53 protein-coding genes (2 of these 53 cut by a window edge) are annotated in these 57,105 nt (G+C 74.7%); 30 read left to right on the top strand and 23 right to left on the bottom strand.

Features of this window, described 5'->3' with window-relative positions; genetic code table 11:
• Positions 1-2,316: the 3' portion of a ComEC/Rec2 family competence protein gene (locus ABZ493_RS03000; protein WP_430580693.1), read on the top strand. It extends 333 nt beyond the left edge of the window; only the last 2,316 of its 2,649 coding nucleotides appear in the window; the start codon falls outside the window, past its left edge; the stop codon is at positions 2,314-2,316.
• Between the two features lie 98 nt (positions 2,317-2,414).
• Positions 2,415-3,443 carry a DNA polymerase III subunit delta gene (gene holA, locus ABZ493_RS02995; RefSeq protein ID WP_430580692.1) on the top strand — a complete coding sequence of 343 codons (1,029 nt, stop codon included), beginning with the start codon at positions 2,415-2,417 and terminating at the stop codon, positions 3,441-3,443.
• 207 nt (positions 3,444-3,650) lie between these two features.
• Here holA and rpsT read toward each other — a convergent pair whose 3' ends face one another.
• The 5 genes from rpsT to ABZ493_RS02970 form a co-directional block, all read right to left on the bottom strand.
• Positions 3,651-3,911 carry a 30S ribosomal protein S20 gene (gene rpsT / locus ABZ493_RS02990; RefSeq protein ID WP_430580691.1) on the bottom strand — a complete coding sequence of 87 codons (261 nt, stop codon included), beginning with the start codon at positions 3,909-3,911 and terminating at the stop codon, positions 3,651-3,653.
• A 236-nt stretch (positions 3,912-4,147) separates the two neighbouring features.
• A complete protein-coding gene (locus tag ABZ493_RS02985) occupies positions 4,148-4,675 on the bottom strand; it encodes a type II toxin-antitoxin system PemK/MazF family toxin (RefSeq protein ID WP_430580690.1) in 528 nt (175 codons plus the stop codon).
• Positions 4,676-4,696: 21 nt separating this feature from the next.
• Positions 4,697-5,530 (bottom strand): alpha/beta hydrolase, encoded by an 834-nt coding sequence (locus ABZ493_RS02980; RefSeq protein WP_430580689.1) that lies wholly within the window; start codon positions 5,528-5,530, stop codon positions 4,697-4,699.
• 66 nt (positions 5,531-5,596) lie between these two features.
• Positions 5,597-6,442, bottom strand: coding sequence for a maleylpyruvate isomerase N-terminal domain-containing protein (locus tag ABZ493_RS02975; protein ID WP_430580688.1), 846 nt, complete (start codon positions 6,440-6,442; stop codon positions 5,597-5,599).
• 45 nt (positions 6,443-6,487) lie between these two features.
• Entirely contained in the window at positions 6,488-7,051 is a 564-nt protein-coding gene (locus ABZ493_RS02970; protein ID WP_430580687.1) for a DJ-1/PfpI family protein, read from the bottom strand.
• A gap of 173 nt (positions 7,052-7,224) precedes the next feature.
• Between ABZ493_RS02970 and lepA the strand changes: the two genes are divergently transcribed.
• On the top strand, positions 7,225-9,099 hold the full coding sequence (gene lepA / locus ABZ493_RS02965; protein WP_430580726.1) for a translation elongation factor 4: 1,875 nt from the start codon (positions 7,225-7,227) through the stop codon (positions 9,097-9,099).
• Entirely contained in the window at positions 9,099-10,418 is a 1,320-nt protein-coding gene (gene hemW, locus ABZ493_RS02960; RefSeq protein ID WP_430580686.1) for a radical SAM family heme chaperone HemW, read from the top strand. The genes lepA and hemW overlap by 1 nt, the downstream gene beginning before the upstream one ends.
• An 84-nt stretch (positions 10,419-10,502) precedes the next feature.
• Here the strand turns inward: hemW and ABZ493_RS02955 are convergent, their stop codons facing one another.
• Positions 10,503-10,988 carry a DUF4870 domain-containing protein gene (locus tag ABZ493_RS02955; protein WP_430580685.1) on the bottom strand — a complete coding sequence of 162 codons (486 nt, stop codon included), beginning with the start codon at positions 10,986-10,988 and terminating at the stop codon, positions 10,503-10,505.
• A 120-nt stretch (positions 10,989-11,108) separates the two neighbouring features.
• Here ABZ493_RS02955 and ABZ493_RS02950 point away from each other — a divergent pair, with 120 nt between their 5' ends.
• A complete protein-coding gene (locus ABZ493_RS02950) occupies positions 11,109-11,684 on the top strand; it encodes a DUF4282 domain-containing protein (protein ID WP_430580684.1) in 576 nt (191 codons plus the stop codon).
• A gap of 18 nt (positions 11,685-11,702) precedes the next feature.
• On the opposite strand, the gene ABZ493_RS02945 is transcribed toward ABZ493_RS02950, so the two are convergent.
• The 4 genes from ABZ493_RS02945 to ABZ493_RS02930 form a co-directional block, all read right to left on the bottom strand.
• Positions 11,703-12,581 carry a DUF3097 domain-containing protein gene (locus ABZ493_RS02945; protein WP_430580683.1) on the bottom strand — a complete coding sequence of 293 codons (879 nt, stop codon included), beginning with the start codon at positions 12,579-12,581 and terminating at the stop codon, positions 11,703-11,705.
• A gap of 151 nt (positions 12,582-12,732) precedes the next feature.
• On the bottom strand, positions 12,733-12,924 hold the full coding sequence (locus ABZ493_RS02940; RefSeq protein ID WP_430580682.1) for a hypothetical protein: 192 nt from the start codon (positions 12,922-12,924) through the stop codon (positions 12,733-12,735).
• Positions 12,925-13,024: 100 nt separating this feature from the next.
• The gene (locus ABZ493_RS02935) at positions 13,025-15,862 is read right to left on the bottom strand and encodes an AAA family ATPase (RefSeq protein WP_430580681.1); all 2,838 of its coding nucleotides are present in this window, start codon (positions 15,860-15,862) and stop codon (positions 13,025-13,027) included.
• Between the two features lie 80 nt (positions 15,863-15,942).
• Complete coding sequence (locus tag ABZ493_RS02930) at positions 15,943-16,140, bottom strand: hypothetical protein (RefSeq protein ID WP_430580680.1); 198 nt, start codon at positions 16,138-16,140, stop codon at positions 15,943-15,945.
• Positions 16,141-16,457: 317 nt separating this feature from the next.
• Between ABZ493_RS02930 and hrcA the strand changes: the two genes are divergently transcribed.
• The 13 genes from hrcA (at position 16,458) to ABZ493_RS02865 (ending at position 31,286) form a co-directional block, all read left to right on the top strand.
• Complete coding sequence (gene hrcA / locus ABZ493_RS02925; protein ID WP_430580679.1) at positions 16,458-17,555, top strand: heat-inducible transcriptional repressor HrcA; 1,098 nt, start codon at positions 16,458-16,460, stop codon at positions 17,553-17,555.
• A 73-nt stretch (positions 17,556-17,628) separates the two neighbouring features.
• A complete protein-coding gene (dnaJ, locus tag ABZ493_RS02920; protein WP_430580678.1) occupies positions 17,629-18,753 on the top strand; it encodes a molecular chaperone DnaJ in 1,125 nt (374 codons plus the stop codon).
• Positions 18,754-18,843: 90 nt separating this feature from the next.
• Positions 18,844-19,623 carry a 16S rRNA (uracil(1498)-N(3))-methyltransferase gene (locus ABZ493_RS02915; protein ID WP_430580677.1) on the top strand — a complete coding sequence of 260 codons (780 nt, stop codon included), beginning with the start codon at positions 18,844-18,846 and terminating at the stop codon, positions 19,621-19,623.
• Between the two features lie 28 nt (positions 19,624-19,651).
• Positions 19,652-20,005 carry a histidine triad nucleotide-binding protein gene (locus tag ABZ493_RS02910; RefSeq protein WP_430580676.1) on the top strand — a complete coding sequence of 118 codons (354 nt, stop codon included), beginning with the start codon at positions 19,652-19,654 and terminating at the stop codon, positions 20,003-20,005.
• 107 nt (positions 20,006-20,112) lie between these two features.
• A complete protein-coding gene (locus tag ABZ493_RS02905) occupies positions 20,113-21,186 on the top strand; it encodes a PhoH family protein (protein WP_430580675.1) in 1,074 nt (357 codons plus the stop codon).
• A gap of 37 nt (positions 21,187-21,223) precedes the next feature.
• A complete protein-coding gene (gene ybeY, locus ABZ493_RS02900) occupies positions 21,224-21,676 on the top strand; it encodes an rRNA maturation RNase YbeY (protein ID WP_430580674.1) in 453 nt (150 codons plus the stop codon).
• A 28-nt stretch (positions 21,677-21,704) separates the two neighbouring features.
• Positions 21,705-23,081 (top strand): hemolysin family protein, encoded by a 1,377-nt coding sequence (locus ABZ493_RS02895; RefSeq protein WP_430580673.1) that lies wholly within the window; start codon positions 21,705-21,707, stop codon positions 23,079-23,081.
• Positions 23,078-24,067 (top strand): GTPase Era, encoded by a 990-nt coding sequence (gene era / locus ABZ493_RS02890; protein WP_430580672.1) that lies wholly within the window; start codon positions 23,078-23,080, stop codon positions 24,065-24,067. The genes ABZ493_RS02895 and era overlap by 4 nt, the downstream gene beginning before the upstream one ends.
• Before the next feature lie 101 nt (positions 24,068-24,168).
• Entirely contained in the window at positions 24,169-25,734 is a 1,566-nt protein-coding gene (locus ABZ493_RS02885; RefSeq protein ID WP_430580671.1) for a prolyl oligopeptidase family serine peptidase, read from the top strand.
• A 173-nt stretch (positions 25,735-25,907) separates the two neighbouring features.
• Complete coding sequence (locus tag ABZ493_RS02880) at positions 25,908-27,641, top strand: hypothetical protein (protein ID WP_430580670.1); 1,734 nt, start codon at positions 25,908-25,910, stop codon at positions 27,639-27,641.
• A gap of 240 nt (positions 27,642-27,881) precedes the next feature.
• The gene (gene leuA / locus ABZ493_RS02875) at positions 27,882-29,654 is read left to right on the top strand and encodes a 2-isopropylmalate synthase (protein WP_430580669.1); all 1,773 of its coding nucleotides are present in this window, start codon (positions 27,882-27,884) and stop codon (positions 29,652-29,654) included.
• Positions 29,655-29,743: 89 nt separating this feature from the next.
• A complete protein-coding gene (recO, locus tag ABZ493_RS02870) occupies positions 29,744-30,475 on the top strand; it encodes a DNA repair protein RecO (protein WP_430580668.1) in 732 nt (243 codons plus the stop codon).
• A gap of 16 nt (positions 30,476-30,491) precedes the next feature.
• Positions 30,492-31,286, top strand: coding sequence for an isoprenyl transferase (locus ABZ493_RS02865; protein ID WP_430580667.1), 795 nt, complete (start codon positions 30,492-30,494; stop codon positions 31,284-31,286).
• A 77-nt stretch (positions 31,287-31,363) separates the two neighbouring features.
• On the opposite strand, the gene ABZ493_RS02860 is transcribed toward ABZ493_RS02865, so the two are convergent.
• The 9 genes from ABZ493_RS02860 to ABZ493_RS02820 form a co-directional block, all read right to left on the bottom strand.
• Positions 31,364-32,422, bottom strand: coding sequence for an iron-siderophore ABC transporter substrate-binding protein (locus ABZ493_RS02860; protein WP_430580666.1), 1,059 nt, complete (start codon positions 32,420-32,422; stop codon positions 31,364-31,366).
• A gap of 63 nt (positions 32,423-32,485) precedes the next feature.
• The gene (locus tag ABZ493_RS02855; RefSeq protein ID WP_430580665.1) at positions 32,486-33,376 is read right to left on the bottom strand and encodes an ABC transporter ATP-binding protein; all 891 of its coding nucleotides are present in this window, start codon (positions 33,374-33,376) and stop codon (positions 32,486-32,488) included.
• The gene (locus ABZ493_RS02850) at positions 33,373-34,446 is read right to left on the bottom strand and encodes an iron chelate uptake ABC transporter family permease subunit (protein WP_430580664.1); all 1,074 of its coding nucleotides are present in this window, start codon (positions 34,444-34,446) and stop codon (positions 33,373-33,375) included. Before ABZ493_RS02850 ends, ABZ493_RS02855 begins: the two co-directional genes overlap by 4 nt.
• Before the next feature lies 1 nt (position 34,447).
• A complete protein-coding gene (locus ABZ493_RS02845; RefSeq protein ID WP_430580663.1) occupies positions 34,448-35,494 on the bottom strand; it encodes an iron chelate uptake ABC transporter family permease subunit in 1,047 nt (348 codons plus the stop codon).
• The gene (locus tag ABZ493_RS02840; RefSeq protein WP_430580662.1) at positions 35,491-36,057 is read right to left on the bottom strand and encodes a VTT domain-containing protein; all 567 of its coding nucleotides are present in this window, start codon (positions 36,055-36,057) and stop codon (positions 35,491-35,493) included. The genes ABZ493_RS02845 and ABZ493_RS02840 overlap by 4 nt, the downstream gene beginning before the upstream one ends.
• A gap of 33 nt (positions 36,058-36,090) precedes the next feature.
• Positions 36,091-36,483, bottom strand: coding sequence for a Fur family transcriptional regulator (locus ABZ493_RS02835; RefSeq protein WP_430580725.1), 393 nt, complete (start codon positions 36,481-36,483; stop codon positions 36,091-36,093).
• Between the two features lie 41 nt (positions 36,484-36,524).
• Complete coding sequence (locus ABZ493_RS02830) at positions 36,525-37,466, bottom strand: metal ABC transporter permease (RefSeq protein ID WP_430580661.1); 942 nt, start codon at positions 37,464-37,466, stop codon at positions 36,525-36,527.
• On the bottom strand, positions 37,463-38,329 hold the full coding sequence (locus ABZ493_RS02825; RefSeq protein WP_430580660.1) for an ATP-binding cassette domain-containing protein: 867 nt from the start codon (positions 38,327-38,329) through the stop codon (positions 37,463-37,465). Before ABZ493_RS02825 ends, ABZ493_RS02830 begins: the two co-directional genes overlap by 4 nt.
• Entirely contained in the window at positions 38,326-39,309 is a 984-nt protein-coding gene (locus ABZ493_RS02820) for a zinc ABC transporter substrate-binding protein (protein WP_430580659.1), read from the bottom strand. Before ABZ493_RS02820 ends, ABZ493_RS02825 begins: the two co-directional genes overlap by 4 nt.
• 146 nt (positions 39,310-39,455) lie before the next feature.
• On the opposite strand from ABZ493_RS02820, the gene ABZ493_RS02815 reads away from it, so the two are divergent.
• Together ABZ493_RS02815 and ABZ493_RS02810 are read left to right on the top strand one after the other, a co-directional pair.
• Positions 39,456-40,409: an alpha/beta hydrolase gene (locus tag ABZ493_RS02815; protein WP_430580658.1), complete on the top strand. Its 954-nt coding sequence runs from the start codon at positions 39,456-39,458 to the stop codon at positions 40,407-40,409.
• Between the two features lie 158 nt (positions 40,410-40,567).
• Entirely contained in the window at positions 40,568-41,959 is a 1,392-nt protein-coding gene (locus ABZ493_RS02810; protein ID WP_430580657.1) for a glycine--tRNA ligase, read from the top strand.
• 82 nt (positions 41,960-42,041) lie between these two features.
• Here the strand turns inward: ABZ493_RS02810 and ABZ493_RS02805 are convergent, their stop codons facing one another.
• Both ABZ493_RS02805 and ABZ493_RS02800 read right to left on the bottom strand, forming a co-directional pair.
• Positions 42,042-42,191 carry a hypothetical protein gene (locus tag ABZ493_RS02805; RefSeq protein WP_429764160.1) on the bottom strand — a complete coding sequence of 50 codons (150 nt, stop codon included), beginning with the start codon at positions 42,189-42,191 and terminating at the stop codon, positions 42,042-42,044.
• A gap of 105 nt (positions 42,192-42,296) precedes the next feature.
• Positions 42,297-43,247 (bottom strand): LysR family transcriptional regulator, encoded by a 951-nt coding sequence (locus ABZ493_RS02800; protein WP_430580656.1) that lies wholly within the window; start codon positions 43,245-43,247, stop codon positions 42,297-42,299.
• A 141-nt stretch (positions 43,248-43,388) separates the two neighbouring features.
• Between ABZ493_RS02800 and ABZ493_RS02795 the strand changes: the two genes are divergently transcribed.
• The 8 genes from ABZ493_RS02795 (at position 43,389) to dusB (ending at position 52,577) form a co-directional block, all read left to right on the top strand.
• Positions 43,389-44,579: an FAD-binding oxidoreductase gene (locus ABZ493_RS02795; protein WP_430580655.1), complete on the top strand. Its 1,191-nt coding sequence runs from the start codon at positions 43,389-43,391 to the stop codon at positions 44,577-44,579.
• Between the two features lie 17 nt (positions 44,580-44,596).
• Entirely contained in the window at positions 44,597-45,937 is a 1,341-nt protein-coding gene (locus tag ABZ493_RS02790) for a VOC family protein (RefSeq protein WP_430580654.1), read from the top strand.
• Positions 45,934-47,490 carry an aldehyde dehydrogenase family protein gene (locus tag ABZ493_RS02785; RefSeq protein WP_430580653.1) on the top strand — a complete coding sequence of 519 codons (1,557 nt, stop codon included), beginning with the start codon at positions 45,934-45,936 and terminating at the stop codon, positions 47,488-47,490. The genes ABZ493_RS02790 and ABZ493_RS02785 overlap by 4 nt, the downstream gene beginning before the upstream one ends.
• Positions 47,491-47,608: 118 nt before the next feature.
• Positions 47,609-48,586 (top strand): ABC transporter ATP-binding protein, encoded by a 978-nt coding sequence (locus ABZ493_RS02780; RefSeq protein ID WP_430580652.1) that lies wholly within the window; start codon positions 47,609-47,611, stop codon positions 48,584-48,586.
• Positions 48,583-49,392 carry an ABC transporter permease gene (locus ABZ493_RS02775; protein ID WP_430580651.1) on the top strand — a complete coding sequence of 270 codons (810 nt, stop codon included), beginning with the start codon at positions 48,583-48,585 and terminating at the stop codon, positions 49,390-49,392. The genes ABZ493_RS02780 and ABZ493_RS02775 overlap by 4 nt, the downstream gene beginning before the upstream one ends.
• Positions 49,393-49,436: 44 nt before the next feature.
• On the top strand, positions 49,437-50,657 hold the full coding sequence (locus ABZ493_RS02770; RefSeq protein ID WP_430580650.1) for a histidine kinase: 1,221 nt from the start codon (positions 49,437-49,439) through the stop codon (positions 50,655-50,657).
• Positions 50,654-51,259 carry a response regulator transcription factor gene (locus ABZ493_RS02765; RefSeq protein WP_430580649.1) on the top strand — a complete coding sequence of 202 codons (606 nt, stop codon included), beginning with the start codon at positions 50,654-50,656 and terminating at the stop codon, positions 51,257-51,259. The genes ABZ493_RS02770 and ABZ493_RS02765 overlap by 4 nt, the downstream gene beginning before the upstream one ends.
• Positions 51,260-51,329: 70 nt before the next feature.
• Complete coding sequence (dusB, locus tag ABZ493_RS02760) at positions 51,330-52,577, top strand: tRNA dihydrouridine synthase DusB (protein ID WP_430580648.1); 1,248 nt, start codon at positions 51,330-51,332, stop codon at positions 52,575-52,577.
• A 73-nt stretch (positions 52,578-52,650) separates the two neighbouring features.
• Here dusB and ABZ493_RS02755 read toward each other — a convergent pair whose 3' ends face one another.
• Together ABZ493_RS02755 and ABZ493_RS02750 are read right to left on the bottom strand one after the other, a co-directional pair.
• Entirely contained in the window at positions 52,651-54,456 is a 1,806-nt protein-coding gene (locus tag ABZ493_RS02755) for a glycoside hydrolase family 13 protein (RefSeq protein ID WP_430580647.1), read from the bottom strand.
• Between the two features lie 118 nt (positions 54,457-54,574).
• Complete coding sequence (locus tag ABZ493_RS02750; protein ID WP_430580646.1) at positions 54,575-55,597, bottom strand: LacI family DNA-binding transcriptional regulator; 1,023 nt, start codon at positions 55,595-55,597, stop codon at positions 54,575-54,577.
• Between the two features lie 223 nt (positions 55,598-55,820).
• Here ABZ493_RS02750 and ABZ493_RS02745 point away from each other — a divergent pair, with 223 nt between their 5' ends.
• Together ABZ493_RS02745 and ABZ493_RS02740 are read left to right on the top strand one after the other, a co-directional pair.
• Positions 55,821-57,056 (top strand): maltose ABC transporter substrate-binding protein, encoded by a 1,236-nt coding sequence (locus tag ABZ493_RS02745; RefSeq protein WP_430580645.1) that lies wholly within the window; start codon positions 55,821-55,823, stop codon positions 57,054-57,056.
• Positions 57,056-57,105: the 5' portion of an ABC transporter permease subunit gene (locus tag ABZ493_RS02740; protein ID WP_430580644.1), read on the top strand. 1,528 nt of this gene lie beyond the right edge of the window; 50 of the gene's 1,578 nt are visible here — the first part of the coding sequence; its start codon is at positions 57,056-57,058; the stop codon falls past the right edge of the window. The genes ABZ493_RS02745 and ABZ493_RS02740 overlap by 1 nt, the downstream gene beginning before the upstream one ends.

The following is a 57,105-nucleotide window of genomic DNA, read 5'->3' as shown; positions in this document are numbered from 1 at the left end:
ACCGCCACAGGGGCGGACCGGCGCCGGCAGGGCGGCGCGCGGTCTGCCGGTCTGCACGTCGTCGTCGCGCTGGCCTGTCTCGCGGCCGTGTCGCTCGGGGTGCACGCCCAGGTGGCACGGCAGGCGCCCCTGCGGTCGATGGTCGCTCAGGGCGCGCACGCCGAGCTGGTCGGTCGCGTCGTGTCGGAGCCGCGGCCCGCCGTCTTCGGCGACGGCGAGCGCTGGCAGGTGGCCGTGCGGCACATGACGGCGCGCGGGATCGCGTCGTCCGTCGCGGGGATCGTCGAGGTCACGGCGGCGGGCCCGGCGCCCCGGTTCGGGGCGAACGTCGCCGTGTCCGGGGTGCTGCGCCCCGTGGGGTCGGGCGACGGCCCGCTGGCCCGGCTGACGGCGGTGGGGCCGGTGGCCGAGCGTGCGCCGCCGGCCGCCCTGCTGCGGGCGACGCACACGATGCGGTCGTCGCTGCTGGACGTCACCGACCCCCTGTCCGCCCAGGCGCGGGGACTCGTACCCGGCGTCGCCGTCGGCGACACGAGCCGCGTGCCCGAGGCCGTCGACGAGGCGATGCGGGCCACGAGCCTCACCCACGTCACCGCGGTCTCCGGGGGCCACTTCGCGATCGTCGTCGCCGCGCTCACGGCCCTGTGCGCGCTGGCGCGGGCCCCGCGCGCGCTGCGGGTCGGGGTCGTCGCGGTCGTCGCGGCGGGCTTCGTCCTGCTTGTCCGGCCGGAACCCAGCGTGCTCCGGGCGGCGTGGACGTGCGCCGCAGCGCTCCTCGCCCTGGCACTGGGGCGTCCGTCGTCGGGCCCGCCGGCGCTCGCCGCTGCGGCGACGGTGCTGGTGGTCGTCGACCCGTGGCTCGCGCGGTCGTACGGCTTCGTCCTGTCGTGCGTGGCGACGGCGGGGCTCGTGCTCCTGGCGGGACCGCTCGCCCGCCGGCTGGCGCCGTGGACGGGCCGTCCGCTCGGGTTCGCGCTCGCGGTGCCGTGGGCCGCGCAGGCCGCGTGCGGGCCGGTGCTGCTCCTGCTCGACCCGCACGTGCCGCTGATGTCCGTGCCCGCGAACCTGCTCGCGACCCCCGCGCTGGTCCCGGCCACCGTGCTCGGGCTCGTCGCCACCCTGCTGGCTCCGTGGGCGCCAGGAGCCGCCCTGCCCGTCGCCTGGCTGGCCGGCCTCGCCACGGGGTGGATGGCCGCCGTCGCACAGGCACTTGCCGCGATGCCGGGCGCGCGCCTGCCGTGGCCTGCCGGGCCGCTCGGGGTCGTGGCCCTGGCGTTGCTCACGGTCGCGGTGCTCGCGCTCGTGCTGCGCCGGCCGCCCGGCGCGGGCTGGCGACGCGAGTGGCGGGAGGCCGCGCCGCGCGCCGTGCGCCGGGTCCGGCGGCAGGTGCGGCGGGCGGCGGCGCGGCACGGGCGCGGGCGCACGGCAGCCGTCGCCGGCCTGGCGGGCACCGCGCTGCTCGCCGTCCTCGTGGTCGCAGTACCTCGGCTCGCCGGCGCGGGCCACCAGGTGCCGGGCGACTGGCAGGTGGCCGCCTGCGACGTCGGGCAGGGCGACTCCCTCGCCGTGCGCACCGGACCGGCGTCGGCCGTCGTGGTGGACGTCGGGCCCGACGGCGAGGCCGCCGGACGATGCCTCGACGAGCTCGGAGTCGCCACCGTCGAGCTGCTCGTGCTCAGCCACTTCCACGCCGACCACGTGGGCGGGCTCGCCGCCGTGCTGCGCGGCCGCACGGTCACGGCGGCGCTCGTCTCGCCGCTCGACGAGCCGGCCGGCCAGGCCGAGCGTGCGAGGTCGCAGCTCGCGGCCGCGGGCGTGCCGGTACGGACCGCGGCCGCCGGCGACGGCGGGGCGGCGGGCACGGCGACCTGGCAGGTGCTGGCCGCGCGGGGCGGGCCGCCCGGTACGGGGTCGGCCGCGACGGGCGGGGGCGACGAGGGGGACGGGGCGAACGACGCGAGCGTCGCGCTCGAGCTGCGCACGGCGGGCGGGCTCGAGGTGGTCGCGCTCGGTGACCTGGAGGAGGGAGGGCAGGACGCCCTCGCCGCCGACCTCGCCGCGTCCGGGCGCGCGGCCGACGTCGACGTCGTCAAGATGGCCCACCACGGCTCGCGGTCGCAGTCCGCCGCGCTCGCCCGGCACCTGTCTCCTCGGGTCACGCTGGTGAGCGTCGGCGCCGACAACACCTACGGGCACCCGACCGACGACGCGCTCGACCTCTACGCGTCCGCGGGGTCCGCCCTGGTGCGGACCGACGAGTGCGGCACCGCGGCGCTCGTGCGCCGAGGCGACGAGATCGGCCTCGCGTGCGGCTAGCTGGTCGCATCCAAGCACCCCCCGGGCACGGCGGCGCAACGGGTAGGGAGGGGGTGGGAGCGGACCGGGGCGTCGGGGGTTCGTGGCAGGCTGGGGGCGTGCCCGCCGCCCCCGCCTCCCGACAGTCCCGTCCCGCCCGCAAGGGCAGGCCCTCGGCGAACAGCCGGTCGTGGGACGACCCCGTGCTCGCGCCGGTCCTCCTGGTGCGCGGGCCGGAGGGGCTGCTCGCCGAGCGGGCCGTGGACGGCGTCGTCGGCCTGGCCCGCGAGCGCGACGCCACCACCGAGAAGACGGAGCTCGACGGCGGCACGTACGGCGCCGGCCACCTCGCGGTCGCCGCCAGCCCGTCGCTGTTCGGCGAGCCGAGCGTCGTCGTCGTGCGGGGCGCCGAGGCGGCCACCGAGGACCTGGTCGCGGACGTCGTCGCCTACGTCGCGGCGCCCGACCCGGAGACGGTTGTCGTCGTGGTGCACGGGGGCGGGCAGCGCGGCAAGAAGATGCTCGACGCCATCGTCGCCAGCGGCGCGCCCGTGCTCGAGTGCGAGCCGATCACCAAGGACGCCGACAAGGTGCAGTTCGTGACGGCCGAGTTCCGCGCCGCCCGCCGCCGGGCGGACGCGGCCGCGGTACGCGCGCTCGTCGATGCCCTGGGCACGGACCTGCGCGAGCTCGCCTCTGCGTGCTCCCAGCTCGTCGCGGACACGACCGGCACGATCAGCGAGGCGGTCGTCGACCGCTACTACGGCGGCCGGGTCGAGGCCACGGGGTTCAAGGTCGCGGACGCCGCCGTCGCGGGGGACACCGGGGGAGCGGTCGCGCTCCTGCGCCACGCCCTCGCCACGGGCGCCGACCCCGTGCCGATCGTCGCCGCGCTCGCGCTGCGGCTGCGCACCCTGGCGCGGGTCGCCGCCATCCGCGGCGGCGCGGCCACCGCCCGCCAGCTGGGCCTGCAGGACTGGCAGGTGCGCAACGCCCAGCGCGACCTCTCCCGCTGGACGCCCGAGGGGCTGGCGACCGCCATCGCCGCCGTCGCGCAGGCCGACGCCGACGTCAAGGGCGGCGGCCGTGACCCCGTCTACGCCGTCGAGACGGCCGTGCTGACGATCGCCCGCTCGCGCCGCGGCTGACCCCGCCCCGCTGTGGGCGGGCGATTGGCCCATTTCTGACACGAAACAGGGCCAATCGCCCGCTCACAACGTCTGCCGGACCGCCGCAGGGCCGCGGGACGCGCGAAGGGCGCCGCACCCGGTGGGTGCGGCGCCCTTCGAAGCCTTGCAGGTCCGGCCCCGACGTGAGAGGCGTCAGGCGGACCGAGCGCGACGACTACAGGCGACTCAGAGAGCCTCGACCTGCTTCGCGATGGCCGACTTGCGGTTCGCGGCCTGGTTGGCGTGGATGACGCCCTTCGAGACGGCCTTGTCGAGCTTGCGGGTCGCGGCCTGCAGCGCGGTGGTCGCGGCCTCCTTGTCGCCCGCGGCGACGGCCTCGCGCACCTTGCGCACGTAGGTCTTCAGCTCAGACTTGACGGCCTTGTTGCGCAGGCGCGCCTTCTCGTTCGTCTTGATGCGCTTGATCTGGGACTTGATGTTTGCCACGTGTGGACTTCCTGGTGTGTTCGCCTGCTGGCGAGCGGATAGGTCGTAGAGGGCGGCCACAGCTCCGGGACTGGGGTGGGGAACCCGTGGAGAGGAACTGCGGCTGTGCCCGCCGACCTGGGCGGACACGCAAACATCAACGATAGCAGAGGGCCCGGCAGGGCAGAACCGCGTGCGCGGTGCCGCCTTGTGAGATGCGCCCCGGACATTCGTGTCGGGTCAGGCCGGGCGCCGGATCAGCGGCGCGCATCCGCCATCGCCCGGGCGACCCGGTCGAACGTCCGACGGTCCATGACCGCGCCCTCGCGGCGCACCGTCCCCGGGTCGACGCGGATCACGCGGTTGAGCCGCACCTCGCTGGGGCGCCGGCGCGAGTCCCATGCCCCGGTGCCGACGTCCATCCAGAGCCGTCCGTGCCGCGCCTCCTGTGCGGCGTCGCGGTCGTGGTCCTGGCTGGTGAGCTGGAGCGCCAGCAGCCACGGGCCGTCGCGGCCCACGAGCAGCACCGGGCGGTCCTTGCCCTGGGCGTGGTCCTCCTCGTACGGCACCCACGTCCACACGACCTCGCCCGGGTCGGGCTCGCCGTCCAGGTTCGGGGAGTACTCGGGGCGCACCGCGCCGGTGTAGTCGCCGGGGTAGCCGGCGCCCCGGGCGGGGGTGGGGCGCGTGGTGCCGCGCGACGTGCCGCGCGGCGTGGTCCTCGTGGACGACCGGGTCGCCGAGCGCAGCACGTCCACCAGCAGGTTCAGCCATCGGTTCGCCACGGCCGACAGCCTACGTGCGCCTCACTCGAGCACGAACCGCGCCAGCCGGTCCGCCATCGACTCCGGGTCCCAGGAGTGGTCGGCGCCGGCCACGGTCTCGGCGGAGCCGTCGGGCACCGCCGCGGCCAGGTCGCGGGCGGCCTCCGGCATGCCGGGGAAGGTCCGTGTCCCCGTCATGGCGAGGAGCGGCACGTCGAGCCCGGACAGTCCGCCGTCCTGCAGGGCGCGCGTCGCCCAGGCCAGGGCCTGCGCGTCGGCACGCTGCGAGACGACGGACGCCGCGATCGCGGGCCAGTCCGGGGAGGCCTTGGCCCCGGCCAGCCACTCGGGCGGCATGTCCTTCATGAAGTGCTCGGTGGCGCCCTCGAGGTCGCCGGCATCGATGCGCCGCTCGATCTCGGCCGCCCAGGCGGCCGTCTCGGCGGCGCCCGACTCGAGCGGTGCCTCCCACAGCGCGAGGCCGAGCACGGGGAGCCCCCGGTCCGCCGCGCGCAGCGAGACGGCGCAGCCCGACGAGTGCCCGCAGAGCACGGCCGGCCCGCCCGCGACGTCGAGCACCGCGGCCACCGCGTCGAGCTCGCGGTCCAGGTCCAGCCGCCCGGAGGCGGGGGAGTCGCCGCGCCCGAGCCGGTCGAAGACGACGGTCGTCACGCCGGCGCGCGCCAGGAGCTCGGCCGTCCGCGTCGTCACCGGGTCGACGGCGCGGAACGGGCCCGCGCCGGCGACGAACACGACCGCGGGCCCCGTGCCGCGCAGGTCGTAGGTCACGCGGTCGCCGCGCACGGTGATGACCGTCCCGGTGATGGCCCGGGTGGCTTGTTCGGTGGCTTGTTCGGTGGTGGTGTCGTCGCTCATGCCCGGTGGGACCGGGCGCCCCGCCGCGACTCATCGGTGCCGGCGCGCCCCCGACGAGCGCCTGCCTCAGGGCACGAGCGGCCCGGCCAGCACCCGGAGCGCGGCGCCGCGGTCGCCCTCGACGACCGCGCCCGCCTCCTCGGGCGTCAGCCGCCCCCACAGCAGCAGGTCGAGCCCCCGCGCGGTCGCGGTGAGCGTCGCGTCCGCGGCTGCGTCGAGGCCGACGTCGGGGGCGCCGCCGAGGGTCCACGACCAGCCGAGGTCGGAGGCGACGACGCGGAGCCGGTCGGTGAGCGGCGCCATCCGGCCGAGGCGCACCTGCCGGGGCTGGAACATCGTCACCACCTCGTCGACGCCGTCGGCCCACACCTCGGCCGGGGCGTCGACCGCGGCCAGGGCGGCGGGTCCGGAGCCGAGGCGGGCGGCGTGCAGGTCGTGCAGGTGCACGAGCGTCTCGTGCACCTGCCGCCGCCACCAGAACGACGCCGGGCCGTCGCCGAGCAGCGTCAGCGCCATGCCGTCCGGGCCCGCGCCGTCGAGCGCCGCGCGCAGGCGGGCGGCGTGCCGGGCATAGAGCTCGGCGAGGGCGGCGGCACCGCCGTCGGGCCCCGTGGCGTCGGGCGCGGGCAGGTCCTCGTCGCGCGACGGGTCGCCCAACGCCATCCCCGACGCCCAGTGGTGCACGCCCGCGAGGTGCAGCACCAGCTCGGACGCCCGCCACTCCCCGCACGCGGGGACGCGCGCGGCGGGCGTCATGCCGGGCACGGCGGCCGCGAACTCGCCCTGGAGGCGCGCGAGCAGGGCGAGGCGGTCGGGCTCCGGGCCGCCGTCGACACGCCGCCCGGTGCTCGGGTCGACGACGGGGCGGGGCCGCGCCGCGGCCGGCGAGGAGGGGGCGGGCGAGGTCGGCATGGCGCCGAGGCTAGCGCCCGGCACGGCCTGGCGGGCAGGGGTGTCTCAGGAGGTCAGCGCGGCGTCGACCTCGCCGAGGAAGTCGTCCAGGTCGTCCGGGGTCCGGGACGTGACGAGGGGGAAGCCCGCGCCGTCGTCGCGCACCACGGACCGGTCCACCCAGCGGCCGCCGGCGTTGCGCACGTCGGTCGCGAGGGACGGGTACGAGGTGAGGGTCGCGCCGCCGACGCACCCGGCCTCGACCACCGCCCACGGGCCGTGGCAGATGGCGGCGACGGGCCTGCCGGAGTGCGCGAACGTGGTGACGAGCCCGATCGCGGCCTCCTGCAGGCGCAGCGTGTCCGCGTTGATCGTGCCGCCGGGCACCAGCAGCAGGTCGACGCCCTCGGGGTCGACCGCGTCGTAGGTCGTGTCGGCGGGCACGGAACGCCCCGGGTCCTTGTCCCCGACGAGGGTGCGCACGTCGCCCGGCTCGTTCGAGGCGACCACCACCTCCGCGCCCGCGGCGCGCAGGTGCTCGATCGGGACGACCAGCTCGTCCTGCTCGACGCCGTAGCTGGTCACGATCGCCAGGACGCGCTTGCCGGTCAGGTCGGCAGTGTCGGACATGTCGGGGCTCCTCCCGTCGCGGGGTCGGTGGGCCATCGACCGTACGCACCGGTGCGCGGTGCCCGCACGCGGGCCGCCCGCCCGGCCCCCCGCGGGACAACCTCATGGGACAATGGCCGGGCCTCGTCACCACCGACGACACCCATCCAGCGACCCTGACGGAGCGAATCGCGTTGCCCATCCCCGGACCCGCGCTGCGTGCGCGCATCGAGCCGAACGCCACGGCGCCCGAGCTCATCCGCAACTTCTGCATCATCGCGCACATCGACCACGGCAAGTCGACGCTCGCCGACCGCATGCTGCAGCTCACCGGCGTCGTCGAGCCGCGGGCGATGCGGGCGCAGTACCTCGACCGGATGGACATCGAGCGCGAGCGCGGCATCACCATCAAGTCGCAGGCCGTGCGGATGCCGTGGCAGGTGGGCGAGCAGGCCCACGCGCTGAACATGATCGACACGCCGGGGCACGTCGACTTCACGTACGAGGTCTCCCGCTCGCTCGCCGCCTGCGAGGGCGCCGTCCTGCTGGTCGACGCCGCGCAGGGCATCGAGGCGCAGACGCTCGCCAACCTGTACCTGGCGATGGAGAACGACCTCGAGATCATCCCGGTCCTCAACAAGATCGACCTGCCGGCGGCGCAGCCGGAGAAGTACGCCGAGGAGATCGCGGGCCTGGTCGGCGGCGACCCCGAGGACGTCCTCAAGGTGTCGGGCAAGACCGGCGAGGGCGTCGAGGCGCTGCTCGACCGCATCGTCGAGCGCATCCCGGCGCCCGTCGGGGACGCGGACGCCCCCGCCCGCGCGATGATCTTCGACTCGGTCTACGACACCTACCGCGGCGTCGTCACGTACGTGCGCGTGGTGGACGGCAACCTCAACCCGCGCGAGCGCATCGCGATGATGTCGACGCGCGCCACGCACGAGCTGCTCGAGATCGGCGTCATCTCGCCCGAGGCCATCCCCACGAAGGGGCTCGGCGTCGGCGAGGTCGGCTACCTCATCACGGGCGTGAAGGACGTGCGCCAGTCGAAGGTCGGCGACACGGTCACCAACATGGCCAAGCCCGCCGAGGAGGCGCTCGGCGGGTACAGCGACCCGAAGCCGATGGTGTTCTCCGGCCTGTACCCGGTGGACGGCACCGACTACCCGGCGCTGCGCGACGCCCTCGACAAGCTCAAGCTCAACGACGCCGCGCTCAACTACGAGCCGGAGACGTCGGTGGCGCTCGGCTTCGGCTTCCGCGTCGGCTTCCTCGGCCTGCTGCACCTGGAGATCGTGCGCGAGCGGCTCGAGCGCGAGTTCGACCTCGACCTCATCTCCACCGCGCCGAACGTCGTCTACGACGTCACGCTCGACGACGGCACCGAGGTGAAGGTGACCAACCCGTCGGAGTTCCCGGGCGGCAAGATCAAGGAGGTCCGCGAGCCCGTCGTGCGCGCGACCATCCTCGCGCCGAGCGAGTTCGTGGGCACGGTCATGGGCCTGTGCAACGACCGCCGCGGCCAGATGCTCGGCATGGACTACCTGTCGGAGGACCGCGTCGAGCTGCGCTTCACGCTGCCGCTCGCGGAGATCGTCTTCGACTTCTTCGACCACCTCAAGTCCCGCACCCGCGGCTACGCCTCGCTGGACTACGAGCCCTCGGGCGACCAGGCCGCCGACCTCGTGAAGGTCGACATCCTGCTGCAGGGCGAGCAGGTGGACGCGTTCAGCGCCATCGTGCACAAGGACAAGGCCTACGACTACGGCGTCATGATGACGGCGAAGCTCAAGGAGATCATCCCGCGCCAGCAGTTCGAGGTGCCGATCCAGGCCGCCGTCGGCGCTCGGGTGATCGCCCGCGAGACGGTGCGCGCGATGCGCAAGGACGTGCTCGCCAAGTGCTACGGCGGCGACATCAGCCGGAAGCGCAAGCTGCTCGAGAAGCAGAAGGAGGGCAAGAAGCGCATGAAGAACATCGGGTCCGTCGAGGTCCCGAAGGACGCCTTCATCGCCGCGCTCTCCTCGGACGGCGGCGGCGGCAAGGACGCCAAGGACAAGAAGAAGTAGTGCCCGCGCTGCCTGAGGGCACGCCCGTGCCCGACGACGGCGCGCTGCCGGGGTGGGTGCGGCCCTCGCCGTCCGGTCCGGACGACGCCGGCCGGCCGTTCGGCGTGTACGTGCACGTGCCCTTCTGCTCGGTGCGCTGCGGCTACTGCGACTTCAACACGTACACGGCGTCCGAGCTGGGCGGCGGCGCCAACCAGGCGGCGTACGCCACCACCGCGCTGCGCGAGGTCGACCTGGCGCGGCGCGTGCTCGACGACGCGGGCCTGGGGTCACGACCGGTGTCCACGGTGTTCTTCGGGGGCGGCACGCCCACGATGCTGCCCGCCGCGGACCTGGCGCGGATCCTGCGCGGGATCGATGACACCTGGGGGCTCGCGGGCGGGGCCGAGATCACCACCGAGGCGAACCCGGACTCGGTGACGCCCGAGTCGCTGCGGCTGCTCGCGGACGCCGGGTTCACGCGGGTCTCGTTCGGGATGCAGTCCGCGGTGCCGCACGTGCTCGCGACGCTGGAGCGCACCCACGACCCGCGCCGCGTGCCCGACGTCGTGACCTGGGCGCGGGACGTCGGCCTCGACGTCTCGCTCGACCTCATCTACGGCACGCCGGGGGAGTCGCTGGCCGACTGGCGCGCCTCCCTCGAGACGGTGCTCGGGACCGGCGTCGACCACGTGTCGGCGTACGCGCTCGTCGTCGAGCCGGGCACCAAGATGCACGCCCAGGTGCGCCGCGGCGAGCTCGCCCTGCCCGACGAGGACGACCAGGCCGCCAAGTACGAGCTGGCCGACGACCTGCTCACGGAGGCCGGACTCGGCTGGTACGAGGTGAGCAACTGGGCGCGCGGGCCGGAGCACGCCTGCCGGCACAACCTCGCCTACTGGCGCGGCGACGACTGGTGGGGGATCGGCCCGGGCGCGCACTCGTACGTCGCGGGCCCGGCGCGTGGTGACGACGCCGTTGCCGGCATCGAGGGCATCGAGGGCGTCGAAGGCGTCGACGGCATCGAGCACGCCGGCGTGCGCTGGTGGAACGTCAAGCACCCGCGGCGCTACGCGGCCCTCCTGGAGTCCGGTTCCTCGCCGGGCGCCGGGCGCGAGCTGCTCACCCCTGCCGAGGCCCAGCTGGAGCGGGTGCTGCTCGGGGTACGGGTGCGCGAGGGGCTGGAGGTCGCGGCCCTCGACCCTTCCCGCCGCGCGGCCGTCGCGGGGCTGGTGGCGCGCGGCCTGGTCGACGGCGTCGCAGCCGTCCGCGGGCGGGTCGTCCTCACCCGCCGGGGCCGCCTCCTCGCGGACTCCGTCGTCCGCGAACTGACCCCCTGAACTGCATCGAGCGTGCTGACTTGCTCCTCACGTGGCCGGTTTGAGGAGCAAGTCAGCACGCTCGATTCCCTCGCGGCGGGTGGGTCAGGAGATGATCCGGATGTTGATCGGGTACCGGTACGCCTCGTGCCGGTTCACCGCGACCGCGGCGAGGATCGCGAACACGACGGACGCGATCCAGACCAGCGGCAGCAGGACCAGGCCGATGAAGGCGAGGATGAGGATCGCCGAGGCCACGTAGCCGATGAGCAACGTGATCTGGAAGTTCAGGGACTCCTTGGCCTGGTCGGCGACGTAGGCGCTGCGGTCGCGCAGGAACAGCCACACCAGGAGCGGCGTGAGGAAGCCCAGGAGACCTGCGCTCAGCAGCGCCAGCACAGGCGGCCCGAGATGCGCCACCATCGCCCAGGTGCGTTCGTCCGACGGCGAGAGGGGCTGCGGCCCGTAGCCGTACGGGGGCTGCCCGCCGTACGGCGGCTGGCCCGGCGGAGGGCCGCCGTAGGGCGGCTGGCCGGGGGGCGGGCCCGCCGGCGGCTGCTGCGGCGGGGGTCCGTACGGCGGGGTGCTCATGGGGCCATCTTCGCGCATCTCCCGTGGTCACGTGCGGTGGCGGAGGCGTTCGGGTGCGGCCAGAGTGGGCGAAGGCGCCGACCCCGCCGGGTGCGTCGCCCGGACCACTCAGGAGGAACGATGAGCGAGAACACGCCGCAACAGCCCGGCGACCCGCAGGAGCCGCCGCGACAGCCGGGATACCAGTCGCCGACCGGGCAGCCCGCCCCGCAGCCGCCGTACGGGCAGCAGCCGCCCGCCGGCCCGCCCCCGCACGGCGGGCAGCCGCCCTACGGCGACCAGCCCTACGCGCAGCCGCAGCAGCCGTACGAGGGGCAGATGCCCGACCCGGGCCTGTACCCGGGCTCCGAGTACCCGCCGGACCGGTCGGGCGGGCCGCTCACGCCCCACGGCGAGGGCAGCGGCTTCCTCGGCGCGCTGTTCGACTACTCCTTCAGCCGGTACATCACGCCCAGCGTGGTGAAGGTCGTCTACATCATCGTCACGGTGCTCGTCGCGCTGGTGTGGCTCTCCGGCCTCGTCGCCACGTTCTCCCAGTCGATCTGGGGCGGGATCCTCTACCTCGTGTTCGGCTGGATCATCGCCCTCGTGTACCTGGCGCTCGCCCGCATCACGCTGGAGTTCTTCGTCGCCGTGATCTCGGTGTCGGAGAAGGTCAACGCGTATGCGGAGCGGGACGGCATCCGCACCCGCTGAGCGCCGCGGGAGCCGGGGTCATGCCGTGACGAAGTCGATCAGCTCCTCGACCCGGCCCAGCAGGGCCGGGTCGAGGTCGCGGTAGTCCCGCACGGTCGCGAGGATCCGCTGCCACGCGCGGCCGACGTCCTCGGTGGACGACGCCGGCCAGCCCAGCTCCCGCAGGATCCCGCGCTTCCACTCCGTGCCGCGCTCGATCGTGGGCCACGAGGCCAGCCCCAGCCGCTCCGCCTTCACGGCCTGCCACACGTCGACGTACGGGTGGCCGAGCACCAGCATGGTCCCGCGCGGCACCCGCCGCAGGGCGTCGTCGGCGAGCCGGCGCTCCTTCGAGCCGGGTACCAGGTGGTCGACCAGCACGCCTACTCGCCGCTCCGGCGTCGGGGCGAACTCGTCGAGGGCGTCCGCGAGGTTGTCCACGCCGTCGAGCAGCTCGACCACGACCCCCTCGACGCGCAGGTCGTCGCCCCACACCTTCTCGACCAGCTCGGCGTCGTGCTTGCCCTCGACCCAGATGCGCGACCCACGGGCCACCCGCGCGCGCTGGTCGTGCACCGCCACCGAGCCGGACGCCGTCCGGGTGGGGCGCGCGGGGGCGCGGGTGGTCACCGGGGCCGTCAGCTCCACCGGCTGCCCGTCCACCCAGAAGCCCGGGCCCAGGGGGAAAGACCGGGTGCGGCCGCGCCGGTCCTCCAGCACCACGAGGTGGACGCCGCCCGACTTCTCCACGCGGACCACGGCCCCCACCCAGCCGGTCGTGACCTCCTCGACCACGAGGCCGTGATCAGCCGCACGTGGCCGGGACACCGGTCGGCGGCGGTGGTGGGCGGAGCCGTCCGGCGCCCCCGGGGCGCGGTTGCCGGAGGACAGGACGTCGGAGCCGTAGCGGTCGTGCACGGCGGTGAGCCTACGGTCGCGGCCACGGGGGAGCGGCTCCCGACACGCGCCGCGCGCCGTCCGGTCGGACCGGACGGCGCGCGGGAGGTGTCTGGTGTGCGGGGCGGGGCGGGGCGGGGAGGGGCTCGGCGAGGCCGGGCCCGTGCCCCGCTCACGCGTGGCGCGGTCGGTGCACCGGGGCCACCGCGGGGCGGCGCCGCGGTGCGGTCTCCGGATCCGCGCCCGCGCCCCGGAGCGCGCGGCGCGAGGCGCGGAGCTCGTGCGCCAGACGGCGCAGCGCCACCTCGCGCTCGAGCTCCTCCTGACGGCGCTCGAAGAGCAGGTCGTACACGTGCGGATCCATGATGTCCTCCAGCGGGGTGTCGTGACACGGCTAGAGAGGACGGCGTCCCGCGGTGCGTACACGACTGCTCAGGGCATGTGTACAGGTGCGTCGGGCGACGTCAGGCGGGGTTCTCACGCGCCAGGACCGCCGCCTCCGTCCGGCTGGACACGCCGAGCTTGCGCAGGATGGCGGAGACGTGCACCGACGCGGTCTTGCGGCTGATGTACAGCCGCTCCGCGATCTGCCCGTTCGTCAGGCCGTCGGCGACGAGGTCGAGCACCTGGCGCTCGCGGTCGGTCAGGGCGCGGTCGGGCTGCCGGGCGCGGGTGGCGCCGCGGGCGAGGCCCGCGCCGTCGAGCAGCGCGCGCGCCTGGTCCGCCACGAGGCCGCAGCCGATCGCGTCCGCCGCCTCGACGGCGGCGTCCAGCCGCTCCCGCGCCGCCGCACGGTCGCCGGCCTCGAGCAGGGACACGCCGTCGCGGTACAGGGCGTAGGGCCGCAGGTGCGCGGGGCCGTCCGCCGCGACGACCGCCTCCCACGACCCGTCACCGAGCTCGGCGGCGAACAGCGCCGCCCACGTCGGGTAGGTCGGCCACAGGGTGCACGTCGCCAGCGCCGCGCGGTACGGCGCGACGTCGACCTGCCGGCCGGACCTCCGGGCGCGGTCGAGCACGCGCGCGGCCACGGCGAGCGTCGTGAGCCGGTAGAACGGGCCGAGGGCATCGGGGTCGACGGCGATCCGGACGAGGTCGAGCGCGTCGTCCAGGTCGTCGCGCAGGAGGGCGAGCTCGGCGAGCGTCGCCGAGACCCGCGCCCGGATCTGCTCCTCGACGCGGCCGAAGCGCTCCCAGGTCGTGCGGTGCACCTGTGCCCGGGCCTGGGCCGCGTCGACGTCGCCGCGCCACATCGTGAGCCACGTCCATCGCTCGCCCAGGTACACGGCGTAGTCGCTGGGGTCGACGAGCGGGACGGAACGTGCGTACCACGCCTCGGCGTCGGACCACCGGCCGGACCCGATCCACGCCTCTGCCACGTTGCCCTCGAGCATCGCGCGGGTGGCCCATCCGGCACCGAGGGCGCGGGCGATCTGCGCGCCCGACTCGGCGAGGTGCTCCGCCTCGGCGAACTGCCCGAGCTTGAGGCGGGTGTCGGACGCGTTCGTGTAGTAGTGGCACTGGGCCCGCCAGTCGTCGCCCGCCACCTCGTGGGACCGCTCGAGCTCGTCCAGCGCGTCGAGATCCCCGCGGTCCAGGCGACTCATCGCGCGGAGGTTGAGAGCGAGCGAGGCGTTCTGGTGGTCGCCGACCGCCGTCGCGGCGGCGAGGGCGTCGCTCGCGGCTGCGATCGCCTCGCCGTGCCGGTGGTCCATCATCGCGTTGCGCGCCTTGAGCCGGAGCAGCGGGGCCCGGCCCGCGTGGTCGTCCGCAGGCAGGAGCGCGAGCGCCTCGTCGAGCATCTGGTCCGAGCCCGGGTCGCCGGCCTTGCCGAGGATGTGGGCGAGGGTCGACAGCGCCTGCGCCCGCCCAGCAGGGTCGTCGGCGGGCCACTCCGCCACCGCCTCGCGGGCCAGCCCGGCCGCGCGATCGATCTGCGCGGAGTCCTGGAGGGCGACGGACACATGGCGCAGGAGGGCGGCGCGGTGCAGCCCGGCGACCCCTTCGGCGTCGGGCACCAGCTCCCAGAGCTCGAGGGCGCGTTCGCCCGCGGCGGCGACCACGGCGGAGGAGGCCTGCCCGTAGGTCTCGGGCACCGCGACGACCTCGACCGCCGAGGCGAGCGCGCGGTCGGGCAGGCGTGCCCGCCACCAGTGGTCGGCCGCGGCCGCGACCCGCGCGAGCGTGCGCTCGCCGTCCTCCAGCGCGCTCGCGCACGCCGCGTGCAGCCGGCGCGACTCGCCCGGCAGGAGCTCGGCGTCGACCGACTCCTGGATGAGCGCGTGACGGAAGTGGTAGCCGTCGGCGTCCGCCACGAGCACGTGCGCGTCGACCGCCTCCCGGGCGGCGGGCTCGGCCTCGTCCAGGCCCCCCGCGCCGAGCATGGCGACGAGGAGCTCGTGCGGGGCCCGCTGGCCCGCGGCGGCGACGGTGCGGCAGAAGCGCTGGGCCGGGTCGCTCAGGGACGAGTAGCGCAGGAGCAGCAGCTCGCGCAGCGAGTCGGGCAGGGCATCGCCGGCGAAGTCCGCCAGCTCCTCGGCGTAGAACGGCACACCCTCGCTGCGCTCGACGAGCTCGCCGAGCACCGTGCCCGGGAGGTCCGGGGCGTCGGGACGCCTCGAGACGAGAGACGAGAACAGGCGCGTCGCCTCGGCGGCGTCGAGGCGCGGCACGTCGACACGGGTCGCGAGCCGGGCCCGCTCCAGCTCGGCCAGGGTGGTGCGCAGGGGATGCCGGCGTCCGACGTCGTCGCTGCGGTACGTGGCGAGCACGAGCAGGGTGGTGGACGGCGCGGTGCGCGCCAGCCGCGCGAGCACGGTGCGCGTCACGTCGTCGGACCAGTGCAGGTCCTCGAGCACGAGGACGACGGGGCGGTCGCCGGCGAGCGTGGTCGTCAGGTCGGCCAGCACCTCGGGCAGGCGCCCGGTGTCGACGTCGCGCCGCACCTCCACGAGGCGCGGTGCGAGGAGGCCGAGCGCGTCGGCGGCGGGGCCGGCCGCGGCGAGGGTCGCCTCCGGGCCGAGCGCGTCGACGACGTCGGACAGGACCCCCGTGAGCGCGGCGTACGGGAGCGGCCCGGAGCCGGACTCGGCGCACTGCCCGTGCAGGACGAGCGGCGCGGCGTCCTCGTCGCCGACCTCCGCGAGGAACTCCGTCACGAGGCGCGTCTTGCCGATGCCCGCCTCGCCGCCGACGACGACCACGCCGCCGGAGCCGGCGCGGGCGTCGGCGTACGCCTCGCGCAGGGAGGACAGCTCGGCGGCGCGGCCGACGAGCGGCGAGGGAGAGGCTCCGATGGGCACGCCGCCATCGTGCCAGGTCGGACGGGTCGCCGCCGCGTCCGTGAGGACGGGCACGGCGGCGGGCACGGCGTCGGGCGCGGTCACTGCGGCCAGGGCCGGACCAGGCCCGCGGGCAGCTCCCAGGGGCGGCGGGTCGCGCGGCGACGGCGCGTCGTGGCGCGGCGGCGTGCACGGCGCGACTCCCGCGCCGCGGAGCGGGCCTCCGCCTCCTGGCGGACCGCCTCCTCCAGGTCCGCCTGGCGGGCGCGGAACTCGTCGTAGTACAGGTACTCGTTCATCGCCGGTCTCCTTCTCCCCTCGGCCTCGTCCGGTCCGGACGTCCGCCGTGGTTCCAGACTCAGTCCCTGAGGTAGCCGGGCGGATCGGTCAGGTGCCGGATCTTCGCGGGGTGGGGTACCTCAGACGGCGACGCGGGTACCTCAGCGCGGGACGGCGGGCGGCGCGACCGGCGGGACGGTGGGCGCTCCCGCTGTCGGGCCCGGCGTGTCGGGGCCGGGTCCCGCGGACCGTCGGCGAGCCCGCGTAGGATGGCACTCGGGACATGAGAGTGCTAAGGGTTCGGCACCATCCGTCCGGACCCGACCCGAGGAGGACCGTGAGCGAGGAACGTCGCCTGGCCGTGCTCCGCGCGATCGTGGAGGACTACGTCCACACGCGCGAGCCCGTGGGGTCGCGCGTGCTCACGGAGCGGCACGGCCTCGGGGTCTCGCCCGCCACGATCCGCAACGACATGGCGGCGCTGGAGGAGGCCGGGTACATCGCCCAGCCGCACACCTCTGCGGGCCGGATCCCGACGGACAAGGGGTACCGGCTCTTCGTCGACCGGCTCGCCGAGGTGCGTCCGCTCACCAGCCCGCAGCGCCGGGCGATCGAGACGTTCCTGTCCGAGGCGATCGACCTGGACGACGTGCTCGGCCGTGCCGGGCGGCTCATCGCCCAGCTCACGGGCCAGGTGGCCGTGGTCCAGTACCCGTCCCTGCGGCTGTCCGGGCTGCGCCACCTCGAGCTCGTCCCCGTCGGCGGGGCGCGGCTGCTGGTCGTCGTGATCACCGACACGGGTCGGGTGGAGCAGCGCTTCCTCGACGTGGGCGTGGCCGGCGCGGAGCCCGCGGTCGTGGCCGTCGACACCCCGGCGGGGCCGGCCCCCGACCCCGACGCCCTCGACGAGGGCACGTTGAGCGAGCTGCGCGCCCGCCTCAACGCGGCCGCGGCCGGCAAGGGGCTCGCGGAGCTGCCCGACGCGTTCGCGCGCGTCGTGGCCGGGGTGGACGCCGCCCTGGCCCCTTTGGCCCGCGGCATCGCCGACCTCGTGGTCGACACCCTCGGCGCGCAGCGCGAGGACCGCATCGTGCTCGCGGGCACCGCCAACCTCGCCCGGGCGGAGATGCGGTTCGAGCAAGGGCTCAGCCCTGTCCTCGAGGCGCTCGAGGAGCAGGTCGTGCTCCTCGGCCTGCTCACGGAGCTGGCCTCCGAGCCCGGCGGCCGGGTGGGCGGCGGGGTGGGTGTCCGCATCGGGCACGAGAACCGCCTCGACGGCCTCGCCGAGACCTCCGTCGTCGCCTCCGGTTACGGCAGCGACGGCGACACCGTGGCGATCCTGGGGTCCATCGGCCCCACCCGGATGGACTATCCGGGCACGATCGCCTCCGTCCGCGCCGTCGCCCGCTACCTGTCCCGGGTGCTGCCCAGCTGACCGCCGCGGCGGCACCCCCCGAACCAGCCGACCTGACCGTGCACGTCACCGACACGTCACCGAAGAGAGACCTGTGACCGACTACTACGAGATCCTGGGCGTCCCCCGCGACGCCTCGGCCGAGCAGATCAAGAAGTCGTACCGCAAGCTCGCGCGCGAGCTGCACCCCGACGTCGCCGGTGAGGCCGGCGAGGAACGCTTCAAGGACGTCGCCCGCGCGTACGAGGTGCTGTCCAACCCCGACAAGCGCCAGCAGTACGACATGGGCGTGGACCCCAGCTCGCCGTCGGGCGGCGCGGGCGCCGGGTTCGGCAACGGCTTCGGCTTCCAGGACATCTTCGAGACGTTCTTCGGCGGCGGTGGCCAGCCGGCGGGTCCCGTGCCGCGCGCCCGCCGCGGCCAGGACGCCCTGGTGCGGATGGACATCGACCTGGCGGAGGCCGCGTTCGGCGCCAAGCGCGAGCTCCAGGTGGACACCGCGGTCGTGTGCGGCACCTGCGGCGGCAACGGCTGCCGGCCCGGCACCGACCTCAAGACCTGCGACGTCTGCCATGGGCGCGGCAACGTGCAGCGCGTGGCCCGCTCGTTCCTCGGCCAGGTCATGACGACCGCGCCCTGCGCCGCCTGCCAGGGCTTCGGCACGGTCATCCCCGAGCCGTGCGCCGACTGCTCCGGCGAGGGGCGCGTCCGTTCGCGCCGCACCCTCACGGTCAACGTGCCCGCGGGCGTCGACACCGGCACGCGCATCAAGCTCACCTCGCAGGGCGAGGTCGGCCCCGGCGGCGGCCCCGCCGGCGACCTCTACGTGGAGATCCGCGAGAAGCCGCACGACACGTTCGTGCGGCGCGGCGACGACCTGCACTGCACGCTCCAGGTGCCGATGACGGCGGCCGCGCTCGGTACTGTGCTCGACCTGGAGACGCTGGACGGCGAGCAGGAGATCGACCTGCGGCCGGGCACGCAGCCGGGCCAGGTCGTGACGCTCAAGGGCCTGGGCGTCGGGCACCTGCACGCCGGAGGCCGCGGCGACCTCAACGTGCACGTCGAGGTCCAGGTGCCGACCGCCCTGGACGACGAGCAGACCGAGCTGCTGCGCTCGCTGGCCGCGCTGCGCGGCGAGGAGCGCCCCGAGCCGCGGCTCTCCGCCGCGCACCCGGGCGTGTTCTCGCGGCTGCGGGACAAGCTGAGCGGCCGCTGACGTGAGCGCGAGGAGCCCCCGCGGAGGGACACCGAGGGACGAGGTGTGCCGGAGCGAGGCACCGCAGGGCTCGCGTGACGGGGGCACGGCGTGAGCGCCCCCGTGTTTCTCGCCGAGGGCGGGACGCTCGTCGCGCTCGCCCCGGGCGACGTCTACGTGCTCGACGGCGCGGAGGGGCGGCACGCGGGAGTCGTGCAGCGGCGCGGCCCGGGCGAGCGTCTCGACGTCGTCGACGGCGCGGGGACGCGGCTGCGCTGCGTGGTCGACGCGGTCGCGGACGGCGAGGTGCGGCTGCGCGTCGACGAGGTCGTCTCGGAGCCGGCCCCCGGCGTCGTGCTGACCCTGGTGCAGGCCCTCGCGAAGGGGGACCGCGACGAGCTGGCCGTCGAGGCCGCGGTCGAGGTCGGGGTCGACGCGGTCGTGCCGTGGCAGGCCGACCGGTCGGTCGTCGTGTGGCGCGGGCAGCGGGCGGCGAAGTCCCACGCCAAGTGGGTGGCGACGGTGCGCTCGGCGGTGAAGCAGGCGCGGCGCGCCTGCCTGCCGCCCGTGGCGGAGCCCGTCACGTCCCGCCAGCTCGCCGCCCGGGTGCGCGAGGTCGTCGCCGCCGGCGGGGCCGCCGTCGTGCTGCACGAGGACGCCACGACGGCGCTCGCGGACGTCGCGCTCCCGGCGCCGGCGGTGGAGCCCGTCGAGACCCCGGCCCTGCTCGTCGTCGTCGGGCCCGAGGGCGGGATCTCCGAGGCGGAGGTGACGGCGCTCGAGGAGGCCGGGGCGGTGACCGCGCGGCTCGGGCCGCACGTGCTGCGCACCTCCACCGCAGGGCCGGTGGCCGTCGCCCTGCTCAGCGAGCGGCTCGGCCGCTGGGCCTGACCGGACGGGCGGCGGTAACGTCCGGGTCATGACGAGCGCGCCCAGCACCGACTGCCTGTTCTGCAAGATCGTCGCCGGCGACCTGCCGGCGGACGTGGTCGCCACCAGCGACCGCGTGATCGCGTTCCGCGACATCGACCCGAAGGCGCCCGTGCACGTGCTGGTGGTGCCGAGGGAGCACCACGGCGACGTCGCGACGCTCGCCCAGGCGGACCCCGAGCTGCTGGCCGAGGTGGTCGCCATGGCCGACAGGGTGGCCGGCGACCTCGCGGACGGCCAGTACCGCTTCGTCTTCAACTCCGGCCCGCGCGCCGGGCAGAGCGTGTTCCACGTGCACGGCCACGTGCTCGCCGGCGCGCAGCTGGGCTGGACGCCCGCCTGAATTCGGCTGCCCCGGCCATCGCCGCTCGATAGACTCGAGTCCTCAGCCCGTTCCTCGCACGCCCCTCGCACCGTCTTCCGAAGGAGGGCCCCGGCGGCAGCCGGCCCATGACATCGACACCCCACACCGCACCCGGCTCGCACGCCGAACGGTCCACCGAGCACCGCATCGTGGTGCCGCCGCACGTGCCGATGGTGGCACTGCTGGGCAGCAGGGACTCCGTGCTGCGGGCCGTGGAGGACGGCTTCCCCGGCGTCGACGTGCACGCGCGCGGCAATGAGATCGTCGTCAGCGGCCCGGCGGGCGACGTCGCCCTCGTCTCCCGCCTCCTCGACGAGCTGGTCGAGGTGGTCGAGTCGGGCACCCCGCTGACGCCCGAGGTGGTGGCGCGGTCGGTGCAGATGCTCACCGCCGCCTCCGTGCAGCGTCCCGCCGAGGTGCTGACCTTCAACATCCTGTCCAACCGCGGCCGCACGATCCGGCCGAAGACGGTGGGGCAGAAGCACTACGTCGAGGCGATCGACGCGAACACCATCACGTTCGGCATCGGCCCGGCGGGCACCGGCAAGACCTACCTCGCGATGGCCAAGGCCGTGCAGGCGCTGCAGGCCAAGCGGGTCAACCGCATCGTGCTCACGCGTCCGGCCGTGGAGGCGGGGGAGAAGCTCGGCTACCTGCCCGGGTCGCTGAGCGACAAGATCGACCCGTACCTGCGGCCGCTGTACGACGCGCTGCACGACATGATGGACCCCGACGCGATCCCGCGGCTCCTCGACGCCGGGACGATCGAGGTGGCACCCCTCGCCTATATGCGCGGCCGGAGCCTCAACTCGGCCTTCATCATCCTCGACGAGGCGCAGAACACGTCCGCCGAGCAGATGAAGATGTTCCTCACGCGCCTGGGGTTCGGCTCGACGATGGTCATCACGGGCGACGCCACGCAGGTGGACCTGCCCGGCGGGACGACGTCGGGCCTGCGCGTGGTCGAGGACATCCTCACGGGCGTCGACGACGTCGAGTTCTGCCGGCTGACCTCGGCGGACGTCGTGCGGCACCGGCTGGTGAGCGACATCATCGACGCGTATGCGCGCTGGGACGTCGCCACGGCGCGCCCGGGCCAGGGCAGGCAGGGACAGGGACGACAGGGCCGCGGCCCGCAGGAGCGAGGGGCGCGCAGGTGAGCATCGAGGTGGCGGCTAGTGGACGGGGCGAGCGCCCATGAGCATCGAAGTGGCCAACGAGTCCGGGGTCGAGGTCGACGAGGCGGAGTTCGCCGCGCTCGGCCGGTTCGTGCTGGACAGCCTGCACGTGCACCCGCGCAGCGAGCTGTCGATCATGTTCGTCGACACGACCGTGATGACCGAGCTGCACGTGCAGTGGATGGACGAGCCGGGCCCCACCGACGTGCTCTCCTTCCCGATGGACGAGCTGCGGCCGGGGCGCGAGGGCGAGGAGACGCCCCCGGGCACCCTCGGCGACGTCGTGCTCTGCCCGGAGGTGGCGGCCCAGCAGGCGAAGGTCGCGGGGCACTCCACGGCCGAGGAGCTGCTGCTGCTCACCACGCACGGCATCCTGCACCTGCTCGGCTACGACCACGCCGAGCCGGAGGAGGAGAAGGAGATGTTCGCGCTGCAGCGCCGCCTCCTGCTCACCTTCCTCGCCGGCCGGTGAGCGCGACGACGGACCGGACGGTGGCCTGATGGACGGACCGGAGCTGCTGCTGGCGCTCGTGGCGCTGGTCGCCCTGGCCCTGGCGGGAATGCTGTCCGCCGGCGAGGCCGCGGTGCTGCGGATCACGCGTACCTCGGTCGCGGACGCCGTGATCGAGGCGGAGACGTCGGAGGACCTCACGGCCACGGCCCGCCGCACCCGGCTGACCCGGCTGCGCGCGGTGCAGGGCCTCGTCGTCGACCCGCCCGCGGCGGTCGCGGCGTTCGCGCTGGTGCGGGTGTTCGCCGAGACCGTCGCGCTCGCGGCGGCGACGCTGATGATCGCGGACTGGTTCGACACCTGGTGGCAGGTGCTGCTCGTCGCGGGCGTCGTCGGCCTCGCGGCGGGGGTCGTCTTCGTGCGGCTCAGCCCGCGCGCGCTCGGCCTGCGCCGGCCGCTGCCCGTGCTCCTCGCGCTCGCCGGGCCCCTGTCCGCCGTGCACCGCGCCGCGGCCTGGCTCACGGTCCGCACCTCGGAGCGCGCCGCGGGGCGCGCCCCTGAGCGCGACGGCGAGCACGACCCCGGCGAGGACGCGCTGCGCGAGGTCGCCGAGCGGGTCCGCGACAACGAGGCGATCGAGGACGCCGAGCGCGAGCTCATCCGGTCGGTCGTCGAGCTGGGCGGCACGCTGACCCGCGAGGTCATGGTGCCGCGCACGGACATGGTGACGGTCGCCGCGACGACGCCGCTGCGCAAGGCCATGCGCCTCTTCCTGCGCTCGGGGTACTCGCGGGTCCCCGTGGTGGGCGAGGAGGTGGACGACCTCGTGGGTGTGGCGTACCTCAAGGACGTCGCCCGGGTGCTGGAGAACGAGGCGTCGGCCGCCGAGCGGCCCGTCGTCGAGGTGGCCCGGGACGCCGTGTTCGTGCCCGAGTCCAAGCCCGCCGACGAGCTGTTGCGCGAGATGCAGGCCTCGCGCTCCCACATCGCCGTCGTCGTCGACGAGTACGGCGGCATCGCCGGCCTCGTCACCGTCGAGGACGTCATCGAGGAGCTCGTCGGCGAGCTCACGGACGAGCACGACACCGCGCCGGAGCTCGAGCCGGAGGACCTGGGTGACGGCACCTTCCTCGTCTCCGCGCGGATGCCCGTCGACGAGCTCGGCGAGCTCTTCGACCTGCGGCTCGACGACGACGACGTGGACACCGCCGGCGGCCTGCTGGCCAAGGCCCTCGGCAAGGTGCCGCTCGCGGGCGCGACGGCCGACGTCGGCGGGCTGCACCTCGTGGCCGACCGGGTCGAGGGCCGCCGCAAGCAGCTCGCCAGCCTCCGGGTGTCCCGCCCGACCACCTCCCCGCACGACGACGACCCAGCAGCGGGTGGCGAGCACGCCACGCCGCCAGACCAGAAGGAAGCACACGCATGACCACCGAGCGCCACCATCCCTCCGCCGTCGGCCCGCACGACGAGGGCGACGCCCACCGTTCCGGCTTCGCCTGCCTCGTGGGGCGGCCCAACGTCGGCAAGTCGACGCTGACCAACGCGCTGGTGGGGGAGAAGGTCGCGATCATGTCCGCGCGCCCTCAGACCACACGGCACACGATCCGCGGCATCGTCCACCGGGACGACGCGCAGCTGGTGCTCGTCGACACGCCCGGGCTGCACCGCCCGCGCACCCTGCTCGGCGAGCGCCTCAACGCGCTGGTGCAGGACACCCTCGGCGAGGTCGACGTCATCGCGTTCTGCCTGCCCGCCGACCAGAAGATCGGCCCCGGCGACCGGTACATCGCCTCCCAGCTCGCCCCGCTCATGGAGGGCCGGCGCGCGGTGCCGGTCGTCGCCGTCGTCACGAAGTCGGACCTGGTCGACCGCGGCCGGCTGATGGAGCACCTCCTGGCCGTCGACGAGCTCGCCCGCTCCGTCGACCGCGACTGGTCCGCCATCGTGCCCGTGTCGGCGCGCGACGGCTACCAGGTGGACGAGCTCACCGACGTCCTGGTCGCGCACCTGCCCGCCGGGCCGGAGCTCTACCCCGGCGGCGAGCTCACGGACGAGCCCGAGCAGGTCATGGTCGCCGAGCTGGTGCGGGAGGCCGCGCTGGAGGGGGTCCGCGACGAGCTGCCGCACTCGCTCGCCGTCGTCGTCGAGGAGATCCTCGAGCGCGAGGGCACCGGCGACCCCGACCGGGGGAAGCCGCCGCTGCTCGACGTGCGCGTCAACCTGTTCGTGGAGCGCGAGAGCCAGAAGGCGATCATCATCGGCAAGGGCGGGTCGCGGCTGCGCGAGGTGGGCACCCACGCCCGCCAGGGCATCGAGAGGCTGCTCGGCACGCGCGTGTACCTCGACCTGCACGTCAAGGTGGCCAAGGACTGGCAGCGCGACCCCAAGCAGCTGCAGCGCCTCGGCTTCTGACGATCCGCTCCGGTCGTCCGCCGCGACCTCGGGGGACGTCCCCCGAGGTCGCGGGGGAAAACCTGGCGGTCGCGGCGGAGGGCGCCGAGTAGCATCGCTGCGTGGTGTTCCGGACTATTGCGACGACGGCGGCGATCCTGGTGGGCCTGGCACTGACCGGGGCGGTGGCCGGGCCGCAGTGGGACCCGGTGCCCGTGACCGACCACCTCGTCCCGGCCACCGACGACACCGCGATCGGCGGTGTCGTCCCCGGCACCGACATCGGCGAGGTCGGCGAGTTCGAGGTCCGGGAGACGCCCGTGACCGTCCCGCTCGAGGGCACCGTCGTCGGCGGCCTGCTCCGGCAGCCGCTCGGCGACGACGGCGAGCCGCTGGCCGACCGGCCCGGCGTCGTCTACGTGCACGGCGCGGGCACGGGCAAGGCCTCCGAGGCGTTCACCGAGTCGGCCACCGCGCTCGCCAGCGCCGGCGTCGTCACCCTCGTGCCGGACAAGCGCCTTGACACCTACACGACGCGCGACCGGGACTACGTGGCGATGGCCGCCGACTACCAGCACTCGGTCGACCTGCTGCGCACGGTCGACGGCGTCGACCCGGAGCAGGTCGGTGTCTACGGGGAGTCGGAGGGCACCTGGATCGTGCCCGTCATGCAGGCGCAGGACCCGACGATCGCCTACACGGTGCTCGTGTCCGCGCCGGTGGTGCCGCCCCGCCAGCAGGCCGCGTTCGCGGTGGACAGCTACCTGCGCAACACCGGCGTGCCCCAGCAGGTGTTCCGCGCCATCCCGCGCGCGGTCGGCATGCAGCTGCCCGGCGGCGGCTTCGAGTACGCGGACTTCGACGTGCGCCCGTGGCTCGAGCAGCAGACCGCCCCCGTCCTCGTCGTCTACGGCACCGCCGACCCGTCCATGCCGATCGAGCAGGGCGCCCGCCAGGTCATCGCGGACACGGCCGTGAACGGCGACGACGCCCCGGTGACCGTGCGCTACTACGCCGGGGCCAACCACGGCATCCACGTGCCGGTGGACGGCGGGATGCACCTGCACCCGGACTTCGCGCGCGACGTCGCCACCTGGATCCAGGGGATGCCCGGCACGGCCGACGCGGCCCCGCGGATCGCCGGCGACACCCCCAACCAGCTCTACGTCGCCTCGGCCGTCCCGCAGCCGCGGTGGTGGGGCAACGGGGACATCGTCGTGGGCGGGGTCGTCGCGGGCGCCGCGCTGCTCGTCGTCGGGCCGCTCGTGTGGGGCGTGCACGCCCTGGTGCGACGCGTCGTGCTGCGCCGGTCGTCGTCTGCCGCGCCGCGCCTCGCCCGCGGGCTGCGGTCCTCGCTGCTGGGGCTCGGCCTCGGGTCGCTGGCGACGATGGTCGCGCTCGTGGTCTACCTCCTGGCCGTCGCGCGCCTGGCCCTCGACTACCAGCGGGACGACCTCGTCGTGCAGGGTGGCTGGATCGTCGTGCGGCTCCTCGGGGTCGCGACGGCCGTCGCCGCCGCGCTGGTCATCCGGCGGGTGGCCGACGCCCGGACCGAGCGGCGGGCGGGGGCCGACGTGGCCGTGGCCCGCGGCTGGCCCGCCGTGCTCACGTTCTGGTGCACCCTCGCAGGGTCGCTCGCGCTCCTGGTGACGCTCGCGTACTGGGGCGTGTACCAGCTCGGCATCTGACCCGGCACCACGGGCCGGCGCGGGCGGTCGCGTGAACGCGCTGTGCGGGTGCGGCGACGGTGTGACCGACCCGTCCGCGCGGGAGACGACGCGACGGCCCGGCGTCGGGTAGAAACGGGGGCGGGGGCACGATCGCCCGGCCCCCTTCGGATCCCAGCCCTGGAGACGCACGCATGACCGATCCCGACACCCTCGACGCCCCCGAGCAGGAGCGCTCGCCGTTCGGCGGGGTGGCGGTCCGTGAGCTCGTGCGCGACGTGGTGGCCGCGTTCGCACTGCTCGTCGCGCTCCCGCTGCCGTGGGACCACGCCCACCGCGGCAGCGACCGGCTCGAGATCGTGCTCGCGACCGTCCTCGCGCTGCTCGCCATCGCGGCCCCGTACCTCCGACGCGGCGGCGTGGGCCCGTCCTCGTGGGACGTCCTGACGTCGCGCCGCACGGTGGCGCTCGCCTGCATCCCGTACGCGGTCGTGGCCGTGGTCTACCTGGTGCTCGACGCGCTGGCCCCGGCGGACGCCGCGGGAGGCGTCGGCGCCGGGCTCGCGGTCGGGCTCGCGGGCGCGGCGCTCGCGGCCGCGCCCCGGTGGGCGCACGCGCCCGCCGTCGTGGCCGGCGTCGTCGCGCTCGGCACCCTCGCCACCCCGGTCGCAGCCCTCGTCCAGGGTGCGCCGTGGGCCGTGTGGGTCGTCGGGCTCCTCAACGCCCTCGTGGTGCTGGGCGTGCTCTGGTTCACCGCCGGCACCTACCTGCGGTCGGGCGACCTCGCTTCCGGGTACGTGCTGCTGGCCCTGGGCGGCGCCGTCGCGCTCGAGCTCGTGCTCTTCGCCGGCGGCAACGTGGACCCGTGGTTCGAGAGCGTGCACGGGCAGCGCCTCGGGCTCCTGCTCCTGCCGGTCGTCGCGGCGGTCACGGCGCGGCGCGTCGTGGACGACGCCGCAGCAACCGTGGGGGAGCCCGACGACGTCCGTGCGGCGCGCTGGGTCGCCGTCGCTCTGCGGGCGCTGACCATCGTCGCCCTGGTCGCGGCGTTCGTCGCCCTCGTGGCGCTGGTGCTCGTCGTGGCGGACGGCGTGCGCGTGGGCCGCGTGCTGCGGCTCGTCGTCGGCGTCCTGATGGTCGGCGTCGCGATCGCCGCGCGGCGGTCCCTCGCGCGCGACCCGCGCGCCGGGCACGCCGCCGCCGTGGGCGCCGCGTGCGTGATCGTGGTGCTCGGCCTGGTGATCGTCGTCGCACGCGCCGGCCTCGGCACGCAGTCCAACGTGGAGGAGCTGCTGGTCGCGTTCGGCCTGCCGGCCGTCGCCCTCGCCGCGCTGCTCGTCCCGCCGTCGGTCCGCGCGCTCGTCGCGTCGGCACCCGAGACGCCCGAGACGCCCGAGACGGCCGAGGCGGCCCCGTCCGGGCCGTCGGAGGACGCGCCGTCGGTCGGTGCGTCCGACGCCGTGCCCGAGACGCCGGCCCAGACCCAGGCCGAGGCCGCGACGGCGGGCCGCGCCGAAGCCGCCGCGCCGTCGTCCAGCACCGGGGCGTACCCGGTCGCTGCTGCGGCGGAGCCTGCGGGCAGGGCGCCCCAGGCCGCCCCGGTCGCGACCCGCCCGGAGGTCCGGCCGCTCGACGCCACCCAGCAGATCGCGCCCGTGCGCGCCACTCAGGCGCCGGACTCCACGCAGGTGCTGCCGCCGGTGCAGGCGGCACCCGCACAGACGGCACCCGTGCAGGCGCCGGGCTGGTCCGTGGCCCAGGCGATGGACCCGTCGACGCCGCTCGCCGACCTCGCCCGCATCTCGGCGGAGGCCCCGCACCTGCGCTCGTACGTGGCCGCGAACCCGTCGACCTACCCGGCGCTCCTGGACTGGCTCGGCGCCCTCGGTGACCCCGCCGTCGACGCCGCGCTGCGCTCCCGGCGGTAGGTCAATACGCTGCGGCAAGGCGGGCGTCCGGTCGGATCCTGGACGCCCCAGGCGACGCCCTGACGAAGGTGTACGGTGGCAGCGTGCAGCGCACGGTGAGCCTTCTCCTTCGGTGCCGCGGCGGGGCCCTCTAAGGCCGGACCCCCGTCGCGGAGGTTGTGGCGCGCCGGCCGACTGGTCATGACCGACGACCCCACCCGGGACGGCGGTCACCGAGCCCCCACCGAAGGACGCGACACCATGCAGAACCATCACCCCCAGGGCATCGCCGGCGCGAACCCCCAGCGCCCCTCCGGGATGCCGTACACGCGCTACCTCCCGTTCCACGAGCAGATCGTCGTCGACCTGCCGGACCGGACCTGGCCCGACAAGCGCATCACGAAGGCCCCCCGCTGGTGCGCCGTCGACCTGCGCGACGGCAACCAGGCGCTGATCGAGCCGATGGACGCCGAGCGCAAGCTGCGCATGTTCGACCTGCTCGTCCAGATGGGCTACAAGGAGATCGAGGTCGGCTTCCCGTCCGCGTCGCAGACGGACTTCGACTTCGTGCGCCAGCTCATCGACACCGGCCGCATCCCCGACGACGTGGTCATCCAGGTGCTCACCCAGTGCCGCGACCACCTCATCGAGCGCACCTACGACGCGATCCGCGGCGCCAAGCAGGCGATCGTGCACATCTACAACTCGACGTCGATCCTGCAGCGCGAGGTCGTCTTCCGCAGCGACATGGACGGCATCGTCGACATCGCCCTGCAGGGCGCGCGCCTGTGCCGCAAGCTCGAGGAGACCATCCCCGAGACGACGGTCTACTACGAGTACTCGCCCGAGTCGTACACCGGCACGGAGCTCGAGTTCGCCGCCCGCATCTGCAACGAGGTGCTGGAGGTGCTGGAGCCCACGGCCGAGCGGCCCGTGATCATCAACCTGCCGGCGACGGTCGAGATGGCCACCCCGAACGTCTACGCCGACTCGATCGAGTGGATGAACCGGAACCTGGCCTTCCGCGAGCACGTCGTGCTGTCGCTGCACCCGCACAACGACCGCGGCACCGCCGTCGCGGCCGCGGAGCTGGGCTACCAGGCCGGCGCCGACCGCATCGAGGGTTGCCTGTTCGGCAACGGCGAGCGCACGGGCAACGTCGACCTGGTGACGCTCGGCATGAACCTGTTCGGCCAGGGCGTGGATCCGCAGATCGACTTCTCCGACATGGACGGCATCCGCCGCACCGTGGAGCACTGCAACCAGATCCCGGTGCACGAGCGGCACCCGTACGTGGGCGACCTGGTCTTCACCGCGTTCTCCGGCTCGCACCAGGACGCGATCAAGAAGGGCTTCGAGCACATGGGCGCCCGCGCGGAGGCCGAGGGCAAGCCGGTCGACGAGCTCACCTGGGGCGTCCCGTACCTGCCGATCGACCCGAAGGACGTGGGTCGGTCGTACGAGGCCGTCATCCGCGTCAACTCGCAGTCCGGCAAGGGCGGCATCGCGTACCTGCTGTCCACCGAGCACTCGCTGGACCTGCCGCGCCGCCTGCAGATCGAGTTCTCGGGCGTGGTGCAGCACTACACGGACGCCGAGGGCAGCGAGGTCACCGGTTCCGACATCTGGCGGATGTTCAGCGACGAGTACCTGCCCGTCGAGGAGCACGACGCCCGCGGTCTGGAGCCCTGGGGGCGCCTGCGCCTGCGGGAGACGCGGTCGACGTCGGCCGAGGGCGGCGCGACCGCGCTCGCCGTCGACGTCCTCGACCAGGGCGTGGAGCACACGCTGGAGGGCTCCGGCAACGGACCGCTGGCCGCGTTCGTCGACGCGATCTCGAAGGTCGGCGTCGACGTGCGGGTGCTGGACTACGCCGAGCACGCCCTGTCCGAGGGCGGCGACGCCACCGCCGCGGCCTACGTCGAGTGCCAGGTGGGCGACGACGTCCTGTGGGGCGTCGGCATCGACCCGTCCATCACGACGGCGTCCCTCAAGGCGATCGTCTCCGCCGTGAACCGGGCCGCCCGCGCCTGACCCGTCCCGCGAGCTGTCAGGACCAGCGCCGTGTATACGTGGCGCTGGTCCTGACAGCTTTGGTGGGTGGGGGCTGAGAGAATGGGCCCGTGCCCCTGTACCGAGACGACGCGATCGTGCTGCGCACCCACAAGCTGGGCGAGGCCGACCGGATCGTCACGTTCCTGACCCGTGAGCACGGCAAGGTGCGCGGCGTGGGGCGCGGGGTCCGGCGCACGTCGTCGCGCTTCGGGGCCCGGCTGGAGCCGTTCATGGTCGTCGACGTGCAGCTGCACACCGGGCGCAACCTCGACACCGTGACGCAGGTCGAGACGATCGGGCCGTACGCCCGCGCGATCTGCGAGGACTACGCGCTGTACACGTCGGGCGCGGCGATGCTCGAGGCCGCCGACCGCCTGGTCGCGGCGGAGCACGAGCCCGCGGTGCAGCAGTACTGGCTGCTCGCCGGGGCGCTCCGGGCGCTGGCCGAGCGGGCGCACGCGCCGGGGCTGGTGCTCGACTCGTACCTGCTGCGCGGCCTCGCCGTCGCCGGCTGGGCGCCGTCGTTCACCGACTGCGCCCGCTGCGGCGAGCCCGGGCCGCACCACGCGTTCTCCGTGGGCCAGGGCGGGGCCGTGTGCTCGCGCTGCCGGCCGCCCGGATCGACCGCCCCCGCGCCGGAGACGTTCGCGCTGCTGGGCGCCCTGCTCGGGGGTGACTGGGAGACGGCGGACGCCGCGGAGCCGCGGCACCGCACCGAGGCCTCCGGGATCGTCGCCGCCTACTCCCAGTACTACCTGGAGCGCACGCTGCGTTCGCTGCGCATGATCGAGCGCGCATGATCGAGAGAGAGGCCTGATGCCCCGTTCGTCCGGCGAGTACGCCGAGCCCTACCCGCACCCCACGGGGGCGACGCCGCCGAACATCCCGGCGCAGTTCGTGCCGAACCACGTGGCGATCGTCATGGACGGCAACGGCCGGTGGGCCAACGCCCGCGGGCTGCCGCGCGTGGAGGGGCACAAGCAGGGTGAGAAGTCCCTGCTCGACGTCGTCGCCGGCGCCGTGCAGATCGGCGTGAAGCACGTCTCGGCGTACGCGTTCAGCACGGAGAACTGGAAGCGGTCGCCGGACGAGGTCAAGTTCCTCATGAACTTCAACCGCGACGTCATCCGCCGGCGTCGCGACGAGATGTCGTCGTGGGGCGTGCGCATCCGCTGGGCGGGGCGTCGGCCGAAGCTGTGGGGGTCGGTGATCAAGGAGCTGCAGGTCGCCGAGGAGATGACCAAGGAGAACGACCGCTGCACGTTGACGATGTGCGTCAACTACGGCGGGCGGGCCGAGATCGCCGACGCCGCGGCGGCGATCGCCCGCGAGGCCGCCGCCGGGAGGCTCAACCCGGCGCGCGTCTCCGAGAAGACGATCCAGAAGTACCTCGACGAGCCCGACCTGCCGGACGTCGACCTGTTCCTGCGTTCGTCGGGGGAGCAGCGCACCTCGAACTTCATGATCTGGCAGGCCGCGTACGCGGAGATGGTCTTCCTGCCGGAGCCGTGGCCCGACGTCGACCGGCGGCACCTCTGGCGCGCGGTGGAGGAGTTCGCCCGCCGCGACCGTCGCTACGGCGGCGCCGTCGACACCCCCGACGCCGACTGATCTCAGCACGAACCCCCGCCCGGTCGCTGGACCGGACGGGGGTTCGTGGCGGTGACGAGGGATGACGTGGTGGCGGGTCAGTCGCCGAGCACCTCGGCCATGGAGTCGACGAGGGCGGGGAGGCCGTCCTCCCAGTACACCGACAGGGCGGTGGGCGGCGACACGGCCGACACCTCCGCGGTCCCGACGACCTTCACGACCTTCCCGGCCTTGACCGCGGGGATCGCCTGGAGGTCCTTGTTGTCGTCGAAGGCCTGGGCGGCCTCCTCGCTTTCCGAGTAGGAGATGACGAAGTCCGAGTCGAGCTTGTCGAGCTCCTCGTACGACAGGTCGTAGTAGAAGCTGCCGTTCGACGTGTCGAGCTCCGTGACCGAGGGCGCGTTCTTCACGCCGAGGCCCTCGAGGAACACGGTCCGCGGGTCGTTCGGCGTGTACACGGAGACGATGCCCTTGGTCGGGTCGTCGTAGATCGCCGCGAACGTCTTGCCGTTGAACTCGGGGTGATCGGCGGCCTTCTCGGCGACGAAGTCGTCGATGTCACCGAGGATCTGGTCGCCCGCGTCGGTGCGGCCGAGCGCCTGGGCCGTGAGCGTGATCGTGTCCTGCCACGTCGTGGTCCACGGGGCGTCGGGGTAGGCGACGACGGGGGCGATGTCGCTCAGCACGTCGTACTGCTCCTGGGTGAGCCCGGAGTAGGGCGCCACGATGAGGTCGGGCTCCGCCTCGACGAACTCCTCGTAGGGCACCGACGCGCCGCCCTCGGGGTCGGACAGGATGGCGGGCTTGTCCACGCCCTCCTCGTCGTAGGCGTCCTCGACCCACGGCAGCAGCGCGTCCTCGCCGACGGTGTAGATCTGCTCGGCGACCGCGACGGGGTAGACGCCCGCCGCGATGGCGGCCTCCGTCGAGCCCCAGCCCCAGGTGGCGACGCGCTGCGGCGCCTTCTCGACCACCGTCTCGCCGAGCGCGTGCTCGATCGTGATCGGGAACTCGTCGGTGGGCTCGGACCGGACGTTGCCCGAGGCGGCGGCCGACTGGTCGCTCTCCGGGGCGTCGTCGGACGCGCAGCCGGCGAGGGTCAGGGCGGCCGTCGCCGCGAGGGCGGCGGCAGCGGTGAGAGGTCGGCGAAGACGCACGGGTTCTCCTCGGTGTGCTCGCGCCGGCGGCGCGAGGGGAACGGTAGGTGAGGCGAGCCTAACCTATCTCGGGGTGTCGTCGTGCGTCCGTCCGAGGGGGACGACGAGTGGCGTTCCCGACACCGGGTCGGGCACGACCTGCGCCCGCAGGCCGAACGCCGCACGCACCGACGCGGCGGTGAGGACGTCGCCCGGGCGGCCCTCGGCCACGACCTGCCCGCCGCTCATCACCACCAGGTGGTCGGCGTACCGGGCGGCGAGGTTGAGCTCGTGCAGCACCATGACGACGGTGGTGCCGCGGGTGCGGTTCAGCTCGGTCAGCAGGTCGAGCAGGTCGACCTGGTGGGCGAGGTCGAGGTAGGTGGTGGGCTCGTCGAGCAGCACGACGTCGGTCTCCTGCGCCAGCACCATCGCGATCCACACCCGCTGGCGCTGGCCCCCCGACAGCTCGGCGACGGGCCGGTCGGCGAGGTCGGCGACCCCGGTGGCCTCGAGGGCGCGCAGCACCGCGCCGTCGTCGGTCGAGCTGTGCCGGCCGAACCACCCCTGGTGCGGGTACCGGCCGCGGCTCACGAGCTCGGCGACGCGGACGCCGTCGGGCGCGATCGACGACTGCGGCAGGACGCCGACCCGCTTCGCCAGCTCCTTGCGCGACAGGCTGCCCACGTCCTCGCCGCCCAGCGTCACACGGCCGCCGTCGAGCGGGTGCAGCCGGGCCAGGCCGCGCAGGAGCGTCGACTTGCCGCAGGCGTTCGGGCCGACGATCGCCGTCACGCGGCCGGCGGGGAGCTCCAGGTCGAGACCGTCGATCACGCGACGCCCGTCGTAGCCGAGGCTCACGCCGTGGGCGCGCAGCGTGATGTCCGGCGCCGCCTTCTCCGTCGCGCCCTGGGACGGGCCGGGCGTCGCGTCGGGACGCGCGGGCGGCGCGGGGTGCCGGTGCACGTCGGTCATGCGAGCCTCTTCCTTCGGTCGGTGGCCAGGAGCCACAGCAGGTAGGGGGCGCCGATGAGGCCGGTCACGATGCCGGTGGGCGCCTCGAGTCCGAACAGCAGGTGCTGGCCCACGACGTCCGCCGCGAGCACGAGGACCGCGCCGGTGAGCACCGAGACCCCGAGCGCGGCCCCGCCGTCGGACAGCAGGCGGCGCGCGATCGCGGGGGCCACCAGCGCGACGAACGCGAGCGGGCCGACGAACGACGTCGCGACCCCCACGAGCCCGACGGCCAGCAGCAGCGAGACGACCCGCGCGGCGTCGACGGGGACGCCGAGGGCGCGCGCGTTGTCGTCGCCGAGCGCGAGCGGCCCCTGCCACCGCGAGACGACCGCGATCCCGGCGCCGAGCACCAGCGCGGAGGCGGCGAACGTCACGAGGTCCGCGCCGCGCACGTCGGCCACGCTCCCGACCGTCCACACGAGCGCGGACTGGGCGGCGCGGATCTCGACGCTCGCCAGCAGCCAGGCGAGCAGCGACGAGCACAGGTAGGCGAAGCCGACGCCGACCAGGACGAACCGGATCGAGTGCAGGCCCTGGCGCCAGGCGAACAGCCAGATCGCCAGCGCGACGAGGAGCGCGCCCACGAACGCCGCCCCGGACACGGCCAGGCCGGTGAGGCCGAGCACGAGCATCGCGGTGACCGCGCCGAGGCTGGCGCCGCTGGCGATGCCGAGGATGTCGGGGCTGGCCAGCGGGTTGCGCAGCGTGGTCTGGAACATCGCGCCCGCGAGCCCGAAGGACGCGCCCGCGAGGACCGCCGTCTCGATGCGGGGCAGCCGCAGTCGCTGCACGACGAACAGGTCGCCGTCCGACCCGACGCCGAACAGCGCCGCCAGGGCGCGGCCGGGGGCGAGCGACGCCTCGCCGAGCGTGAGGGCGAGGGTCGCGAACGCCACGAGCAGGACGACGAGCGACGCGACCACGAGGGTGAGGCGCCGCCGACGACGGCGGCGCAGGGCGACGACGGGGTCGTCGAGCCCGTCGGGGGCGTCCCGGTCCGCGGCGCGGGCGGCGAGGTCGGTTGTCATGTCACACCCCCGCCACGGTCCGGCCGCGGGCCACGGCCACGAGCACGGGCGCGCCGATCGCGGCGGCGACGACGCCGGCCTCGAGCTCGGAGTGCGGCAGCACCAGCCGCCCGATGACGTCGGCGCCCAGCAGCATGACGGGGCCGAGGACGGCGGTCAGCGGCACGATCCAGCGGTAGTCGGTGCCGACCAGGCGGCGGGCGGCGTGCGGCACCGCGAGCCCGACGAGGGCGATCGGGCCGGCGAGCGCCGTCGCCGTGCCGGCGAGCAGGATGACGGCGACCGCCGTGAGGCCCCGGGTCACCCCCACGCGCTGACCGAGCGCGGAGGCGACGTCGTCCCCGAGCGCGAGCATGGAGAGCCGGTGCGCGAGCGCCCCCGCGAGCACGATGCCGACGACGACGAAGGGCCACAGCACCGACAGGGTCTCGGTGCCGCGCCCGGTGAGGGAGCCCACGGCCCAGAAGCGGTACATGTTGAAGGCCTCGGGGTCGCGCAGCAGCACCAGGGTGATCAGGGGCGTGATGAGCGCGGTGACGGTCGCGCCGACGAGCGCGAGCTTGACCGGCTGTCCGGCGCCGATGGAGAAGACCAGCAGCGCGGCGGCCGCGGTGCCCGCGAACGCGAACCAGACGAACCCGAGCGGGGAGGCCACGCCGAGCATCGACACGGCGATCACGACGGCGAGCGACGCCCCCGAGTTGAGGCCCAGCAGGCCCGGGTCGGCGATGGGGTTGCGCGTGACGCCCTGGACGAGGGTGCCCGCGATGCCGAGCGCCGCGCCGGCGGCGAGCCCGATCAGCGTGCGCGGCACGCGCTGGTCCCGCACGACGTCGTGGTCGACGTTCCCCGCGACCGGGTGGGTGAGCGCCTGCCACACGGTCGCGACGTCGATGTCGCGCACGCCCAGCGCGAGGCTCGCCAGCACGACGAGGGCGAGCACCACGACGGCGGCCACGATCATCAGGAGCCGGCCGCGGGACCGGCGGGCGACGAGAGCCGACGCGGGCCGGGCGGCGGGGGCGACGGCGGCGGTCGCGGCGCTCACGACGCGTCCTCGGTCGCGGGGGCGATGGTCGGGTCGGTGGCGCGGTCCGCGGGCGAACGGCGGGTCAGCCGGTAGACCACCCAGGAGACCAGGGCCACCGCGCCGAGGCCGACCGCGACGAGCGTGACGGGGTGGCGCAGGCCCACCGCGATCGCCGCGTTGACGGCGGCGGAGCCGATCGTCGTCCAGATGCCGGCCCACACGGCGCAGCCGGCGAGCAGCGCCGCGAGGTAGCGCCCGAAGGGCATGCGCAGGTAGCCCGCGGCGAGGTTGACGAGGGTCTGCACCCCGACCGTGAAGAACGACAGCGTCACCGCGGGCGGGCCCCAGCGGTTCACGCGATCGATGACCGCCGCCGCGCCCGGGCGGGCCAGCGCGTCGGCGACCCGGCCGCGGGAGGTGCCGCGGGCCACGCCGCGCCCGGCCCAGTAGGTGGCCTGCGCGCGCACGAGCACGATCCCGAACGCCGCCACGTAGACGACCCAGAACGGCACGCCGGCGATCGTGAAGACGCCGGTGGGCTCCTCGGCGGTCGCGGCGAGCGCGGGAGTGGTCAGGTGCACGGGAACATTGTGCCCGACTGAGGTATGCCTGCCCTAATTCGCCCGGTCGTCCGTCGCCCGGCACGCGGCGCAGGTGCCCCACAGCTCCACGGTGTGCTCGATGTCGGCGAAGCCGTGCGCGGCGCCGACCGAGGCCGACCACTGCTCGACCGTCGGCCCGTCGATCTCGACCGCGCGCCCGCACGCCCGGCAGACCAGGTGATGGTGGTGCTCGCGCCGGGCGCAGCGGCGGTACAGGCTCTCGCCGTCCTCGCTGCGCAGGACGTCGACGTCGCCGCCGTCGGCCAGGGTCTGCAGCGTCCGGTACACGGTGGCGAGGCCGACGGCGTCGCCACGGGAGCGCAGCAGCTCGTGCAGCTGCTGGGCGCTGCGGAACTCGTCGGTGTCGCCGAGGGCGTCCGCCACGGCCGCCCGTTGCCGCGTCATCCGCGGCGGTGCGGCCGTGCGGGCGGCGGGGGTGGTGTCGTTCACGGCGTGCACTCCTCCTGAGGTGCGGCCCGACCGGTGACGGCCGGGGAGACGGCGACGTCGTCCGGGATGTCGGGATGCGGGTCGACGGGGGCCTGGCGCCGGGCGAGCAGCGGGTGCAGCGCCGCGACCACGGCGTAGACGCCGATCGCGAGCACCACGATGAGCGCCCCGGGCGAGACGTTGTGCCAGTAGGTGATGGACAGTCCGGTGACGCAGACGACGACCCCGACGACCGAGGCGACCAGCATGGTGCGCCGGAACGACCGGGTGACGAGCTGGCCGATCGCGACCGGCACGATCATGAGCGCCGAGACGAGGAGCAGGCCGACCACCCGCATCGCGACCGTCACGGTGAGCGCGGCGAGCACGGCCACCGCCATGTTCAGGGCCCACACGGGCAGCCCCGACGACATGGCGAACTCCTCGTCGTGGCTCACCGAGAACAGGGCCGCGCGCAGCCCGAGCCCGATGAGCAGGATGAGGCCGCACAGCGCCACGGTGACCCAGACGTCGGACAGCGTGACCGACGAGATGGAGCCGAACAGGTACGCCATGAGGCTGCCGGACGAGCCGCCGGCCAGGCCGATGAGCAGCACGCCGCCGGCGATGCCGCCGTAGAACAGGATGGCGAGCGCGAGGTCGCCCGACGTGCGGCCGCGGCGGCGCACGACCTCGATGAGGACCGAGCCCGCGACGGCGGCGACCACCGCGCCAGGGACCGCGAGGACGTCGTCGGGCACCAGGCCCATCGCCGCGCCGACGAGCCAGCCGAGCGCGACCCCGGTGAGCGCGACGTGCCCGATGCCGTCGCCCAGCAGGGCGAGGCGCTTCTGCACCAGGTAGGTGCCGACGACGGGCGCACTGACGCCGACCAGCAGGGCCGCGACGAGCGCCCGCTGCATGAACGGGTCGGTGACCATCTCCCACAGGCCGCTCATCGCGCCACCTCCTCGTCGCTGTCGTCGGGTCGCTCGAAGGGCCCCTCCGCGAGGCGGACGTTCTCGGGGCGCTGCACGGCGCGGGGGTGCGCGTGCGGGTGCACGTGCTCGTGGGCCTCGCCACCGTGGCCGGGCTGCGGCGTCGGCGGGGCGCCGTCGTGCACGACGCGGCCGTGCCGCAGCACGACGCAGCGCTGCACCAGCGGGGCGAGCTCGCCGAGCTCGTGCAGCACGACCAGCACGGTCATGCCCTCGGACACGAGGCGCGTCATCGTGGCGGCGAACGCCTCCTGGCTGGGGCGGTCGACGCCCGCGACGGGCTCGTCGAGCACGAGCAGCTCGGGCCGGCGGACCAGGGCGCGCGCGATGAGCACGCGCTGCTGCTGGCCGCCGGAGAGCTGGTGGGTGGCGTAGCGGGCGCGGTCGGCGAGGCCGACGAGGTCGAGCGCCTCGCGGACCTGGGCGCGCCAGCCGCGCGGCAGGCGCAGGCGGCGGCCGTGCAGCAGGCCGGAGGCGACGACCTCGGCGGCCGTGGACGGGACGCCGGCCGCGGCGCTGACGCGCTGCGGCACGTAGCCGACGCGGCCCCACGGGACGTCGTTGCCGAGCGGGTGGCCCAGGAGGCGCACGCTGCCGGCCGTGGCGGGCAGGACGCCGACGAGGGTGCGCACCAGCGTGGACTTGCCGGAGCCGTTGGCGCCCAGCAGCGCGACGACCTCCCCGCGCCGGACCGTGAGGTCCACCCCGCGCAGCACGGGGCTGGCGCCGAGGCGCACGTGGACGTCGTGGGCCTCGATGGCGGGGACGGCGTCGTCGCGGGGCGCGGTCGCGCCGCTCGGGGAGTCGGTGGCGAGCGTGGTCATGAGCACTGGAGCCCTTCGGAGAGCGCGGCCAGGTTGTCCTGCATGACCGAGACGTAGTCGTCCCCGGCCTCGGCCGCGTCCTTCGACAGGCCCTCGAGCGGGTCGAGGACGGCGGTCGTGACACCGATGTCGTTCGCGAGGGTCTCGGCCACCTTGGGGCTGGTCAGCGTCTCGGTGAAGATCGTGCTGACGTCGTTCTCCTCGACGATGGCACCGACCTCGCGCAGCCGCGCGGGGGAGGGCTCTGCCTCCGGGTCGAGGCCGACGATGCCCACCTGCTGCAGGTCGTAGCGCTCCGCGAGGTAGCCGAAGGCCTCGTGCGACGTGACGAGCGTGCGCGACGCGCACTCCTCGAGCCCGGCGGAGTACTCCCCGTCCAGCTCGTTCAGCGACTTCTCCAGGGCCTTGGCGTTGTCGGCGTAGGTGGCGGCGTGCTCCGGGTCGGCCTCGCCGAGCGAGGCCGCGACGGCGTGGCCGACGTCGACCAGCCGCGTCGGGTCCAACCAGAAGTGGGGGTCCGCCGCGCCCTCGGCATGGTCGTGCCCGTCGTCCTCGGCGTGCTCGTCCAGCTCCTCCTCGAGGTGGTCCGCCGCGGCGTCCTCGTCGGTGGGCGTGCCGGGGTGGTCCTCGAGCGTCACGACGTCGCTGGTGTCGACGACGTGCTCCGGCGACTGCGTCTCGACGGCCTCGTCGACGGCGGTCTGGAAGCCGGAGGAGTACACGACGAGGTCGGCCGTGCCGATCTCCCGGACCTGGGCGGGGGAGAGCTCCAGGTCGTGCGGCTCGGCGGCCGGCGGCGTGAGGTTGGAGACGGTGACGAGGTCGCCGCCCACCTGCTCGGCCACGTACTGGAGCGGGTAGAACGAGGCCAGCACCTCGAGCGTGCCGTCGGCGGCGCCGTCGTCGGTGGAGCAGCCCGCGAGCACGGCGGGCAGGGCGAGGGCGGGCAGGGCGGCGAGGGCCGCGCGTCGGCGAAGCATGAGAACGATTCTCAGATAGTTGAGAACGGTTGTCAACACAGCCGCGTGCGCCGTCCGCGACCCGATCTCACCCTCGGCGGAGCGTCACCGACCGCCGCGCCGGACGTCCCATCACCGGAGGGCGCGGCGTGGGAAGGAGGGCCGCCATGGCGCTCCAGTGGCGGGTGCGCCTGCTCGGGGCGGCGATCATCCGGGCGGTGCCCCCCTACGCCCGGATGTCGGACGCCACGCGGCGGAGGCTGAACTCCCGGTCCGGACCGCGCTGGGTCGGCGAGGTCCTCAGCGGCCGCCCCGACCCCGGGGCGAGCGTGGCCGAGGTCGTGATCCCGGGGCCGGCGGGCGGGATCCCCGCACTGACCTACCGGCCCGTGGGGGTCGACGGGAGCCTCCCGCTGCTCGTCGTGCTGCACGGCGGCGGGTTCGTGTTCGGGCACCGGTCCATGACGGCCTGGCTGTCCAGCCACCTCGCGACGCGCGTCGGCGCGGTCGCCGTCGCGCCCGGGTACCGCCTGGCCCCGGAGTTCCCCTTCCCGACCCCGGGCGAGGACTGCTATGCCGTCGCGGCCTGGGCGGCGGAGCACGCGGCCGACCTCGGCGCCGACGCGGGCCGGCTCGCCGTCGTGGGGGAGAGTGCCGGCGCGACCCTCGCCGCGGTGGTGACGCTCCTGGCACGCGAGAGGGGCGGCCCGGACGTCTGCGCCCAGGCCCTGGCGCAGGGCGCCTTCGACCTGCGCCCCGGGGCGCCGATGATGATCCCGCAGGCGGCCTGGCCCTTCGGGCGTGCCGCCGACGCCCCGGACACGGTCGCTGCGTACCTGGGTACGGATGGCGATCCGCAGGACCCGCTCGTGTCGCCGCAGCTCGCCGACCACGCGGGGCTGCCCCCGGCGTTCGTGCTCACCGCCGACCACGACTACCTGCGCGAGGACGGGGAGCGCTACGCCGTGGCGCTGCGCGCGGCGGGCGTGCCCGTGGAGCACCTGCACCTCGTCGACAGCCCGCACGGGGTCTTGTCGTTCCCGGGCTGGTGCGCGGCCGCCGTGCCGGCGCTCGACCGTATGGCGGCGTTCCTGCGGCGCGAGCTCGCGGTGCTCCCGTAGTCGGGAGGTGAGGCCAGGGGCCGGTGGGCGGCCCCGGTAGGCTGGGGGCCACCGCAGCCGGTCGACGTCGGCCTCCGACATGCCGACGTGCAGCCGCTGCGGCGTTCCCCGCACCGGCCCCACGAGCCACGTGGCGGCCCGACACCCAGGAGTGATCCGTGGCAGCACCGTCCCCGACCGCCAAGCTCGACGCCGTCGTCTCCCTCGCCAAGCGGCGAGGTTTCGTGTTCCAGTCCGGCGAGATCTACGGCGGTACGCGCTCCGCGTGGGACTACGGGCCCCTCGGCGTGGAGCTGAAGGAGAACATCAAGCAGCAGTGGTGGCGCGCGATGACGCGCCGCGACGACGTCGTGGGCCTCGACTCCGCCGTCATCCTGCCCACGCCGGTGTGGCACGCGTCCGGCCACCTGGGCGCGTTCAACGACCCGCTGACCGAGTGCCTGTCGTGCCACAAGCGGTTCCGCGAGGACCACATGGTCGAGGAGTTCGAGGAGAAGAAGGGCCGCGCGCCCGAGGGTGGCCTCGCCGAGATCGCGTGCCCGAACTGCGGCACCCGCGGGCAGTGGACCGAGCCCCGCGACTTCAACATGATGCTCAAGACGTACCTCGGCCCGGTCGAGGACGAGTCCGGCGTGCACTACCTGCGCCCCGAGACCGCCCAGGGCATCTTCGTGAACTTCTCCAACGTGGCCGCGGCGTCGCGCAAGAAGCCGCCGTTCGGCATCGCGCAGATCGGCAAGTCGTTCCGCAACGAGATCACGCCGGGCAACTTCATCTTCCGCACGCGCGAGTTCGAGCAGATGGAGATGGAGTTCTTCGTCGCGCCGGGCACGGACGCCGAGTGGCACCAGTACTGGATCGACACGCGCATGTCCTGGTACACGGACCTCGGCATCGACCCGGAGAACCTGCGCCTGTACGAGCACCCGGCCGAGAAGCTCTCGCACTACTCCACCCGCACGGTGGACATCGAGTACCGCTTCGGCTTCACCGGCAGCGAGTGGGGCGAGCTCGAGGGCATCGCGAACCGCACCGACTTCGACCTCAAGACGCACTCGGAGCACTCGGGCAAGGACCTGTCGTTCTTCGACCAGGCGACGAACGAGCGCTGGCTGCCGTACGTCATCGAGCCGGCCGCGGGCCTCACCCGCTCGCTCATGGCGTTCCTCGTCGAGGCGTACGCCGAGGACGAGGCGCCGAACACCAAGGGCGGCGTCGACAAGCGCACGGTGCTGCGCCTGGACCCGCGCCTCGCGCCGGTCAAGGCCGCCGTCCTGCCGCTGAGCCGCAACGAGGCCCTGTCGCCCAAGGCGCGCGACCTCGCCGCCGAGCTGCGGCAGAACTGGAACGTCGACTTCGACGACGCCGGGGCCATCGGTCGCCGGTACCGCCGCCAGGACGAGATCGGCACGCCGTTCTGCGTCACGGTCGACTTCGACACCCTCGACGACGACGCCGTGACGATCCGCCACCGCGACACCATGGCGCAGGAGCGCGTGGCGCTCGCCAAGGTCACCGCGTACCTCGCGGAGCACCTCGCCGCGTTCTGACGGGCCGCAGGAACGTCCGAAGGGGCCCGGGGCCGCCGCAGCGGACCCGAGCCCCTTCGTGCGTCCCCCTGACGCTGCTCGCTCAGGTGCGGCTTCGCCGCACCAGCCCGAGCACGAGGCTCGCGACCAGGACGATGACGCCGAGCCAGATCAGGAACTGGCCGATGCTCGTCGCGACCCCGAGGATCACGAGGACGACGCCGACCAGAACGAGGATGAGCCATGCGGGCATGGGGACCTCCAGTCTCTTCGCGCCGCCCGTGCGGCGACGCGATCGCGACGATGCTGGCACGCATTCCCGATACACGCGCGTTGTCGGCTTCGCCCGTGATGCCCGTCACAAGCCGGTCGTGAACCGGCCCGTCCCGTGCACCACGGCCTCGATGGTGCGGGCCACCGCCTCGACCGCGGGACGGCGTGGCGCCGTCGACGGCTCGAGCAGCACGATCTCGCGCTCCACGAGGTCGAACAGGGTGGTCGTGCGCAGGTCGTGGGCGGGGCGCAGCGTGAGCATGATCGGCGTGGCGAGCGTCACGCCCAGCCCCTGCGCCACCAGGGCGAGCGTCGTGGAGGTGTCGTTCACCTCGTGCGCCGCGCGCGGCTCGAACCCGGCCGCACGGCAGGCGCCCCGCACCGCCGCGCCGTAGTGGGTCGGCAGCGGGGGCAGGATCCAGGCATGGTCTGCGAGGTCGGCGAGGTGGAGGCGGGCGGGCAGGTCGGACGTCGGCGTCGACACGAGCTCGAACCGCTCCGTCCGCAGCGGCCGCAGGGCGGTGCCGGGCAGGCGCGGGATGGGCGCGCCGGGGTAGTCCAGCCCGAGCCCCAGGTCGACGTCGCCGCGCCGCACCGCGCCCGCCACGTCGTCGACCGTGAGCTCGATCCCGACGAGGGTGATCCGCGGGTGCGACTGCGCGAGCCGCGCGACGAGCTGGGGCAGCAGGCTCGCCGCGACCGTCGCGAACGCCCCGACGCGGACGGTGCCCGACGCGTCACCGCTCGCCGCCCGGGCCGCGTCGACGGCGTCGCGCTGGGCGGCGAGGAGGGGCTCGGCCCGTTCCGCGAGCGCGAGACCCGCCTCGGTGAGCGCGACCCCGCGCCCGTGCGGCCGCACCACGTCGGTGCCGACCGCGCGGGCGAGCGCCGCGAGCTGGTGCGAGACGGCGCCGGTCGTGTAGCCCAGCGCCGCGGCGGCGGCGGTCATCGTGCGGTGGTCGGCGAGCGCGCGCAGCGCGCGCAGGCCTGACCACGGCAGGTCGCGTCCCGGCGGTTCGGCCGCACCGGTCTCCATGCGGCCACGCTACAACCGTGCAGCGACTCTGGACGGTTGAGACGACGAATCTTCGATGGTGCTGGACGCTCGGCGCGGTCGAGGATGGGTGCAGGCCCGCACCGCACCGTGCGCGGCCGGCGACGTCGACGAGGAGGTCGGGTGGAGCTGTCCCAGGCGGTGCCGCCGCGGGCGGACGCGGTCGTGGTCGGCGGCGGGGTGATGGGGACGTCGGTCGCGTTCCACCTCGCGGAGGCGGGTGCCCACGTCGTGCTCCTGGAGTCCGGGGAGCTTGGCAGCGGGAGCTCGGGCAAGCCGATCGGCGGCGTGCGCGCGCAGTTCTCCGACCCGGCGAACGTCGTGCTCGGCCACCGCAGCCTGGAGCTCTTCGAGGACTTCCGGCGGCGACCGGGCGGGGACGTGGGGCTGCGCCAGACCGGGTACCTCTTCGCGCTGCCGGGCGACGACGACGTCGCCCTGTTCGACCGGTCCGTCGCGATGCAGCGCGAGCTCGGCGTCGACAGCCGGCTGCTCTCCGTCGCCGAGGCTCGGCGCCTCAACCCGTACCTGTCCGCGCCGGCGTACGCCGGCGCCGCCTACGCGCCCCGCGACGGGTGGGCCCACCCGGCGGCGGTCGTCGCCGGGTACGCGGACGGCGCGCGGCGGCGCGGGGCGAGCGTCGTCACCGGTGCCCGGGTGCGCGTCGTCGAGCCCGGTCCGGACGGCCGGTCGACGGTCGTCACGCCCCGGGGCGCCGTCACGACGACCGCCGTCGTGGTGTGCGCCGGGGCCTGGTCGCGGGCCGTCGGCGCCCTGGTGGACGTGGACCTGCCCGTCGAGCCGGTGCGCCGCCAGATCGCCCTCACCGCGCCCCTCGAGCCGGCGCCGCCGACGCTGCCGTTCACCATCGACTTCGGCACCACGTACTACCTGCACAACGCCGACGCGCGCGGCACGCTGCTGCTCGGTGCCTCGGAGCCGGGCACCCCGGTCGGCTTCGACACCACCTACGACCCGGCGTGGGAGCCGTGGCTGCGCGGGCTCGCCGCGCGCGCCACCCCCGCCCTCGCCGACGCCCCCCTGACCGGCGGCTGGGCGGGGCTGTACGAGCTCACCCCCGACCACGACGCGCTGATCGGCGAGGCGCCGGCCGCCCCGGCCGGTGCGCGCGTGCTGTACGCGTGCGGCTTCTCCGGGCACGGCTTCCTGCAGGCGCCCGCCGTGGGCGAGGCCGTCGCCGACCTGTACCTCGGCCGGGCGGGGACGCCCGCGGCACGCGGGGTCGACGTGTCCGCGTTCGACGCCGGGCGGTTCGGGGCGCGACGGTCGCGCACCGAGGCCAACATCATCTGAGAGAGGACGCACGCACCGTGACGACCGACTTTCGCGAACCGTGGCAGCTGCGGGCAGCGTTCGCGCGCTCGCTGTCCGACATGTACGGGCGGGAGGTGCCCGCCTACACCACGCTGCTCGAGGTGTCCCACGAGGTCAACGCCGACGTCGTGCGCGCCCGCGGCGCCGACGCCGAGCGGCTGGGGTCCATCGACCGCGTCACCGCCGAGCGGCACGGCGCTATCCGCGTGGGCACGCCCGCGGAGCTGCAGCAGGTGGCGCGGATCTTCGGCGCGATGGGCATGCACCCGGTGGGGTTCTACGACCTGCGCGACGCGTCGTCGTCCTCCGTGCCCGTCATCTCCACGGCGTTCCGGCCGATCGACAGGGCCGAGCTGGCGCGCAACCCGTTCCGTGTGTTCACGTCCATGCTGGTGCCGTCCGACCGGCGGTTCTTCAGCGCCGACCTGCAGGCGCGGCTCGACACCTTCCTGAAGGCGAGGTCGCTCTTCGGGGCCGAGCTGCTGGCGCTCGCGGACCGGGCGGAGGCCGACGGCGGCCTGTCCGCCGCCGACGCAGCGGAGTTCCTGCGCCTGGCCACCGCCGCGTTCGAGCTGGGGCGCGAGCCGGTCGACCAGGCCTGGTACCGGGAGCTGGAGGCCGTGTCCGCCGTGGCGGCGGACATCGGCGGCGTGCCGTCCACGCACATCAACCACCTCACCCCGCGCGTGCTCGACATCGACGACCTGTACGCCCGCATGGAGGCGCGCGGCATCACGATGATCGACGCGATCCAGGGACCGCCGCTGTGGGAGGGGCCGGACGTGCTGCTGCGGCAGACGTCGTTCCGCGCGCTCGCGGAGCCGCGGACGTTCCGCACCCCGGACGGCGAGGTCGTGCAGGACTCCCTGCGCGTGCGGTTCGGCGAGGTCGAGGCGCGCGGCATCGCGCTGACCCGCGAGGGCCGGGCGCGCTACGACGCCGCCGTCGTCGAGGGCGCGACGCCCGAGGTGTGGCGCCGCACCTTCCCGGACACCGAGGCGGGACTCGTCGAGCAAGGGCTGGGGTACTTCACCTACGAGGTCGGCGACGGCGGGACCGTGACCCGCGAGCCGGTCGTCTACGAGGACTTCCTGCCCCGCTCCGCCGCCGGCATCTTTCAGTCGAACCTCACCGAGGAGGGCTCCAAGGACGCCGGCCAGGCGGGCGAGGAGCGCGACGCCGACTGGATGGCCGGCGCCGTCGGGCGCGAGCTGTTCGACCCCTTCGACCTGTACGCCGCGCAGGTGGCGGCGTCGCGCGACCGCGCGGCGAAGCGCCTCGGCGTCGACCCCCACCACCTCGAGAACCCCTCCACCCCACAGGGAGCCCAGGCATGACCACCCAGACCGACGGAACCCCGACCACCGGCACGCTGACGGCCGAGCTGCGCGACGCCGCCCTCGCCGCACTGTCCCGCATCGGGGCCGACGTCCCCACCGCTCCCGCCGACGGCGGGCTGCCCGTCGTGTCGCCGCTGAGCGGCGAGGCCCTGCTCACGCTCCCCGAGGCCGGAGCGGCCGACGTCGACGCCGCGATCACCGCCGCGACGGAGGCCTTCCACAGCTGGCGCTCGGTGCCCGGCCCGGTGCGCGGCGGCGTGGTGCGGCGCCTGGGCGAGCTGCTCACCGAGCACAAGGCCGACCTCGCCGAGCTGGTGACGATCGAGGCCGGCAAGATCACCTCCGAGGCGCTCGGCGAGGTGCAGGAGATGATCGACGTCTGCGACTACGCCGTGGGGCTGTCGCGCTCCCTCGGCGGGCGTACGATGCCGTCCGAGCGACCCGGCCACCGCCTCATGGAGCAGTGGCACCCGCTCGGCGTGGTGGGCGTGGTGAGCGCGTTCAACTTCCCGGTCGCGGTGTGGTCGTGGAACACCGCCGTCGCGCTGGTCTGCGGCGACACCGTGGTGTGGAAGCCGAGCGAGAAGACGCCGCTGAGCGCGCTCGCGTCGAACGCGCTGCTGCGGCGGGCTCTCGCGGAGGCCGGGTTCCCCGAGGCGGTGAGCCAGGTGGTGCTCGGCGCGCGCGAGGCGGGGGAGGCGCTGGTCGCGGACCGACGGGTCGCCCTGTTGTCGGCCACCGGGTCCGAGCGCATGGGCCAGCAGGTGGCGCCCGTCGTCGCCGGCCGCGGCGGCCGGTACCTGCTGGAGCTCGGCGGCAACAACGCGGCCGTGGTCGCGCCGTCCGCGGACCTCGACCTCGCCGTGCGCGGCATCGTGTTCGCCGCGGCCGGCACGGCCGGGCAGCGGTGCACCAGCCTGCGGCGGCTCATCGTGCACGCGTCGGTGGTCGACGACCTCGTCGGGCGCCTCGAGCCCGTCTACGCCGGGCTCCCGGTCGGCGACCCGCGCGCCGACGGCACGCTCGTCGGGCCGCTCACCGACGCGGGCGCCCGCGAGCGGATGCTCGCCGCGCTGGAGGAGGCGCGGGCCGACGGCGGCACGGTCGTCGTCGGGGGAGAGGCGGTCGACGTCGACGGCGCGCCGGGCGCGGCGTACGTCTCGCCCGCGCTGGTGCGGATGCCGTCACAGACGGACGTCGTGCGCCGGGAGACGTTCGCGCCGATCCTCTACGTGCTCACCTACGAGACGCTCGAGGAGGCCATCGCGTTGCACAACGACGTCCCGCAGGGGCTGAGCAGCGCCATCTTCACGCTGGACGTCCGCGAGGCCGAGACGTTCCTGTCCGAGCTCGGCTCCGACTGCGGCATCGTCAACGTCAACATCGGCACCTCCGGCGCGGAGATCGGCGGCGCGTTCGGCGGCGAGAAGTCCACCGGCGGCGGCCGCGAGTCCGGCTCCGACTCGTGGAAGCAGTACATGCGCCGCGTCACCAACACCGTGAACTACTCCACCGAGCTGCCCCTGGCCCAGGGCGTCAACTTCGGCTGACCCCGACCTCGCCGAGACAGAGAAGCACCCTCGCCGACATAGAGCAATGACAGATGTCATGGCCACGTCGTGACAGGCGACCCTGCAGGTCAGGGCGGCGGACGACGACGATCGACGCATGACCTCGACGACCGCCCCGCACACAGAGAGCACCCCCGCGCTGAGCCTGCGCGGGCTGCGCAAGGAGTTCCCGTCGCCCGCCGGCCCCGTCCGGGCGGTCGACGGCATCGACCTGGAGATCGCCCCCGGCGAGGTGGTGGCCTTCCTCGGCCCCAACGGCGCCGGCAAGACCAGCACGATCGACATGGTCCTCGGGCTGAGCGCCCCCACCTCCGGCACCGTGCAGGTGTTCGGCGCCGACCCGGCCGACGCGATCGCCGCCGGCCGCGTGGCCGCCGTCATGCAGACCGGTGGCCTGCTGCGCGACATCACCGTGGCCGAGACGGTCGCCCTCACCGCGGCGCTGTTCGGCCGCACCGGGTCGCCCGTGCCGTACCTGGAGCGTGCCGGCATCGCCGACCTCGCCGACCGCATGGTGGGCAAGTGCTCCGGCGGCCAGCAGCAGCGCCTCCGGTTCGCGATGGCGCTGGTCAGCGAGCCCGACCTGCTGCTCCTCGACGAGCCGACCACCGGCATGGACGTGGAGGGCCGCCGCGAGTTCTGGGCCGCCATCCGCGCCGACGCCGCCGCAGGCCGCACCGTCGTCTTCGCCACGCACTACCTGGAGGAGGCCGACACGTACGCCGACCGCGTCGTGCTGGTCAGCCAGGGCCGGGTCGTCGCCGACGGCTCCACCGCCGAGGTGCGGAGCCTCGCGTCCGGCCGCACCGTGAGCGCGCGGATCGACGACGACGGCGACCGCGCCGCGGTCGCGGCCCGGCTGCGCGAGCTCCCCGCGGTCGACGCGATCGACCACCGCGGCGCGCGGCTCGTGGTGCGCACGCCCGACTCCGACGTCGTCGCCCGGTTCCTGCTCACGCAGACCGCCGCCCGCGACCTCGAGGTCGCCTCCGAGAACCTCGAGGACGCGTTCGTCGCCCTCACCACCACCGCGGCGCCCGGCGCCGCCCGGATCACCGACGGAGCCACCCGATGAGCGCCACCACCTCGACCGCCGGCGCGGCGCCGGCCGTCACGACGACCCGTGCCGCGCGGCCACGCATCCGCACCTCGGCCGCGGTGCGCACCTACCTGGCCCTCGAGCTGCGCCGTTCGCTGCGCAACCGGCGCACCCTGATCTTCTCGACGGTCATGCCGCCCGTCCTCTTCCTGATCTTCGGGCTGCAGGGCGACTACGCGAACCAGAGCACGGGGAACGGCAACGTCACCGGGTGGATCGCCGTCTCGATGGCGCTGTACGGCGCCATGGTGACGGCGACCGGCGGCGGGGCGAGCGTCTCCGTGGAACGTGCCCAGGGTTGGACCCGGCAGCTGCGCCTGACACCGCTGCGGCCGGCCGCGTACGTCGCGGTCAAGGTCGCCGGCTCGATGGTGCTGGGCGCGGCCTCCGTCGCCCTCACGCTCGTCGTCGCGGCCTTCACCGGGGCCCAGATGTCGGCGGGGGCCTGGGCGCTGTGCGCCCTGCTGGCCTGGGTGGGCTCCCTCGTGTTCGCGGCGTTCGGCCTGTTCATGGGCTATCTCCTGCCTGCGGAGAACGTCATGCAGATCCTGGGCCCGCTGCTCGCGCTGCTCTCGTTCGCCGGCGGCCTGTTCGTCCCACTCGGCGACGGCTGGTGGGCCACCGTGGCGCAGTTCTTCCCCACGTACGGGCTGGCCGCGCTGGTGCACGCGCCGCTCGGGGGCGACCTCGGGCCCGCGGCCGTCGTGAACGTGGTCGCCTGGGCCGCGATCTTCGCCGCGGGTGCCGCCTGGCGGTTCCGCAAGGACACGGCGCGGGTGTGAACGTCCAGGCCCGCCGCCTACCCGGGCGTGGCACGGTGGGGGACGTGACCTCGACGTCCCCCACCGTGCCGTCCGCCGGGCCCGCGGGCAGCGCCACGCCCGACCCCGCCGCTGCCGCCACGCCGGGCGCTCCGCCCTGGGCGCGGCGCCGCATCGGGCTGCTCGTGTCGGTCGTGTGGGTCGTCTTCCTCGCCGAGCCCTTCTCGGCGGCGCTCGACGCCGAGACCGTGGCGCTGCGCGTCGTCGGGGTGCTCGGCGTGCTCGGCGTGGGCGGGGTCTTCGCCGGGACGGTCCTGACGCTGCAGCGCCGGGGCCGGGTGCCGCGCCGCGCCGCCGTCGTCCTGATCGGGGTCCAGACGGCGTGCGTCGCACTGTCGTGCCTCGCCGCGCAGGAGCACGGCCTCGTCGGCCTCGTCTTCGTCTGTGTCACGGCGATCTACTCGCTCGGGGGGCGCGCCCCGCTGTGGATCCTCGCGGCGAGCATCGTCGTCATGCTCGTCCTGCCGCGGGTGCTGCCGGGCTGGTCGACGGAGGACGGCAACGCGCTGGCCGTCGTGCTGGCGAGCGCCGCCGTGTACGGGTTCACCCAGGTCATCGACCGCAACCGGCGCCTGATCGCCGCGCAGCAGGAGCTCGCCGACCTCGCCGTCGCCCGCGAGCGCGAGCGCATCGCGCGCGACATGCACGACGTGCTCGGCCACTCGCTCACCGTCATCTCCGTCAAGGCGGAGCTGGCGGCGAAGCTGCTGCGCGCCGCCGACGCACCGGCCACCGCGCCCGAGGAGCGCGCCGCGAGGGAGGTCGCCGACATCCAGGACCTCGCCCGCGGGGCGCTCACGGACGTGCGCGGCATGGTCGCCGGGTCCCACCAGGTGTCGCTGGTCGGGGAGCTGGCCGCGGCACGCTCGGCCCTGGACGCCGCCGGGATCGTCGCCGAGCTGCCGGGCGCCGTCGACGGCGTCCCCGCCGAGCACCGTGAGCTCTTCGCGTGGGTGCTGCGCGAGGGCACCACCAACGTGCTGCGGCACGCGGGCGCGTCGCGCGTGGTCGTGACCGTCACCGCCGACACGCTCGTCGTGGAGGACGACGGCCGCGGTCGCCCCGGCGAGCCCCCGGACGGCGGCCACGGGCTGGCGGGGCTCGCCGCTCGTGCCCGGCAGGCAGGCGCCGTGCTCGAGACGGGGCCCGGCGCGCTCGGCGGCTTCCGCCTCGCCGTGACCGTGCGCGGCAACGCGGCCCCGTCGGATGCCAGGATCGCCCCGTGATCCGACTGCTGCTCGCCGACGACCAGGCGCTCGTGCGCGGCGCGCTCGCCGCCCTCCTCGACCTGGAGGCCGACCTCGAGGTCGTGGCGCAGGTGGGCCGCGGCGACGAGGTGCTGGACGCCGCGCGGTCGTCGGCCGCGGACGTCGCCCTGCTGGACGTCGAGATGCCCGGCCTCGACGGCATCGCCGCCGCCGCGGCGCTGCGCCGGGAGCTGCCGGCGTGCCGCTCGCTCGTCGTGACCACGTTCGGCCGGCCCGGCTACCTGCGCCGCGCGCTCGACGCCGGCGCGAGCGGGTTCGTCGTGAAGGACACGCCCGCCGAGCAGCTCGCCGACGCCGTCCGCCGCGTGCACGCCGGGCTGCGCGCCGTCGATCCCGAGCTCGCCGTCGCGTCCCTGGCCGTCGGGGCGAGCCCGCTCACCGAGCGCGAGCGGCACGTGCTGGCCCTCGCGGCCGACGGCGGCACGGTCGCGCAGGTGGCGGCGGAGGCGTTCCTCTCCGAGGGCACCGTGCGCAACTACCTGTCCGCCGCGATCGGCAAGACGGGCGCGCGGACGCGGGCCGAGGCCGTGCGGATCGCGCAGGACAACGGCTGGCTCTGACCACCCCTGCGGGGCCGGGCGGGCGGGGGTGACGAACCTGACCGCGGGGGCCCGGCGGTGGTTTGCGACAATGGGGGACGTGACTTCCACCCTCGATCCTGTCAGCACGCCCGCGTCCGGCGACCTCGGCGCGGACGTGCCCGCCGCCGAGCGCGTCCTGCCGCCGCTGCAGATCGGGCCGATCACCGTGGACACCCCGGTGGTGCTGGCCCCGATGGCCGGCGTCACCAACCGCGCGTTCCGCACCCTGTGCCGCGAGGCCGGGGCGTCGCAGGGCTACGACCCCGGGCTGTACGTGGCGGAGATGGTCACCAGCCGCGCCCTCGTGGAGCGGAACGTCGAGTCGCTGCGGATCGTGACGTTCGGCGACGACGAGACGCCGCGCTCCGCCCAGGTCTACGGCGTCGACCCGGCCACCGTCGGTGCCGCGGTGCGGATCATCGCGGGCGAGGACCGGACCGACCACGTCGACCTCAACTTCGGCTGCCCCGTGCCCAAGGTGACGCGCAAGGGCGGCGGCTCCGCGCTGCCGTGGAAGCGGCAGCTCTTCACCGACATCGTGCGTGCCGCCGTCGAGGCCGCCGAGCCGCACGGCGTCCCCGTCACCGTGAAGATGCGCAAGGGCATCGACGACGACCACCTCACCTACCTCGAGGCCGGCCGCATCGCCGAGTCGCTCGGCGTCGCCGCGGTGGCGCTCCACGCCCGCACGGCCGCGGAGTACTACTCGGGCCAGGCCGACTGGACCGCGATCGCGCGGCTCAAGGAGGAGGTGCGCGGCGTCCCGGTGCTCGGCAACGGCGACATCTGGTCCGCCGAGGACGCGCTGCGCATGGTCGAAGAGACCGGGGCCGACGGCGTCGTCGTCGGGCGCGGCTGCCAGGGCCGCCCGTGGCTCTTCGCCGACCTCGCGGCCGCGTTCCACGGCACGACGACGCGCGTGCGGCCCGGCCTGCGCGAGGTCGCGAACACCATCTATCGGCACGGCGAGCTGATGATCGACTACTTCGACGGCGACGAGGGCAAGGGCATGCGCGACCTGCGCAAGCACATGGCCTGGTACCTCAAGGGCTACGTCGTCGGGGGAGAGGCGCGGCACGCGCTCGCGATGGTCTCCACGCTGGCCGAGCTGCGCGAGCGCCTCGACGCCCTCGACCTGGAGCAGGGCTACCCCGGCGAGGACGCCGAGGGGCCGCGCGGCCGCGCCGGCTCCCCGAAGCAGCCGCACCTGCCGTACGGCTGGCTCGACTCCCGCGACCTGGACGCCGAGTTCGAGGCCAAGCTCCGCGAGGCGGAGCTGAGCGTCAGCGGCGGCTGACCCCGCGAGATAGAGAGGTCCCCTCGGCGAGGGGACCTCTCTATCACGCGGATCAGGGCTCTCTATCTCGCGGTCAGGCGCGGAGCCAGACCGTGGTGTCGGCGGGGACGCGGGTCTGCGGGTCGGCGGAGCGGTCGGTCATGACCGGGCCGGAGGCGAGCAGCACCTCGGCGCCGCGGGGCAGGAGCACGGTCTCGCTGCCCAGGTTCGCCAGCACGACGACGTCGCGGTTGCGCAGCGCGACGACGTGCGGCGAGCCGGCCCAGGCGTCCAGCCACGCGAGCGCGCCCTGGCCCAGGCCCTCGGCCTTGCGCAGCGCGAGCGCGGCGCGGTACGTCTCGAACGTCGAGCCCGCGACGCCGTACTGGGCGTCGGCGGCGTACCGCGCGAACGACGCGGGCTGCGGCAGCCACGGCTCGCCGGCGGGTCCGAAGCCGAACCCGGGGGCGTCGGCCGCCCAGGGCAGCGGCACGCGGCAGCCGTCGCGACCGGCCTCCGCGCCGCCCGTGCGGAAGTGCCCCGGGTCCTGGCGGACCTCGTTCGGCAGGGAGGTGTGCTCGGGCAGGCCGAGCTCCTCGCCCTGGAAGAGGTACGCCGACCCGGGCAGGCCGAGCATGAGCAGGCTGGCGGCGCGGGCGCGGCGCAGGCCGAGCTCCTCGTCGGGCTGCGGGTCGGTGGCGAACACGCCGTTGACCTTGAGCGACGGGTCGGCGGAGCCGAGCCGCGACGGGTGGCGCACGACGTCGTGGTTGGACAGCACCCAGGTGGTGGGCGCGCCGACCTCGTCGTTCGCCCGGTACGACGCCTCGACGACGGTGCGCAGGGCCGCGGCGTCCCAGCCGGTGGTGAGGAAGGAGAAGTTGAACGCCTGGTGCATCTCGTCCGGGCGCACGTAGCGGGCCAGGCGGCTCAGCGGCTCCACCCACGCCTCGGCGACGAGGCAGCGGTCGCCGTCGTACTCGGCGAGAACCCGGTGCCAGGCGCGGTAGATCTCGTGCACGCCGTCCTGGTCGAACATCGGGCCCTGGTTGCCGGCGCCGGTGGAGCCGTCCTCGGGGGCGCCGGGGTCCACGTCACCGGTGCTCTCGTCGGCCGTGTCGTCGGCCGAACCCGCGACCATCTCGACGTGCCCGTCCCAGTCGGGCAGGCCGTCGGCCTTGATCATGCCGTGCGCGACGTCGACGCGGAACCCGTCGACGCCCCGGTCGAGCCAGAAGCGCAGCACGTCCTCGAACTCGGAACGCACCTCGGGGTTGGTCCAGTCGAGGTCGGGCTGCGTCGAGTCGAACAGGTGGAGGTACCACTGCCCGGGGGTGCCGTCGGGCTCGGTGACACGGGTCCAGGCGGGGCCGCCGAAGATCGACTGCCAGTTGTTGGGCTCCTGCGAGCCGTCGGCGCCGCGGCCGTCGCGGAACATGTACCGCGCCCGCTCGGGGGACCCGGGGGCGGCGGCGAGCGCCTGCTGGAACCAGACGTGCTGGTCGGAGGAGTGGTTGGGCACGAGGTCGACGATCACGCGGATCCCGCGGGCGTGGGCGCCGGCGAGCAGTTGGTCGAAGTCGGCGAGCGTGCCGAACAGCGGGTCGACGTCGCGGTAGTCGGCGACGTCGTAGCCTGCGTCGTTCTGCGGGGAGCGGTAGAACGGGGACAGCCAGACGGCGTCGACGCCGAGCGTCTCGAGGTGGTCCAGGCGGGCGGTCACGCCGGGGATGTCGCCGATGCCGTCGCCGTTCGCGTCGGCGAACGACCGTGGGTAGACCTGGTAGATCACGGCGTCGCGCCACCACTGCCGCGCGTCGCCGCTCCCGGCGTGCACGACGGCGCCGGTGCGGAGCAGGTCGGCCGACGTGGCGGCGGGGGCGGGCTGGGTGGAGGTCATCGCTGGCTTCCTCACCTGATCGGGGTCTGGGGTCGGCACGGTCGGTCGATCCGTGTCAGACCGTCGAGTGTAAGCGTTGCTGCAAGGGTTGCAGCAACGATCCCCGAAACGCCGCCTCTCAGCCCCTCGGCGCGGCCCCCGTGGAGCCCCGCACGACCAGCTCCGGCGCGAACAGCAGCTCGGTGCGGGTCGCCTGCTCGCCCTGGATCTCGGTCAGCAGCGCGCTCACGGTCGCCCGGGCCATGGCCTCGACCGGCTGCCGCACGGTCGTCAGGGGCGGCTCGGTGAACGCGATGAGCGGCGCGTCGTCGTACCCGACGACCGAGACGTCGTCGGGCACCGACAACCCGCGCGACCGCGCGGCCCGCACGGCCCCGAGCGCCATGAGGTCGGAGGCGCAGACGACGGCCGTGTGCCCGGCGTCGAGGAGCTCGGCGGCCGCGGCCTGCCCGCCCTCGAGCGTGTACAGGCTGGAGCGCACGTGCTCGCGCGCCTCCGCCTCGTCGTCGGCCAGGCCGTGCCGCACGAGCGCGGCGAGGAAGGCGGCGAGCTTGCGGCGCGAGGGCACGTACCGCTCCGGGCCGATGGCGAGGCCGATCCTGCGGTGGCCCAGGGTGACCAGGTGCTGCACGGCGACGTCCACGCTCGCGGCGTCGTCGGGCGAGACGAACGGCGCGTCGATCCCCGGCGCGTAGCCGTTGACCAGCACGATCGGTACGCCCTGGCTGCGCAGCATCGAGTAGCGGGTGTGGTCCGCGCGGGTGTCCGCGTGCAGGCCCGAGACGAAGACGATGCCGTCGACGGAGTGGTCCACGAGGGTGCTCACGTACTCGTCCTCGGTGGTGCCGCCCGGCGCCTGTGTGCACAGCAGCGGCGTGTAACCGCGCTGGGCGAGGATCGACTCGATCGCCTGCGCGAAGGCGGGGAACACGGGGTTCGTCAGCTCGGGGACGATGAGGCCGACGAGGCCGGCGGAGCGGCCGCGGAGCACCGACGGGCGCTCGTACCCGAGGACGTCGAGGGCGGCGAGCACGGCCTGCCGGGTGGAGCTGGCGACCCCGGGCTTGCCGTTCAGCACGCGGGACACGGTGGCCGTCGACACGCCTGCCTGCTCCGCCAGGTCGCTCAGTCGGGTTCGCACCCGAGGAATCGTAGGGGACACGGGACCTCCTCGTCCTGGGGTGGGACGCCGGCGGGACGGTCGCCGGTCGCCTGCGCGCTGCCTCCTGGTTGCCGCGCGTTGCTGAAAAGTTATCGCAAGATCTTGCATACGGCTGCAACGGTCCGTACGTTGTGGGCATCAAGGGCCCCGCGACGAGCGCGTCGCGTGGGTCGTCCACCGATGACAGCTGGGAGTAACCACGATGCGAAGGAGCATCCTTCTCGCCTCGGCCCTGGCCACCACCCTGGCCCTGACGGCGTGCGGCAGCGGCGAGCCGAGCGGCGACTCGAGCGCCGACGCGGACGCGAGCGCCAAGCCCTCGGCCTCGGGCTCGCTGACGGTCTGGGTCGACGAGACCCGCGAGGCCGCCGTCCAGTCCGCCGCGGAGGCGTACGAGGCGGAGTCCGGCGTCGACGTCGAGATCGTCCAGAAGAACTTCGAGGACATCCGCGCCGACTTCCTCGCCCAGGTGCCCACCGGCGAGGGCCCCGACATCACCGTCGGCGCCCACGACTGGCTCGGCAAGTTCACCGCGAACGGCGTGGTCGCGCCGATCGAGCTCGGCGACAAGGCCGGCGACTTCATCCCGGTGTCGGTGGAGGCGTTCACCCAGGACGGCCAGGTCTACGGCCTGCCGTACGCGATCGAGAACATCGCGCTCATCCGGAACACGGAGCTCGCCCCCGAGGCGCCGGCGACCTACGACGACATGATCGCCGCGGGGAAGAAAGCCGGCACCAAGTTCCCGTTCCTCATCCAGTCGGACGGCGACAAGGGCGACCCGTACACGTACTACCCCTTCCAGACGTCGTTCGGCGCCCCGGTCTTCGAGCAGAACGAAGACGGCTCGTTCCGCCCGGAGCTCGCCCTCGGCGGCGAGAACGGCGAGGCCTTCGCCACCTGGCTCGGCGAGCAGGGCGAGGAGGGCAACCTCAGCACCGACATCTCGTACGACATCGCGGTCGAGGCGTTCGCCAAGGGGCAGTCGCCGTTCGTCATCGGCGGGCCGTGGATGCTCGAGCAGTTCAAGGACATGAAGCTGTCGATCGACCCGATCCCGGCGCCCGGCGACCAGCCCGCGCAGCCGTTCGTCGGCGTCCAGGGCTTCTACGTGAGCGCGCAGAGCAAGAACGCGCTGCTCGCGAACGACTTCCTCGTCAACTACATGTCGACGCCCGAGGCGCAGACGGCCCTGTTCGAGGCCGGCGGCCGCCCGCCGGCGCTCGTCGAGGCCGCGGACGCGGCGTCCGAGGACCCGCTGGTCGCAGGGTTCCGTGAGGTCGGCGCCTCCGCCGTGCCGATGCCGTCCATCACGGAGATGGACTCGGTCTGGTCCTTCTGGGGCGTCACCGAGGCCAGCATCATCTCGGGCAAGGCCGACGACCCGGTCAAGGCCTGGAACAAGATGGTCTCCGACATCGAGGGTGCGCTCGGCTGATGTCGCGTGCCCGCTTCAAGGGCGCCGAGGCCGGCTCCGGGACCTTCTC

The organism is Isoptericola sp. NPDC019482, from assembly GCF_040632295.1.
Lineage (GTDB): Bacteria > Actinomycetota > Actinomycetes > Actinomycetales > Cellulomonadaceae > Isoptericola.
Note: the sequence above shows the minus strand (reverse complement) of the source record. Positions and strands in the feature narration are given on the sequence as shown.

Bases quoted from the DNA above. Each gene is read 5' to 3' on its own strand.
- ABZ493_RS02800 (WP_430580656.1), bottom strand. From the start codon at position 43,247: ATGGAGACCGGTGCGGCCGAACCGCCGGGACGCGACCTGCCGTGGTCA.
- ABZ493_RS02905 (WP_430580675.1), top strand. From the start codon at position 20,113: ATGACATCGACACCCCACACCGCACCCGGCTCGCACGCCGAACGGTCC.
- leuA (WP_430580669.1), top strand. From the start codon at position 27,882: ATGCAGAACCATCACCCCCAGGGCATCGCCGGCGCGAACCCCCAGCGC.
- ABZ493_RS02805 (WP_429764160.1), bottom strand. From the start codon at position 42,191: ATGCCCGCATGGCTCATCCTCGTTCTGGTCGGCGTCGTCCTCGTGATC.
- ABZ493_RS02785 (WP_430580653.1), top strand. From the start codon at position 45,934: ATGACCACCCAGACCGACGGAACCCCGACCACCGGCACGCTGACGGCC.
- ABZ493_RS02880 (WP_430580670.1), top strand. From the start codon at position 25,908: ATGACCGATCCCGACACCCTCGACGCCCCCGAGCAGGAGCGCTCGCCG.
- ABZ493_RS02950 (WP_430580684.1), top strand. From the start codon at position 11,109: ATGAGCGAGAACACGCCGCAACAGCCCGGCGACCCGCAGGAGCCGCCG.
- ABZ493_RS02855 (WP_430580665.1), bottom strand. From the start codon at position 33,376: ATGACCGACGTGCACCGGCACCCCGCGCCGCCCGCGCGTCCCGACGCG.
- ABZ493_RS02940 (WP_430580682.1), bottom strand. From the start codon at position 12,924: ATGGATCCGCACGTGTACGACCTGCTCTTCGAGCGCCGTCAGGAGGAG.
- ABZ493_RS02835 (WP_430580725.1), bottom strand. From the start codon at position 36,483: ATGACGCGGCAACGGGCGGCCGTGGCGGACGCCCTCGGCGACACCGAC.
- ABZ493_RS02780 (WP_430580652.1), top strand. From the start codon at position 47,609: ATGACCTCGACGACCGCCCCGCACACAGAGAGCACCCCCGCGCTGAGC.
- ABZ493_RS02825 (WP_430580660.1), bottom strand. From the start codon at position 38,329: ATGACCACGCTCGCCACCGACTCCCCGAGCGGCGCGACCGCGCCCCGC.
- ABZ493_RS02745 (WP_430580645.1), top strand. From the start codon at position 55,821: ATGCGAAGGAGCATCCTTCTCGCCTCGGCCCTGGCCACCACCCTGGCC.
- era (WP_430580672.1), top strand. From the start codon at position 23,078: ATGACCACCGAGCGCCACCATCCCTCCGCCGTCGGCCCGCACGACGAG.
- ABZ493_RS02815 (WP_430580658.1), top strand. From the start codon at position 39,456: ATGGCGCTCCAGTGGCGGGTGCGCCTGCTCGGGGCGGCGATCATCCGG.
- ABZ493_RS02895 (WP_430580673.1), top strand. From the start codon at position 21,705: ATGGACGGACCGGAGCTGCTGCTGGCGCTCGTGGCGCTGGTCGCCCTG.
- ABZ493_RS02975 (WP_430580688.1), bottom strand. From the start codon at position 6,442: ATGCCGACCTCGCCCGCCCCCTCCTCGCCGGCCGCGGCGCGGCCCCGC.
- ABZ493_RS02850 (WP_430580664.1), bottom strand. From the start codon at position 34,446: ATGACAACCGACCTCGCCGCCCGCGCCGCGGACCGGGACGCCCCCGAC.
- ABZ493_RS02930 (WP_430580680.1), bottom strand. From the start codon at position 16,140: ATGAACGAGTACCTGTACTACGACGAGTTCCGCGCCCGCCAGGCGGAC.
- ABZ493_RS02980 (WP_430580689.1), bottom strand. From the start codon at position 5,530: ATGAGCGACGACACCACCACCGAACAAGCCACCGAACAAGCCACCCGG.
- ABZ493_RS02775 (WP_430580651.1), top strand. From the start codon at position 48,583: ATGAGCGCCACCACCTCGACCGCCGGCGCGGCGCCGGCCGTCACGACG.
- ABZ493_RS02910 (WP_430580676.1), top strand. From the start codon at position 19,652: ATGACGAGCGCGCCCAGCACCGACTGCCTGTTCTGCAAGATCGTCGCC.
- ABZ493_RS02820 (WP_430580659.1), bottom strand. From the start codon at position 39,309: ATGCTTCGCCGACGCGCGGCCCTCGCCGCCCTGCCCGCCCTCGCCCTG.
- ybeY (WP_430580674.1), top strand. From the start codon at position 21,224: ATGAGCATCGAAGTGGCCAACGAGTCCGGGGTCGAGGTCGACGAGGCG.
- ABZ493_RS02830 (WP_430580661.1), bottom strand. From the start codon at position 37,466: ATGAGCGGCCTGTGGGAGATGGTCACCGACCCGTTCATGCAGCGGGCG.
- ABZ493_RS02755 (WP_430580647.1), bottom strand. From the start codon at position 54,456: ATGACCTCCACCCAGCCCGCCCCCGCCGCCACGTCGGCCGACCTGCTC.
- ABZ493_RS02955 (WP_430580685.1), bottom strand. From the start codon at position 10,988: ATGAGCACCCCGCCGTACGGACCCCCGCCGCAGCAGCCGCCGGCGGGC.
- dusB (WP_430580648.1), top strand. From the start codon at position 51,330: ATGGGGGACGTGACTTCCACCCTCGATCCTGTCAGCACGCCCGCGTCC.
- ABZ493_RS02865 (WP_430580667.1), top strand. From the start codon at position 30,492: ATGCCCCGTTCGTCCGGCGAGTACGCCGAGCCCTACCCGCACCCCACG.
- ABZ493_RS02970 (WP_430580687.1), bottom strand. From the start codon at position 7,051: ATGTCCGACACTGCCGACCTGACCGGCAAGCGCGTCCTGGCGATCGTG.